Annotated in this window: 53 protein-coding genes (2 of these 53 only partly in view); 33 read left to right on the top strand and 20 right to left on the bottom strand. The window is 72.5% G+C overall.

Annotation, left to right across the window (positions count from 1 at the left end; genetic code table 11):
* From RKE38_RS19145 to RKE38_RS19155, 3 genes are all read left to right on the top strand, one after another.
* Positions 1–311, top strand: partial view of a HAMP domain-containing sensor histidine kinase gene (locus RKE38_RS19145; RefSeq protein ID WP_316009068.1) — the 3' portion only. The gene continues 256 nt to the left of window position 1, outside the view; only the last 311 of its 567 coding nucleotides appear in the window; the start codon falls outside the window, past its left edge; it ends in the stop codon at positions 309–311.
* The gene (locus RKE38_RS19150; protein WP_316009069.1) at positions 308–958 is read left to right on the top strand and encodes a response regulator transcription factor; all 651 of its coding nucleotides are present in this window, start codon (positions 308–310) and stop codon (positions 956–958) included. Before RKE38_RS19145 ends, RKE38_RS19150 begins: the two co-directional genes overlap by 4 nt.
* A 123-nt stretch (positions 959–1,081) precedes the next feature.
* On the top strand, positions 1,082–1,753 hold the full coding sequence (locus tag RKE38_RS19155) for a response regulator transcription factor (protein ID WP_316009070.1): 672 nt from the start codon (positions 1,082–1,084) through the stop codon (positions 1,751–1,753).
* A gap of 5 nt (positions 1,754–1,758) precedes the next feature.
* Here RKE38_RS19155 and RKE38_RS19160 read toward each other — a convergent pair whose 3' ends face one another.
* Together RKE38_RS19160 and RKE38_RS19165 are read right to left on the bottom strand one after the other, a co-directional pair.
* Positions 1,759–2,457: a maleylpyruvate isomerase family mycothiol-dependent enzyme gene (locus tag RKE38_RS19160; RefSeq protein WP_316009071.1), complete on the bottom strand. Its 699-nt coding sequence runs from the start codon at positions 2,455–2,457 to the stop codon at positions 1,759–1,761.
* A gap of 9 nt (positions 2,458–2,466) precedes the next feature.
* Positions 2,467–4,446, bottom strand: coding sequence for a glycoside hydrolase family 15 protein (locus RKE38_RS19165; protein WP_316009072.1), 1,980 nt, complete (start codon positions 4,444–4,446; stop codon positions 2,467–2,469).
* 151 nt (positions 4,447–4,597) lie between these two features.
* On the opposite strand from RKE38_RS19165, the gene uvrA reads away from it, so the two are divergent.
* Positions 4,598–7,669, top strand: a complete 3,072-nt coding sequence (gene uvrA, locus RKE38_RS19170) for an excinuclease ABC subunit UvrA (RefSeq protein ID WP_316009073.1) — start codon at positions 4,598–4,600, stop codon at positions 7,667–7,669.
* A gap of 146 nt (positions 7,670–7,815) precedes the next feature.
* Here uvrA and RKE38_RS19175 read toward each other — a convergent pair whose 3' ends face one another.
* The 5 genes from RKE38_RS19175 to RKE38_RS19195 form a co-directional block, all read right to left on the bottom strand.
* Positions 7,816–8,535, bottom strand: a complete 720-nt coding sequence (locus RKE38_RS19175; RefSeq protein WP_316009142.1) for an ABC transporter ATP-binding protein — start codon at positions 8,533–8,535, stop codon at positions 7,816–7,818.
* Positions 8,525–9,466 (bottom strand): ABC transporter ATP-binding protein, encoded by a 942-nt coding sequence (locus RKE38_RS19180; protein ID WP_410055487.1) that lies wholly within the window; start codon positions 9,464–9,466, stop codon positions 8,525–8,527. Before RKE38_RS19180 ends, RKE38_RS19175 begins: the two co-directional genes overlap by 11 nt.
* Positions 9,459–10,595 (bottom strand): branched-chain amino acid ABC transporter permease, encoded by a 1,137-nt coding sequence (locus tag RKE38_RS19185; RefSeq protein WP_316009074.1) that lies wholly within the window; start codon positions 10,593–10,595, stop codon positions 9,459–9,461. Before RKE38_RS19185 ends, RKE38_RS19180 begins: the two co-directional genes overlap by 8 nt.
* Positions 10,592–11,578 carry a branched-chain amino acid ABC transporter permease gene (locus tag RKE38_RS19190; protein ID WP_316009075.1) on the bottom strand — a complete coding sequence of 329 codons (987 nt, stop codon included), beginning with the start codon at positions 11,576–11,578 and terminating at the stop codon, positions 10,592–10,594. The genes RKE38_RS19185 and RKE38_RS19190 overlap by 4 nt, the downstream gene beginning before the upstream one ends.
* A gap of 138 nt (positions 11,579–11,716) precedes the next feature.
* Positions 11,717–12,862 (bottom strand): branched-chain amino acid ABC transporter substrate-binding protein, encoded by a 1,146-nt coding sequence (locus RKE38_RS19195; protein WP_316009076.1) that lies wholly within the window; start codon positions 12,860–12,862, stop codon positions 11,717–11,719.
* A 290-nt stretch (positions 12,863–13,152) separates the two neighbouring features.
* Here RKE38_RS19195 and RKE38_RS19200 point away from each other — a divergent pair, with 290 nt between their 5' ends.
* The 14 genes from RKE38_RS19200 (at position 13,153) to RKE38_RS19265 (ending at position 27,214) form a co-directional block, all read left to right on the top strand.
* Positions 13,153–13,608, top strand: a complete 456-nt coding sequence (locus RKE38_RS19200) for a Rieske (2Fe-2S) protein (RefSeq protein ID WP_316009077.1) — start codon at positions 13,153–13,155, stop codon at positions 13,606–13,608.
* Between the two features lie 47 nt (positions 13,609–13,655).
* Positions 13,656–15,635: an excinuclease ABC subunit UvrC gene (uvrC, locus tag RKE38_RS19205; protein ID WP_316009078.1), complete on the top strand. Its 1,980-nt coding sequence runs from the start codon at positions 13,656–13,658 to the stop codon at positions 15,633–15,635.
* Positions 15,636–15,694: 59 nt separating this feature from the next.
* The gene (gene rapZ / locus RKE38_RS19210) at positions 15,695–16,600 is read left to right on the top strand and encodes an RNase adapter RapZ (RefSeq protein WP_316009144.1); all 906 of its coding nucleotides are present in this window, start codon (positions 15,695–15,697) and stop codon (positions 16,598–16,600) included.
* 31 nt (positions 16,601–16,631) lie between these two features.
* Positions 16,632–17,639 carry a uridine diphosphate-N-acetylglucosamine-binding protein YvcK gene (gene yvcK, locus RKE38_RS19215; RefSeq protein WP_316009079.1) on the top strand — a complete coding sequence of 336 codons (1,008 nt, stop codon included), beginning with the start codon at positions 16,632–16,634 and terminating at the stop codon, positions 17,637–17,639.
* 22 nt (positions 17,640–17,661) lie between these two features.
* Entirely contained in the window at positions 17,662–18,642 is a 981-nt protein-coding gene (gene whiA, locus RKE38_RS19220; RefSeq protein WP_316009080.1) for a DNA-binding protein WhiA, read from the top strand.
* Between the two features lie 2 nt (positions 18,643–18,644).
* Complete coding sequence (locus RKE38_RS19225) at positions 18,645–19,811, top strand: nucleotide sugar dehydrogenase (protein WP_316009081.1); 1,167 nt, start codon at positions 18,645–18,647, stop codon at positions 19,809–19,811.
* A 129-nt stretch (positions 19,812–19,940) separates the two neighbouring features.
* A complete protein-coding gene (gene gap, locus RKE38_RS19230) occupies positions 19,941–20,945 on the top strand; it encodes a type I glyceraldehyde-3-phosphate dehydrogenase (RefSeq protein ID WP_316009082.1) in 1,005 nt (334 codons plus the stop codon).
* 38 nt (positions 20,946–20,983) lie between these two features.
* A complete protein-coding gene (locus RKE38_RS19235) occupies positions 20,984–22,201 on the top strand; it encodes a phosphoglycerate kinase (RefSeq protein WP_316009083.1) in 1,218 nt (405 codons plus the stop codon).
* On the top strand, positions 22,201–23,010 hold the full coding sequence (gene tpiA, locus RKE38_RS19240) for a triose-phosphate isomerase (RefSeq protein WP_316009084.1): 810 nt from the start codon (positions 22,201–22,203) through the stop codon (positions 23,008–23,010). The genes RKE38_RS19235 and tpiA overlap by 1 nt, the downstream gene beginning before the upstream one ends.
* 75 nt (positions 23,011–23,085) lie before the next feature.
* On the top strand, positions 23,086–23,331 hold the full coding sequence (gene secG / locus RKE38_RS19245; protein ID WP_310157196.1) for a preprotein translocase subunit SecG: 246 nt from the start codon (positions 23,086–23,088) through the stop codon (positions 23,329–23,331).
* Positions 23,332–23,350: 19 nt separating this feature from the next.
* A complete protein-coding gene (locus RKE38_RS19250; protein ID WP_316009085.1) occupies positions 23,351–23,701 on the top strand; it encodes an RNA polymerase-binding protein RbpA in 351 nt (116 codons plus the stop codon).
* 215 nt (positions 23,702–23,916) lie between these two features.
* On the top strand, positions 23,917–24,996 hold the full coding sequence (locus RKE38_RS19255) for an acyl-CoA dehydrogenase (RefSeq protein ID WP_316009086.1): 1,080 nt from the start codon (positions 23,917–23,919) through the stop codon (positions 24,994–24,996).
* Complete coding sequence (locus RKE38_RS19260) at positions 24,993–26,396, top strand: bifunctional PIG-L family deacetylase/class I SAM-dependent methyltransferase (RefSeq protein ID WP_316009087.1); 1,404 nt, start codon at positions 24,993–24,995, stop codon at positions 26,394–26,396. The genes RKE38_RS19255 and RKE38_RS19260 overlap by 4 nt, the downstream gene beginning before the upstream one ends.
* A 65-nt stretch (positions 26,397–26,461) precedes the next feature.
* Positions 26,462–27,214, top strand: a complete 753-nt coding sequence (locus RKE38_RS19265; RefSeq protein ID WP_316009088.1) for a glycosyltransferase — start codon at positions 26,462–26,464, stop codon at positions 27,212–27,214.
* Between the two features lie 21 nt (positions 27,215–27,235).
* Here the strand turns inward: RKE38_RS19265 and pgl are convergent, their stop codons facing one another.
* The 6 genes from pgl to tkt are packed head-to-tail and all read right to left on the bottom strand — an operon-like array spanning position 27,236 to position 35,795.
* On the bottom strand, positions 27,236–27,979 hold the full coding sequence (pgl, locus tag RKE38_RS19270) for a 6-phosphogluconolactonase (RefSeq protein ID WP_316009089.1): 744 nt from the start codon (positions 27,977–27,979) through the stop codon (positions 27,236–27,238).
* Positions 27,976–29,229 (bottom strand): glucose-6-phosphate dehydrogenase assembly protein OpcA, encoded by a 1,254-nt coding sequence (gene opcA, locus RKE38_RS19275; RefSeq protein WP_316009090.1) that lies wholly within the window; start codon positions 29,227–29,229, stop codon positions 27,976–27,978. Before opcA ends, pgl begins: the two co-directional genes overlap by 4 nt.
* Positions 29,226–30,770, bottom strand: a complete 1,545-nt coding sequence (gene zwf, locus RKE38_RS19280) for a glucose-6-phosphate dehydrogenase (protein ID WP_310157181.1) — start codon at positions 30,768–30,770, stop codon at positions 29,226–29,228. The genes opcA and zwf overlap by 4 nt, the downstream gene beginning before the upstream one ends.
* A complete protein-coding gene (locus RKE38_RS19285; protein WP_316009091.1) occupies positions 30,767–32,425 on the bottom strand; it encodes a glucose-6-phosphate isomerase in 1,659 nt (552 codons plus the stop codon). The genes zwf and RKE38_RS19285 overlap by 4 nt, the downstream gene beginning before the upstream one ends.
* Complete coding sequence (tal, locus tag RKE38_RS19290; RefSeq protein ID WP_316009092.1) at positions 32,422–33,621, bottom strand: transaldolase; 1,200 nt, start codon at positions 33,619–33,621, stop codon at positions 32,422–32,424. Before tal ends, RKE38_RS19285 begins: the two co-directional genes overlap by 4 nt.
* A gap of 5 nt (positions 33,622–33,626) precedes the next feature.
* Positions 33,627–35,795: a transketolase gene (tkt, locus tag RKE38_RS19295; protein ID WP_410055488.1), complete on the bottom strand. Its 2,169-nt coding sequence runs from the start codon at positions 35,793–35,795 to the stop codon at positions 33,627–33,629.
* 174 nt (positions 35,796–35,969) lie between these two features.
* Here tkt and RKE38_RS19300 point away from each other — a divergent pair, with 174 nt between their 5' ends.
* Entirely contained in the window at positions 35,970–36,920 is a 951-nt protein-coding gene (locus RKE38_RS19300; RefSeq protein ID WP_410055489.1) for a heme o synthase, read from the top strand.
* Here RKE38_RS19300 and RKE38_RS19305 read toward each other — a convergent pair.
* The 6 genes from RKE38_RS19305 to RKE38_RS19330 form a co-directional block, all read right to left on the bottom strand.
* Positions 36,907–38,214 carry an MFS transporter gene (locus RKE38_RS19305; RefSeq protein WP_316009093.1) on the bottom strand — a complete coding sequence of 436 codons (1,308 nt, stop codon included), beginning with the start codon at positions 38,212–38,214 and terminating at the stop codon, positions 36,907–36,909. The two genes, RKE38_RS19300 and RKE38_RS19305, sit on opposite strands and share 14 nt — an antisense overlap.
* A complete protein-coding gene (locus RKE38_RS19310; protein WP_316009094.1) occupies positions 38,211–38,807 on the bottom strand; it encodes a winged helix-turn-helix domain-containing protein in 597 nt (198 codons plus the stop codon). Before RKE38_RS19310 ends, RKE38_RS19305 begins: the two co-directional genes overlap by 4 nt.
* 54 nt (positions 38,808–38,861) lie before the next feature.
* Positions 38,862–39,839: a COX15/CtaA family protein gene (locus RKE38_RS19315; RefSeq protein ID WP_316009095.1), complete on the bottom strand. Its 978-nt coding sequence runs from the start codon at positions 39,837–39,839 to the stop codon at positions 38,862–38,864.
* Positions 39,840–40,001: 162 nt separating this feature from the next.
* A complete protein-coding gene (locus tag RKE38_RS19320; RefSeq protein ID WP_316009096.1) occupies positions 40,002–40,208 on the bottom strand; it encodes a hypothetical protein in 207 nt (68 codons plus the stop codon).
* A 156-nt stretch (positions 40,209–40,364) separates the two neighbouring features.
* Entirely contained in the window at positions 40,365–41,147 is a 783-nt protein-coding gene (locus RKE38_RS19325) for an ABC transporter permease (RefSeq protein ID WP_316009097.1), read from the bottom strand.
* Complete coding sequence (locus RKE38_RS19330; RefSeq protein ID WP_316009098.1) at positions 41,144–41,854, bottom strand: ABC transporter ATP-binding protein; 711 nt, start codon at positions 41,852–41,854, stop codon at positions 41,144–41,146. The genes RKE38_RS19325 and RKE38_RS19330 overlap by 4 nt, the downstream gene beginning before the upstream one ends.
* A gap of 181 nt (positions 41,855–42,035) precedes the next feature.
* Here RKE38_RS19330 and RKE38_RS19335 point away from each other — a divergent pair, with 181 nt between their 5' ends.
* The 12 genes from RKE38_RS19335 to RKE38_RS19390 all read left to right on the top strand — a co-directional run bounded on the left by RKE38_RS19335 (position 42,036) and on the right by RKE38_RS19390 (position 52,903).
* Positions 42,036–42,218, top strand: coding sequence for a hypothetical protein (locus tag RKE38_RS19335; RefSeq protein WP_316009099.1), 183 nt, complete (start codon positions 42,036–42,038; stop codon positions 42,216–42,218).
* Positions 42,219–42,382: 164 nt separating this feature from the next.
* Positions 42,383–42,574, top strand: a complete 192-nt coding sequence (locus tag RKE38_RS19340; protein WP_316009100.1) for a hypothetical protein — start codon at positions 42,383–42,385, stop codon at positions 42,572–42,574.
* A gap of 53 nt (positions 42,575–42,627) precedes the next feature.
* Positions 42,628–45,597 carry a helix-turn-helix transcriptional regulator gene (locus tag RKE38_RS19345; RefSeq protein WP_316009101.1) on the top strand — a complete coding sequence of 990 codons (2,970 nt, stop codon included), beginning with the start codon at positions 42,628–42,630 and terminating at the stop codon, positions 45,595–45,597.
* Between the two features lie 49 nt (positions 45,598–45,646).
* Positions 45,647–46,417 carry a helix-turn-helix transcriptional regulator gene (locus RKE38_RS19350; RefSeq protein ID WP_316009102.1) on the top strand — a complete coding sequence of 257 codons (771 nt, stop codon included), beginning with the start codon at positions 45,647–45,649 and terminating at the stop codon, positions 46,415–46,417.
* Positions 46,414–47,832 (top strand): Fe-S cluster assembly protein SufB, encoded by a 1,419-nt coding sequence (gene sufB, locus RKE38_RS19355; RefSeq protein WP_316009103.1) that lies wholly within the window; start codon positions 46,414–46,416, stop codon positions 47,830–47,832. The genes RKE38_RS19350 and sufB overlap by 4 nt, the downstream gene beginning before the upstream one ends.
* Positions 47,832–49,046: a Fe-S cluster assembly protein SufD gene (sufD, locus tag RKE38_RS19360; RefSeq protein ID WP_316009104.1), complete on the top strand. Its 1,215-nt coding sequence runs from the start codon at positions 47,832–47,834 to the stop codon at positions 49,044–49,046. Before sufB ends, sufD begins: the two co-directional genes overlap by 1 nt.
* Entirely contained in the window at positions 49,043–49,402 is a 360-nt protein-coding gene (locus RKE38_RS19365) for a non-heme iron oxygenase ferredoxin subunit (RefSeq protein ID WP_316009105.1), read from the top strand. Before sufD ends, RKE38_RS19365 begins: the two co-directional genes overlap by 4 nt.
* Positions 49,403–49,436: 34 nt before the next feature.
* Positions 49,437–50,198, top strand: a complete 762-nt coding sequence (sufC, locus tag RKE38_RS19370; RefSeq protein ID WP_316009106.1) for a Fe-S cluster assembly ATPase SufC — start codon at positions 49,437–49,439, stop codon at positions 50,196–50,198.
* A 38-nt stretch (positions 50,199–50,236) separates the two neighbouring features.
* Positions 50,237–51,532, top strand: coding sequence for a SufS family cysteine desulfurase (locus RKE38_RS19375; RefSeq protein WP_316009107.1), 1,296 nt, complete (start codon positions 50,237–50,239; stop codon positions 51,530–51,532).
* A 1-nt stretch (position 51,533) separates the two neighbouring features.
* Complete coding sequence (gene sufU / locus RKE38_RS19380) at positions 51,534–52,025, top strand: Fe-S cluster assembly sulfur transfer protein SufU (protein ID WP_316009108.1); 492 nt, start codon at positions 51,534–51,536, stop codon at positions 52,023–52,025.
* On the top strand, positions 52,022–52,351 hold the full coding sequence (locus tag RKE38_RS19385; RefSeq protein ID WP_310157142.1) for a metal-sulfur cluster assembly factor: 330 nt from the start codon (positions 52,022–52,024) through the stop codon (positions 52,349–52,351). Before sufU ends, RKE38_RS19385 begins: the two co-directional genes overlap by 4 nt.
* A gap of 21 nt (positions 52,352–52,372) precedes the next feature.
* On the top strand, positions 52,373–52,903 hold the full coding sequence (locus RKE38_RS19390; protein ID WP_316009109.1) for an acVLRF1 family peptidyl-tRNA hydrolase: 531 nt from the start codon (positions 52,373–52,375) through the stop codon (positions 52,901–52,903).
* 15 nt (positions 52,904–52,918) lie between these two features.
* Here the strand turns inward: RKE38_RS19390 and RKE38_RS19395 are convergent, their stop codons facing one another.
* On the bottom strand, positions 52,919–53,848 hold the full coding sequence (locus RKE38_RS19395; RefSeq protein ID WP_316009110.1) for a neutral zinc metallopeptidase: 930 nt from the start codon (positions 53,846–53,848) through the stop codon (positions 52,919–52,921).
* Between the two features lie 155 nt (positions 53,849–54,003).
* On the opposite strand from RKE38_RS19395, the gene RKE38_RS19400 reads away from it, so the two are divergent.
* Together RKE38_RS19400 and RKE38_RS19405 are read left to right on the top strand one after the other, a co-directional pair.
* A complete protein-coding gene (locus tag RKE38_RS19400) occupies positions 54,004–55,605 on the top strand; it encodes an ABC-F family ATP-binding cassette domain-containing protein (protein ID WP_316009111.1) in 1,602 nt (533 codons plus the stop codon).
* 60 nt (positions 55,606–55,665) lie between these two features.
* On the top strand, positions 55,666–57,274 hold the 5' portion of the coding sequence (locus RKE38_RS19405; RefSeq protein WP_410055490.1) for a nitrite/sulfite reductase. The gene runs 113 nt beyond the window's last position; 1,609 of the gene's 1,722 nt are visible here — the first part of the coding sequence; its start codon is at positions 55,666–55,668; its stop codon lies beyond the right edge, outside the window.

The raw sequence follows: 57,274 nt of genomic DNA on the forward strand, positions 1-57,274 counted from the left end.
ATGCATCCGCACGCCCGGTCGCGTTGAGCCGGGCACTCGCCTGCGTGCTCGACAACGCGGTCCGTGCTGCCGGCGAGGACGGCCACGTCCAGGTCGCGGTCCACCAGGACCCCGTCGGCGTGCACCTGAGCGTCGTCGACGACGGGCCGGGCCTGGGCAAGATCTCGTCGCGGACGTCGCTCGGCCTGACCACGACGCGGGCGATGGTCGCGTCGTGCGGTGGGTCGTTCGAGATCCACGGTGGTGCCGGCGGCGGCGTCGAGGCGGACATCCGCCTGACCCCGTCGGGCCTGAGGTCGGTGGCCTCATGAGGATCGTGGTCTGTGACGACCACCTGCTCCTGCTCGAGGCCCTGGGCCTCGCGCTGGGTGCACGGGGTCACGAGGTCCTGGCGCTCGCCGAGTCGCCGGACGAGGCGGTCGAGGCGGTCGCGGAGCACCACCCGGACGTCTGCCTGCTCGACGTCAACTTCCCGGGCGGGACGTCGCTGACGGCGATCCACCGGATCCGCGAGCTCTCGCCCTCGACCAAGGTCGTGATGCTGTCGGCTGAGGCCGACCACGCCATCGTCGGCCGCGCCATCGCCGAGGGCGCGTCCGGGTACGTCGGCAAGGAGAAGCCCATCGTCGAGATCGTCGAGATGCTCGACCGGGCCGTGCGCGGCCAGCTCGCGGTGGAGCCGTCGCTGCTGCAGCGCGCGCTGCGCCCGCAGAAGTCGTCGGACGACCCGCTGTGGGCGCTGCAGTTCCTCACCGACCGCGAGTGGCAGGTGATGCGCTGCATCATGGACGGCCAGACGACGGAGGAGATGGCTGCCTCGCTCGGCGTCCAGCGCAGCACGGCGCGCACGCACGTGCAGAACCTGCTGACCAAGCTGGGGGTCCACTCCCGGCTCCAGGCAGCGGCCCTGCTCTCCGCCCACGGGTCCCAGGAGACGTGGCCGGCGCACCTGCGCTGACGTGTGGGGGTTCCCGGGGTGACGGTCCGTCTGCGGTGCAGACGGACCGTCACCCTTTTGACGTAGCGGACCCTCCGGCACGGGTCGGTTACCGCGCGGGGCCGGGGACGGCAGCCTGTGCGCATGTCGTCGCCGATCCGCGTCGTCCTGGTGGACGACCACGAGGTGTTCGTCGACGCCCTGGCCCTCTGTCTGGGTGACCACCCGGACCTGGTGGTCACGGGCGCCGCGACGAGCCTCGACCATGCCATGCGCCTCGTCGACGACGTCGACTTCGACGTCCTGGTCCTCGACCTGGGGCTGGCGGGGGAGGACGGGCTCGAGGTGGCCCGGCACGTCCTGCGCACCCGTCCCCGCGCGGGCATCCTCGTGGCGACCGGCGCCGAGTCCGACTCTCGGGTGGTCGAGGCGGTGCAGCTGGGCGTTCGCGGCTGGCTGCCGAAGACCGTGACGGCCAACGCGCTCGCGGACGCGATCCGGGGCGTGGCGCGCGGGGAGACCTGCATCCCGGCCGACCTGCTCGCCCAGGTCCTCGTGGGCATGTCCCGGGGCGCCCAGCCGCAGCTCGAGAACGTGCAGGGGATCACCGACCTGACCTCACGCGAGCTCGAGGTCCTGTCCTGCCTCGTCGAGGGCCTGACCCGCACCGAGATCGGGGACCTGCTGCACGTGTCGCCCAACACGGTGCGCACCCACGTGCAGAGCATCCTGCACAAGCTCAAGGTGCACTCGGCGCTGGCCGCGGTGGCCATCGCCCGGCGCGCCGGCATCACCGGGACCCGGCTCACCGCCTGAGGCGGCTACGAGCCGCGGGGGAGCTCCGGCAGGTGCTCGGAGCGCACGCCACTGGCGTCGCGCCGGGCGAGCCAGAGCAGCAGTCCCGCCAGCGGCCCGGTCACCTCGGCGACGTCGGCCGCGTCGTCGGGGCCGAGGCGCCAGGTGTCGCCCTCGTCGGAGCGCAGCGACAGGGCGAGCTCGGGTGCGGCCGCCCGCAGCCGGGTGACGGCGTCGCCCACGAACCGCTTCGCCAGGCCGGGCTCGACGTCCGCGAAGGTGAAGCCGGCCGCGAGGTCGACGTGGTGGAAGACGACCTCGCGCAGCCGCAGCAGCGGGAGCACGTCGGGCGACACGGCGAGGCCGCCGCGCATCTCCACGTGCTCGACGGCGCGGGGTGCTGTGGCGAGCCGCTCGAGCACCGGCGCCAACGCCTGCGCCGTGCTGCGGACGTCCTCGACCAGCTCGGACAGGGGCCGTCCTGCGCCCGCCTCGATGTCCGCGTCACGTGCCCGCGTCCCCCCGGGGTACATCTCGCGCCGCTCCCCGTCCATGGCCCACTGCGCCAGCCGGTCGATCGCCTCGGCGTTGCGGGCGACGTGGGTCAGGACGTGCCCGCGGGTCCACCCGTCGCAGAGCGAGTCGGCGGCCGGGTCGTCGAGGGCGCCGGCGGTGGCGAGGAGGCGGTCGGTGTGGGCGGCCAGGGCGGCGAGCTGGGACTCCATGCCCGAAGGCTAGGAGCCCGAGGGCCCCGCCGCACGGTTCGCCCCGCCCGTGGGGCCGTCTGCCTGCGCAGGCTCGGGGGTGACCGGGTCCGACGGCGTCGTCCCCTCTGACGAGGTGGTCCCTCCGGACAGCGGGGCACCCCCCGACGCCGAGCTCCCCCCGGACGGCGCTTCGGAGCCCGGCTTCGCTGCCGCTGCCTTCGTGGCCTGGGCCAGCGCGTGGGCGGCGCCGATGAAGGCGAGGTGGGAGAACGCCTGCGGGAAGTTGCCTACCATGCGTCCGTTCGCGGGGTCGTACTCCTCCGAGACCAGGCCGACGTCGTTGAAGAGGGTGACGAGACGGTCCATGAGGGCGGTGGCCTTGTCGACCTGGCCGCTCACGGCATACGCGCTCACCAGCCACCACGAGCAGGCGAGGAACGGGTGCTCGTCACCGGCGAGGCCGTCGACCCCGCTCTGGGTGCGGTAGCGCAGCAGGAAGCCGTCACGCATGAGGTCCTGCTCCACGGCCGCGATCGTGCCGAGCACCCGTGGGTCGTCCGCCGGGAGGAACCCGACGAGGGGGATGAGCAGGAGCGAGGCGTCGACCTCCCGGGTGTCGTAGTGCTGGGTGAACGTGCCGCGGTCGGGGTCGAACCCCTTGTCGAGGATCTCCTCGCGCACCCGGTCCCGCAGGTCGCGCCAGCGCTCGACCGGCCCCTCGAGGCCCCACTCCTCGACCCCGCGCACGGCACGGTCGAGCGCCGCCCACACCATGACCCGCGAGTGGGTGAAGTGCCGCCGCGGACCCCGGATCTCCCACAGACCGTTGTCGGGGGCGTCCCAGTGGCGGGCCAGCTCGTCGACGAGGACCCGCTGCATCGCCCACGCCTGGGGCAGCACCTCCAGACCCCGCCGCCGGGCCTCGTCCAGGGCGATCATCACCTCGCCGAGCACGTCGGACTGGCGCTGCTCGACCGCGCCGTTGCCCACGCGGACCGGCACCGAGTCGGCATACCCGGGCAGGTGCTCCAGCGTCCGCTCCGGCAGCCGCCGGGCACCGTCGACGGCATACATGATCTGCAGGTCCTCGGGGTCGCCGGCGACGGCGCGCACGAGCCAGTTGCGCCACAGCCGCGCCTCGTCGACGTACCCGGACGCCAACAGCGCCTCGAGCGTCAGCGAGGCGTCGCGCAGCCAGCAGTAGCGGTAGTCCCAGTTCCGCTCGCCCCCGAAGTCCTCGGGGAGGCTGGTCGTGGGCGCGGCCACGATGCCGCCGAACCGGGAGTGGGTGAGCGCCCGCAGGGTGAGCAGCGACCGCACGACCAGGTCGCGGTGCGGCCCCTCGTAGTCGCACCGCGACGCCCAGTGCGTGGAGACGCGGACGGTCTCCTCGATCCGGCTGTCGATGTCCAGCGGCGGCGGCACCGGCTCGTACGACGGGAACCAGGTCGTGGAGAACGTGTGGGTCTCGCCGGCGTGGACCTCGAACTCGTCCACGTGCCTGCCGTCCCGGGCGCGGGGGAGCCGGGTGCCGCGCAGCACGAGCATGTCGGGGCCGGCGACCGCGCGGATGACGTCGCTGTCGAGGCGGTGCCCCGTGCCGTGCGACACCCAGGGCCGCACCTGGCCGTACTCGAACCGGACGACCCACTCGTGCTGCATCGTCACGACACCGTGCAGCCCCTCGACGCTGCGCACGATGTCGGCGCGCCCGTCGCCGAGCGGCATGAGGTCGGTCACCTTCACCGCGCCGGTGGCGGTCTCGTGGACGGTCTCCAGCACGAAGGAGTGGTCGACGTAGCTGCGGATGCTGCGCGCCTCGTCCCGCGGCCCCAGCAGCCAGCGTCCGTGCTCCGGCGTGCCCAGCAGCGCCGCGAAGCAGGCGGGGGAGTCGAAGCGCGGCAGGCACAGCCAGTCGATCGAGCCCTGCCGGCTCACGAGGGCCGCGGTCTCCGTGTCGCCGAGGAGCGCGTACTCCTCGATGGGCGTGTTCTCGTGGCCGGGCATGCGGCGACTGTATGCCGGGTGCCGGCGGCCCCGCACGCGGGCGCGCGGGGGTGCGTGGCGAGGCCCCGCGAGGCCTCCGAGGCGGGCCGGGGAGGGCTCCGGCGCAGGTCGGACAGGGCTCCGACGGGCGATGTCGGTGGCCCCACCTACGATGGACACCGTGACTTCCGCCCTGCCCGCACGCCGTCCGACGCACGACCAGCTCATCGTCCGCGGGGCCCGCGAGCACAACCTCCGCGACGTCTCGATCGAGCTGCCGCGCGACTCGATGATCGTGTTCACGGGCCTCTCGGGCTCCGGCAAGTCCTCCCTGGCGTTCGACACCATCTTCGCCGAGGGCCAGCGTCGCTACGTCGAGTCGCTCTCCGCGTACGCCCGCCAGTTCCTCGGCCAGATGGACAAGCCGGACGTCGACTTCATCGAGGGCCTCTCGCCGGCCGTGTCGATCGACCAGAAGTCGACCAACCGCAACCCGCGCTCGACCGTCGGCACCATCACCGAGGTCTACGACTACCTGCGCCTGCTCTTCGCCCGCGCCGGGCGGCCGCACTGCCCCGTCTGCGGCGAACCGATCACCCGGCAGAGCCCGCAGCAGATCGTCGACCGCCTGCTCGAGCTGCCCGAGCGCACCCGCTTCCAGGTCCTGGCGCCGGTCGTCCGGGCGCGCAAGGGCGAGTACGTCGACCTGTTCGCCGAGCTGCAGACCAAGGGCTTCTCGCGGGCCCGGGTCGACGGCGAGGTGGTGTCGCTGACCGAGCCGCCCAAGCTCGAGAAGCAGGTCAAGCACACGATCGACGTCGTCGTCGACCGGCTCGTGGCCAAGGGCGACGACGCCGGGTCCAAGCGCCGGCTCACCGACTCGGTCGAGACGGCCCTGTCCCTGGCTGGCGGCGTGCTCGTGGTCGAGTTCGTCGACCGCGACGCCGACGACCCGGAGCGCGAGCGGCGCTTCTCCGAGAAGATGGCCTGCCCCAACGACCACCCCCTCGCCATGGACGAGGTCGAGCCGCGCTCGTTCTCGTTCAACAGCCCCTTCGGCGCCTGCCCCAAGTGCACCGGACTCGGCACCGAGCTCGAGGTCGACCCCGAGCTGCTCGTGCCCGACGAGGACCTCTCCCTGGCCGACGGTGCGATCGCGCCGTGGGCCCAGGGCAGCGGGTCGGCGGAGTACTTCCAGCGGGTCATGACGGCGCTGGCCGAGGACCTCAAGTTCTCGATGGACGCCCCGTGGCACTCGCTGCCGGCCCGCGCCAAGGAGGCGCTGCTGCACGGGCAGAACTACAAGGTGCACGTCCGCTACCGCAACCGCTACGGCCGGGAGCGCTCGTACACGACGGGGTTCGAGGGCGTCGTCCCGTTCGTCCGCCGCCGGCACTCCGAGACCGACTCGGAGTGGAGCCGTGAGCGGTACGAGGGGTACATGCGCGAGGTCCCGTGCCCCGAGTGCAAGGGCGCACGCCTCAAGCCGGAGTCGCTGGCGGTCCTGCTGGGCGGCCAGTCGATCTCCGCGGTCTGCGCCATGGCGATCGCCGACTGCGCGACCTTCCTCAAGGAGGTCGACTTCAGCCCCCGCGAGCGGCAGATCGCCGAGCGCGTGATCAAGGAGATCGAGGCCCGCCTCGGCTTCCTGCTCGACGTCGGCCTCGACTACCTCTCGCTCGACCGCCCCGCGGGCACCCTGTCCGGTGGTGAGGCCCAGCGCATCCGGCTCGCGACCCAGATCGGGTCCGGCCTGGTCGGCGTCCTCTACGTCCTCGACGAGCCGAGCATCGGCCTGCACCAGCGCGACAACCACCGGCTCATCGAGACCCTCACCCGGCTGCGCGACCTCGGCAACACGCTCATCGTCGTCGAGCACGACGAGGACACCATCGCCACCGCCGACTGGGTCGTCGACATCGGCCCGGGCGCCGGCGAGCACGGCGGCGTCGTCGTGCACTCCGGCACCGTCAAGGGCCTGCTCGAGCACCCCGACTCGGTGACCGGCAAGTACCTGTCCGGCCGGCTCGAGATCCCCACCCCGTCGGTGCGGCGCCCGCGGGAGAAGGGTCGCGAGGTCAAGGTGGTCGGTGCGCGCGAGCACAACCTCAAGGGGGTCGACGTGTCGTTCCCCCTGGGCACCCTGACGGCGGTGACCGGCGTCTCCGGGTCGGGCAAGTCGACCATGGTCAACGACATCCTCTACAACGTCCTGGCCAACAAGCTCAACGGCGCCCGGCACGTCCCCGGCCGGCACAAGACGGTCACGGGGTTGCAGCACCTCGACAAGGTCGTGCACGTCGACCAGAGCCCGATCGGTCGCACGCCACGGTCCAACCCCGCCACCTACACCGGTGTGTTCGACGCGATCCGCAAGCTCTTCGCCACGACTACCGAGGCGAAGATCCGCGGCTACCAGCCGGGGCGGTTCTCGTTCAACGTCAAGGGCGGGCGCTGCGACGCCTGCTCCGGTGACGGCACCATCAAGATCGAGATGAACTTCCTGCCGGACGTCTACGTCCCGTGCGAGGTGTGCCACGGCGCCCGGTACAACCGGGAGACCCTCGAGGTGCACTTCAAGGGCAAGACGATCGCCGACGTCCTCGACATGCCGATCGAGGAGGCCGCCGAGTTCTTCGCCGCGGTGCCCGCCATCGCCCGGCACATGAAGACGCTCAACGACGTCGGTCTGGGCTACGTCCGGCTCGGCCAGCCGGCGCCGACCCTGTCCGGTGGCGAGGCCCAGCGCGTGAAGCTGGCCTCCGAGCTGCAGAAGCGGTCGACCGGCCGGACGATCTACGTGCTCGACGAGCCGACGACCGGCCTGCACTTCGAGGACATCCGCAAGCTGCTGCTCGTCCTGCAGGGCCTGGTCGACAAGGGCAACACGGTCATCGTCATCGAGCACAACCTCGACGTCATCAAGAACGCCGACTGGATCATCGACATGGGTCCCGAAGGCGGCAACGGCGGTGGCCTGGTCATCGCCGAGGGCACGCCGGAGGAGGTCGCACAGGTCGAGGAGAGCCACACGGGCCGGTTCCTCGCCCCGGTGCTCGCCAAGAGCGCGCGCACCCCCACCCGGGCGACCGGCAGCCGGGCGACGAAGAAGACGGCCGCCGCCTCGGCTGCGACCAAGCGCACGGCCACGCGGACGACCGCCAGCACCGCGAAGAAGGCTGCGGCGAAGAAGACTGCGACGAAGAAGGTTGCGGCGAAGAAGGCTCCTCGCTCAACCCGTTGATTCTCCACTTGTTGCCACGTCGTGGTCACCGCAGTCGCCCCGGGCGTGCTGGGTGACCATCTGCTGGCAACAAGTGGAGGGTTTGGTGCACGGAACGGCCCCGGAGGTTCTCCTCCGGGGCCGTTCGCGTGGTGGTTCGAGCTGGGCTAGACGTCGCCGCCGAGGTACGCCGCCTTGACGGCCGGGTCGTTGGCGAGCTCCTCGCCGGTGCCCTCCCGGACGATCTCCCCGGTCTCGAGGATGTAGGCGCGGTGTGCCCGCTTGAGCGCCTGCGCGGCGTTCTGCTCCACGAGGAGCACGGTGGTGCCCTGCTTGTTGATCTCCGTGATGATCTCGAAGATCTGCTGGATGAGCTTGGGCGCGAGGCCCATGGACGGCTCGTCGAGCAGCAGCAGCTTGGGCGAGGCCATCAGCGCACGGCCGATGGCGAGCATCTGCTGCTCGCCACCGGACATGGTGCCGGCGACCTGCGTCCGGCGCTCCGCCAGGCGGGGGAAGAGCCCGAAGACGCGGTCGAGGTCCTCGCGGACCTTGCCCGACTTCCGGTCCTTGCGGGCGTAGGCACCCATGTCGAGGTTCTCGGTGACCGTCATGCCGACGAAGCAGCCGCGGCCCTCGGGGGACTGCGCGATGCCCAGGACCGGGCGGTCGTGGGCCGGCATGGTGGTGATGTCCTGGCCCTCGAAGCGGATGGAGCCGGCCCGGACCGGGCGCAGGCCCGACACCGTCTTCATCGTCGTCGTCTTGCCCGCGCCGTTGGCGCCGATCAGGGTGACGACCTCACCCTCCTCGACCCGGAACGAGATGTTGCGGATCGCCTCGATCCGGCCGTAGTTGACGCAGAGGTCGTCGACCTCAAGAAGCATTCTCATCCACTCCCAGGTAGGCGGCGATGACCGCGGGGTTGTCCTGGATCTCGGCCGGCTTGCCCTCGGCGATCTTCTTGCCGAACTCCAGCACGACGATCCGGTCGGTGACGCCCATGACGAGCTTCATGTCGTGCTCGATCAGCAGGACGGTGTAGCCCTGGTCGCGGATCGACTGGATCAGCTCCATCAGCCGGGCCTTCTCGGCCGGGTTGAAGCCGGCCGCCGGCTCGTCGAGGCACAGGAGCTTGGGGTTCGTGGCCAGCGCCCGCGCGATCTCGAGCCGGCGCTGGTCGCCGTAGGGCAGGTTCCGCGCGAGCTCGTCGGCACGCTTCTCCAGGCCCATGAACTTGAGCAGCTCGTAGCCCCGGTCCATGCCCTCCTTCTCCTCCGCCTTGTGCTTGGGCAGGCGGAGCAGGGCGGTGCCCATGCCGGTGGAGTGGTGCGCGTCGGCGCCGACGAGCACGTTCTCCAGCGCGGTCATGTTGTGGAAGAGGCGGATGTTCTGGAACGTGCGCGCGATGCCCAGCTTGGTGATCTGGAACTTCTTGCGCCGGCCCAGCGGCTCACCCATGAACCGGACGTTCCCCGAGGTCGGCTGGTAGACGCCCGTCATCACGTTGAAGCAGGTCGTCTTGCCGGCGCCGTTGGGGCCGATCAGCCCGAGGATCTCCCCGGTGTTGATGTGGAACGAGACGCCGTCGAGGGCGGTGACGCCGCCGAAGCGCAGCGTCACGTCGTCGACCTCGAGCATCTTGCCGGCCGGGAGGTCCTGGACCTCGTCGACCGAGATGTCGACCGACGTGTCGGGCGTGGCCTCGGTGTCCGGGCCGAGGACCGTGTCGTCGTCGACCCGGGGGCCCTTGGCGGGCTCGGGGGTGCCGGACGCCTTCGGGTCGGGGGTGGTGGCAGAGGGGGTGGTGTCAGACACGAGCGACTCCTTCCGCGTCGATCTGGTCGGGGGCGACCTCGTCGGCTCGTTTCGCCCGGACCGAGCGCCTCGGGGGCAGGAGGCCCTGCGGGCGGAAGATCGCCAGGGCCATCAGTGCGATGCCGAAGAGCAGGAAGCGGGCGTCGGACAGGAACCGGAACTTCTCCGGCGCCCAGGTCAGCAGCGCGGCCGCGACCACGACACCCCACCGGTTGCCCTGGCCGCCGACGACGACCATGGCCACGAACAGCACCGAGTAGAGGATGGTGAAGTTGTCGGGGTTGATGAACTGCTGCTTGGTGGCGAAGAGCGCCCCGGACAGGCCACCGATCGCGGCACCCGTGGCGAACGCCAGCAGCTTGAACTTGAAGGTGGGCACGCCCATGAGCTCGGCGGCGTCCTCGTCCTCACGGGTGGCCTCCCAGGCCCGGCCGACGCGCGAGTTCTGCATCCGCCAGTCGAGGAACAGCACGATGAGCACGAAGGTCAGCGCCAGCCAGTAGTACGGCACCGAGTCCGTGACGCTGAACTCGAACGCCTTGCTGGTGTTGTCCAGGTTCAGGGTCGCGACGAGGCCGTTCCACTCGAGGTGGGGCAGGGAGAAGAGCACCACACTCGGCGGGGTCGGGATGTTCGAGATGCCGCGGCTGCCGTTGGTCAGGGCGTCGCCGTTGACCAGGATCAGCCGGACGATCTCACCGAAGCCGAGCGTCACGATGGCCAGGTAGTCGCCGCGGACCCGCAGGGTGGGTGCGCCGAGGATGATGCCGGACACCAGGGTCACGAGCATGGCCGCCGGGATGCAGAGCAGCAGCGGCAGCTTGCCGTGCTGCGAGCCGAGGACGCCCACGGTGTAGGCGCCGATCGCGAAGAAGCCGATGTACCCGAGGTCGAGCAGACCGGCATACCCGATCACGATGTTGAGCCCGATCGCCACCAGCGCGTACAGCGCGCACAGGAAGAGGACCGCACCGAAGTCGGAGTCCTGCGTCGTGATGAACGGCGGGTTCAGGATCGGCAGGAGGTAGACGACCACGACCAGGGCGAGGATGAGGACGATCCGGGCCCAGCGGGGCAGCGCCCGGTAGCGGTCGGCGACGCCGGAGAAGAAGCTGCGGACACCGTTCATGCGCGTGCCTTTCCGAGGGACTCACCGAGCAGGCCGGTGGGCCGGAACAGCAGGATGACGACGAGGAGCGTGAACGACACGACGTCCTTCCAGTTCGACCCGAAGATCGCCGAGCCGTAGCTCTCGGCCACGCCGAGGACGAACCCGCCGAGCAGGGCTCCGCGCAGGTTGCCGATGCCACCCAGGACGGCGGCCGTGAACGCCTTGACGCCCAGCAGGAAGCCGGCGTTGTACCGCGTCTGGCCCACCTTGATGAGGTACATCATCGCCGCGGCGCCGGCCATGGCACCGCCGAGGACGAACGTGAGCCGGATGACCCGGTCGCGGTTGACGCCCATGAGCGCGGCGGCCTCGGGGTCCTGGGCGACGGCCCGGATGCCGCGGCCGAGGCGCGAGCGCTTCACGAACTGGTCGAGGATCACCATCATGACGATGGCCGAGCCGAGGACGATGAGGTCCTTGTTGGAGACCTGGTAGTCGCCGATCGTGAACAGCCGGACGGTGTTGATCTGCAGCGGGAAGGGGGACGCCTCGCGCGGTCGTCCGACGTAGTCGGCGAGGTTGTCGTCGAGCCCCAGCGCCTTGAAGGGCTTGTCGCGCAGGCCCATGGCCTCGGACAGGGTGTACGAGGCGCCGATCGCGGAGATGAGCGCGATGAGCGGCGGGGAGTTGCGCTTGCGCAGGGGCCGGTATGCCACGAACTCCAGCCCGAGGGCGACGAGGGCGGAGACGAGCATGGCGGCCAGGAAGCCCACGACGAGGTAGCCGACCAGGCCCGCGCCCGTCGCCTTGCCGCCGCCGATGGCGATGAGGACCCACACCGCGGCGAAGCTGCCCCACATGAAGACCTCGGAGTGCGCGAAGTTGATCAGGCGCAGGACGCCGTAGACCAGCGTGTACCCGAGGGCGATGAGGGCGTAGATGGCCCCGAAGGCCAGTCCCGTGATGGTGAGTTCCCAGAAGTGGTTGAGCAGAAGATCCATCAGACCTCCGTGTGAGGGGGGACCTGCGCGGGTCGGCGCCCAGGGGGTGGCGGCCGGCCCGGTCCCGGCGTCCGGGTGGGAACACGGTAGCGGCCAGGACCCTGACTGAGGAGGGTCCTGGCCGCTACCAGTGCGTCGTTACTTGATTTCCTGGTCCGGCACGATCTTGCCGCCGGAGACCTTGTAGGCCCACACGGAGACCTCGGCCGGCTCGCCCTTGGAGTCGAACTTGACCTTCTTGGTCACGCCCTGCTTGTCGTAGGAGGCGATGAAGGAGTTCATGTCCGAGGAGGACGTCTTGCCGGCCGCGATGGCGTCGAGGAAGACGTTCGCCGCGTCGAAGGCCTCGGCCGAGTAGGTGGCCGGGTCGGAGTTGTAGGCCTTCTTGTAGGCGGCCGCGAAGTCGGGCGCCTTGTCGGGCGGCAGGCACGGGCAGGTGAGGATCGCGCCCTCGGCCGCCTGGCCGGCACCCTTGATGAAGCCGTCGTCCTTGACGCCGTCGGCCGCGACGAACGTGCCGGTGAAGCCACCGTCCTTGAGCTGCTTGACCAGCTTCGAGGCGTTCGAGTAGTAGCCGCCGTAGAAGAACGCGGTCGCGCCCGAGGCCTTGGCCTTGGTCACGGTCGGGGAGAAGTCGTCCTGCTTGCCGTCGGCAGCGGTCTCGTCCGTGCCCACGACCAGCGAGCCGAGGTCCTTCTTGACGATGTCCGCCAGGCCCTTGCCGTACTCGGACGTGTCGTCGGAGACGAAGACCTTCTGCGCCTTGAGGATGTCCTTCATGTACTTGGCGGCCGCCGGGCCCTGGGTGGCGTCGTTGCCGAGGATGCGGTGGAAGGTCTTCCAGCCGTTCTCCGCGAGCGCCGGGTTGGTGGCGGAGGCCGTGATGATGTTGAGGCCGGCCTTGTCGAAGATCGGGTCGGCGGCCTTGGACTCACCGGAGAACGCCGGGCCCACGATGCCGACGAGCTTCTTGTCGGTCACGGCCTTCTGTGCCAGGCCGGGCGCGATGGCCGGGTCACCCTGGGAGTCGAAGGAGACGAGGGTGACCTTGCAGTCCGAGTGCTTCTCGTTGTACTGGTTGACGGCGAGCTCGGCACCGTTCTTGATGTTGATGCCGAGGTTGGCCGCGTCGCCGGTGAGGGCGCCGAAGAAGCCGATCTTGAGGTCACAGGCCTTGCCGCCGCCGCCGGCGGAACCACTGCCGCCGCCGCTCGTGCCACCACAGGCACTCAGGGCGAGCGCGGCGGCAACCACCGGCGCGCCGATCTTGAAGACAGAACGCAAGACTCCTCCTGAAGTCAATCGTGCTCGCGGGTAGGTAGGGGCCAAACCCGCGCCAGCCCCGGGGGTGGGGTTTGAGGAGACTATGCCTCGCCCGGTGCTGCCGGGGGGAGGTGCTTGGGATCAGCGTGACCGTGTCGTTACCAGCCCGCGACCTTGCGCGGTGAACCGCCGACGACCCTCGCCCGTTTCCCCCCTTGTCAGGCTTCCGCGCACCGGGCGGTTCCCGGACGGCACCTGCATACTCGGCCTCCGGGCCCGACCCCGAGCCCCGCTCCCGAAAGGCGAACTCCATGACCCACCCCGAAGAGCACAGCGGCACCGGTCCCACCCGTCGCACCGTCCTGGCCATCGCGGGCATCGCCGGCGTCGGGGTGGTGGCGGGCTGCAGCTCCGCGCAGGACGCCGCGAACGGCGTCGTCGACTCGGCCACGAGCTCGGCGAAGGAGGCCGTCAAGCAGGCCATCGACAAGGCCAGCATCCCCGTCGGGGGCGGCAAGATCTTCCCGGACCAGAAGGTCGTCGTGACCCAGCCGAAGGCGGGGGAGTTCAAGGCCTTCACCGCCGTCTGCACCCACCAGGGCTGCATCGTGAGCTCGGTCGCGAACGGCGTCATCACCTGCGGGTCCCCGTGCGGGCACGGGAGCGAGTACGACGCCGCGACCGGCCAGGTCAAGGTCGGTCCCGCGCCCAGCCCCCTCGCGGAGAAGAAGGTCACCATCGGCACGGACGGCATCACCGTCAGCTGAGGCGACCGGGTCGCCGGGCCGTCGGACCGCGTCCATAGAGTGGGGTCGTGGCTGACCCGTCGACCTACCGCCCCGCACCCGGCGAGATCCCGGTCGACCCGGGTGTCTACCGGTTCCGGGACCGCACCGGACGGGTCATCTACGTCGGCAAGGCCAAGTCCCTGCGCCCGCGTCTGTCCTCGTACTTCCAGGACCTCTCGCAGCTGCACCCGCGCACGCAGACCATGGTCACCACGGCGACCAGCGTCGAGTGGACCGTGGTGTCCACCGAGGTCGAGGCCCTCCAGCTCGAGTACTCCTGGATCAAGGAGTTCGACCCGCGGTTCAACGTCAAGTACCGCGACGACAAGTCCTACCCGTACCTCGCGGTGACCCTGGGGGACGAGTACCCCCGCGCGCAGGTCATGCGCGGTGCCAAGCGCAAGGGCACCCGGTACTTCGGGCCGTACGCCCACGCCTGGGCGATCCGCGAGACCCTCGACCTGCTGCTGCGCGTCTTCCCGGTGCGTACGTGCTCCTCGGGGGTCTTCAAGCGCGCCGGGCAGGTGGGCCGGCCGTGCCTCCTGGGGTACATCGACAAGTGCTCGGCCCCCTGCGTGGGCCGGGTGAGTGCCCAGGAGCACCGGGCCATCGCCGAGGACTTCTGCGACTTCATGGGCGGCGACACCACCCGGTTCGTCAAGCGGCTCGAGCGGGAGATGGCGGCCGCGTCGCGGGAGCTCGAGTTCGAGCAGGCGGCGCGGCTCCGGGACGACCTCGTCGCGCTGGGCAAGGCCCTCGAGAAGTCCGCCGTCGTGCTCGGGGACGGCACGGACGCCGACGTGTTCGCGCTGGCCGAGGACGGGCTCGAGGTGGCGGTCCAGGTGTTCCACGTGCGCGGCGGCCGCATCCGCGGGCAGCGCGGGTGGGTGGCCGAGATGGATGCCGAGTCGGTGCCGGAGGTCGTGGGGCACCTCCTGCAGCAGGTGTACGGCGGCGAGACCGGGGAGGGCGTCCCGCGCGAGGTCCTCGTGCCCGTCCTGCCCGAGGACGACGACGCCGTGGCCGAGTGGTTGGGGGCGCTGCGCGGGTCGGGAGTGCAGCTGCGCGTCCCGCAGCGCGGGGACAAGCGGACCCTGCTCGAGACCGTCCGCCGCAACGCCGAGCAGTCGCTGGCCCGGCACAAGCTGGCGCGGGCCGGCGACCTCACCGCCCGCAGCCAGGCCCTGCACGAGCTGCAGGAGTCGCTCGAGCTCGCCGACGCTCCGTTGCGGATCGAGTGCTTCGACATCAGCCACATCCAGGGCTCGCAGGTCGTGGGCTCGATGGTGGTGTTCGAGGACGGCCTGGCCCGCAAGTCCGAGTACCGCCGCTTCGTCATCCGCGGCGAGCAGGTCGACGACACCGCCGCCATGGACGAGGTGCTCACGCGGCGCTTCCAGCGCTACCTCGAGGAGCGCGACAGCGCCTCGGACGTCGAGCTCGGCCCCGACTCCGACAGCGGGCCCGAGCGGATCGACCCCGACACCGGGCGCCCCAAGAAGTTCGCGTACCCGCCCAACCTCGTGGTGGTCGACGGTGGCCTGCCGCAGGTCAACGCCGCGCGGGCCGCCCTGGACCGGCTCGGGATCGACGACGTCGCAGTCGTGGGCCTGGCCAAGCGGCTCGAGGAGGTCTGGGTGCCGGGACAGGACTACCCCGTGATCCTGCCGCGCACCAGCGAGGGCCTCTACCTGCTCCAGCGGGTGCGCGACGAGGCGCACCGGTTCGCCATCACGTTCCACCGCCAGCGGCGGTCCAAGGCGATGACCGCGAGCGTGCTGGACGGCATACCGGGTCTGGGGGAGTCGCGGCGCAAGGCGCTGCTGCGGCACTTCGGCTCGGTGAAGAAGGTGCGGGCCGCCACGGTCGAGGAGCTGCAGGCCGTTTCGGGCATCGGGCCTGCGCTCGCGGCCACGATTGCGGCAGAGTTGTCCTCGGAGGGGTCGCCCGTGCCCGCGGTGAACCTCATGACCGGTGAGATCGTCGACGACGAGGGGCAGCAGTGAGCAGTGGCGCGCAGGACGCCCAGCCCGAGCAGCACGCCCAGCCCGAGCCGCAGGAGCCGGTGGAACGGGACGTGCCGGGAGACACCCCGGCTGCGCTGCGCCAGGGTGAGCTCGTCATCCTGACCGGCATGTCCGGGGCCGGCCGCTCCACCGCGGCCAACGTGCTCGAGGACTCCGGCTGGTACGTCATCGACAACCTGCCGCCGCACCTGCTCGTCTCGCTCGTGGAGCTCACCCACGGGACGCCCCGGCCCGCCGACCTGCCCCGCCTGGCGGCGGTCGTGGACGTGCGCGCCCGTGGCTTCTTCGCCCACCTCCAGACGGCCATGAACGAGCTGGCCGAGCGTGGCTGGAAGCCGAGCCTGGTCTTCCTCGACGCGACCGACGAGGCGCTGGTGCGCCGCTTCGAGTCGGTGCGCCGGCCCCACCCGCTGCAGGGGGAGGGGCGGCTGCTCGACGGCATCCACCGCGAGCGGGAGATGCTGGCCGACCTGCGCGCCCGCGCCGACGTCGTCATCGACACCTCCGGCCTCAACGTCCACCAGCTCGCCAAGAAGGTGCACCCGGTCTTCTCGTCCGAGCGCGGACCCAAGCTGCGGATCGCGCTGATGTCGTTCGGGTTCAAGTACGGCGTGCCGCTCGACGCCGACTTCGTCTTCGACATGCGGTTCCTGCCGAACCCGTTCTGGATCCCGGAGCTCAGGCCGTTCACCGGGCAGGACCAGCCGGTGGCCGAGTACGTCATGCGCCAGCCCGGGGCCGAGGAGTTCCTCGACCGGGTGGTCGACCTGATGGTGCCGGTCACCGCCGGGTACCTGCGCGAGGGGCGGCGCTACGTCACCCTCGCCGTGGGCTGCACCGGCGGCAAGCACCGGTCCGTCGCCACGGCCGAGGCGCTGCGCCAGCGGCTCTCCAGTGACGAGATCGCGACCTTCGTGGTCCACCGCGACCTGGGGCAGGAGTGAGCGCGGTGGCGGGCCGCACGGGGCGGGCGGCATGAGCGGGCCCGCCGTCGTCGCGCTGGGCGGGGGACACGGTCTGGCGGCGTCGCTCGAGGCGCTCAAGCTCGTCACCGACGACATCACCGCCGTCGTGACCGTCGCCGACAACGGTGGCTCGTCCGGGCGGCTCCGTGAGGAGTTCGGGGTGCTGCCGCCGGGGGACCTGCGGATGGCGGTCACCGCCCTGTGCGACGACACCGAGTGGGGCCACATCTGGCGCGACGTGCTCCAGCACCGGTTCCAGGGCACCGGCCCCCTGGCCGGGCACGCCCTGGGCAACCTGCTGATCACCGCCCTCTGGGACCTGCACGACGACCCGGTGACCGGCCTGGACCTGGTCGGCCGCCTGCTCAACGCCCGCGGCCGGGTCCTCCCCATGGCTGCCGTCCCGCTCGAGATCACGGCCCAGGTGGCCGGGCTCGAGCCTGCGGCCGACAGGGCCGGCGTCGGCACCGACGGCATACCCACCGAACCCGGCGCCGGGACCGCCACCGAGGTCGTCACGACCGTGCGCGGCCAGGTGGCGGTGGCACGCACGCGCGGCACCGTGCGCAGCATCGCCCTCGAGCCGGCCGACCCGCCGGCCGCGCCCGCCACGGTGGAGGCGGTGCTCGACGCCGACTGGGTGATCCTCGGGCCGGGCTCGTGGTTCACGTCGGTGATGCCGCACCTCATGGTGCCGGCCCTGCGCGAGGCCCTCCACGACACGACGGCCCGTCGCTGCCTCACCCTCAACCTCGAGCACTCGGGGGAGACGGCCGGCATCTCGGCCGCCGGGCAGCTCGAGGTGCTGGCCGACCACGCACCCCGGATGCGCTTCGACGTGGTCCTCGCGGACCCCGGCGCCGTCGACGACGAGGAGGGCCTGCGGGCGACGGCCGGCCGGCTCGGTGCCGAGCTCGTGCTCGCCCCGGTCGCCCGCCGCGGCGCTCCCGGCCAGCATGACTCGCTGCGCCTCGCCGCGGCGTATCGTGACGTCTTCGGTTCCCGGGGCATGGCATGAACGAGATGGGCAGGATGAGCGGATGGCGATGACGGCTCGCGTCAAGGACGAACTCAGCAGGCTGGACGTGACCAAGCCCTGCTGCCGCAAGTCCGAGGTGGCTGCCACGCTCCGGTTCGCCGGCGGTCTGCACATCGTGGGTGGTCGCATCGTGGTGGAGGCCGAGCTCGACACCGCGAACGCCGCCCGGCGGCTGCGCAAGAGCATCGCCGACCTCTACGGCCACCCCTCCGAGGTGCTCGTGCTGGCGGCCAGCGGCATCCGCAAGGGCAGCCGCTACGTCGTGCGCGTCGTGCAGGACGGGGAGGCCCTCGCCCGGCAGACCGGCCTCATCGACTCGCGCGGCCGGCCCGTGCGTGGCCTGCCTCCCAAGGTGGTCAGCGCCTCGTCCTGCGACGCCGAGGCCGCCTGGCGGGGGGCGTTCCTCGCCCACGGGTCGCTCACCGAGCCGGGTCGGTCCTCGGCCCTCGAGGTCACCTGCCCCGGACCCGAGGCCGCTCTCGCACTCGTCGGAGCGGCCCGGCGCCTCGGCATCTCGGCCAAGGCCCGCGAGGTCCGCGGCGTGGACCGGGTCGTCATCCGTGACGGGGACGCCATCGGCGCCATGCTGACCCGGCTCGGTGCCCACGAGGCCGTCCTCGCGTGGGAGGAGCGCCGGATGCGGCGCGAGGTCCGCGCCACCGCCAACCGGCTCGCCAACTTCGACGACGCCAACCTGCGGCGCTCGGCCCGCGCGGCCGTCGCCGCCGGCGCCCGCGTCCACCGGGCCATGGAGATCCTCGGCGAGGACATCCCCGACCACCTGCGTGAGGCCGGCCAGCTCCGCCTCGAGCACAAGCAGGCCTCGCTGGAGGAGCTCGGGCAGCTCGCCCAGCCGCCGATGACCAAGGACGCCGTGGCCGGCCGCATCCGCCGGCTGCTCGCCATGGCAGACAAGCGCGCCGAGGACCTCGGCATCCCCGGCACCGACGCCAACCTGACCCCCGACATGCTCGAGGCCTGAGCGTGCGCGTCACCGTCGTCGGGACCGGCTACGTCGGCCTGTCCATCGCCGTGCTGCTCTCCTCGTCGCACGACGTCGTCGCCCTCGACATCGACGAAGGGCGGATCGAGCGGCTGCGCGGCGGCCACAGCCCGATCGCCGACCCCGACATCGAGCGGCGCCTCGAGCGCGGCGGCCTGCGGCTGTCGTTCACGACCGTGCCGGAGGAGGCGTATGCCGGGTCCGAGTTCGTCGTGGTGGCCACCCCCACCGACTACGACCCGGTCACCAACTACTTCGACACCTCGACCGTCGAGCAGGTTGCGGCCGACGCCGCCCGGCTCAACCCCGACGCGACCGTCGTCGTGAAGTCGACCGTGCCGGTGGGCTTCACCCGGGCGCTGTCGGCCCGGCTCGGCACCACCGTGCTGTTCAGCCCCGAGTTCCTGCGCGAGGGCAAGGCGTTGTGGGACAGCCTGCACCCGAGCCGGATCGTGGTGGGCGACCGCGGTGAGCGGGGCAAGGCCTTCGCCGAGCTGCTGCGCGGCGCCGCCGACGAGCCCGAGGTGCCGGTGCTGCTCACCGACAGCACCGAGGCCGAGGCGATCAAGCTGTTCGCCAACACCTACCTCGCGATGCGGGTCGCCTTCTTCAACGAGCTCGACACCTTCGCCCTGACGCACGGGCTCGACACCCGCCAGATCATCGACGGCGTGGGCCTCGACCCGCGCATCGGCCCCGGGTACAACAACCCGTCCTTCGGGTACGGCGGGTACTGCCTGCCCAAGGACACCAAGCAGCTCCTGGCCAACTACCAGGACGTGCCGCAGAGCCTCATCGAGGCGATCGTGTCGGCGAACACCACGCGCAAGGACTTCATCGCCACCGACATCCTGCGCCGCAACCCCTCGGTCGTCGGCATCCACCGGCTCATCATGAAGTCGGGGTCGGACAACTTCCGGTCCAGCAGCGTGCAGGGGATCATGAAGCGGATCAAGGCCAAGGGCGTCTCGGTCGTCGTCTACGAGCCGGCCTTGACGGCCGACACCTTCTTCGGCTCGCGTGTCGTCCGCGACCTCGCCGAGTTCACCGAGCTGTCCGACGTCATCGTCGCCAACCGCATGGTGCCCGAGCTCGAGCACGTGGCCGACAAGGTCTACACGCGCGACCTGTTCGGCGGCGACAGCTGACGACGCCGGGTTACCAGCCCGTACGCCGGACCACCCTGTCCGGTGCAGGGGCCAGCCGATAGGGTCGGGAGCGAAGCAAGCGTGCCGCGACCACGCGGCACTCGACCCCTCTCGAAAGGGCAGGAACCCGTGACCGTTCGCGTTGGTATCAACGGCTTCGGCCGCATCGGCCGCAACTTCTACCGCGCCGTGCAGGCCTCCGGCGCCGACATCGAGGTCGTCGCCGTCAACGACCTCACCGACAACGCCACCCTGGCGCACCTGCTCAAGTACGACTCGATCCTGGGTCGCTTCGACGGCGACGTCACCTCGACCGACACCGACATCACGGCCGGCGACAAGACGTTCAAGGTGTTCGCCGAGCGCGACCCGAACAACCTCAAGTGGGGCGAGCTGGGCGCCGACGTCGTCATCGAGTCGACCGGCATCTTCACCGACGCCACCAAGGCCAAGGTGCACCTCGACAACGGCGCCAAGAAGGTCATCATCTCCGCGCCCGCGAAGAACGAGGACGTCACGATCGTGCTCGGCGTCAACGACTCCGACTACGACGCCGACAACCACCACATCATCTCGAACGCGTCGTGCACCACGAACTGCCTCGGCCCGATGGCCAAGGCGCTCAACGACTCCGTGGGCATCGTCAAGGGCCTGATGACGACCATCCACGCGTACACCCAGGACCAGAACCTCCAGGACGGCCCGCACAAGGACCTGCGCCGCGCCCGCGCCGCAGCCCTGAACATCGTGCCGACCTCCACCGGCGCCGCCAAGGCCATCGGCCTCGTGCTGCCCGAGCTCAAGGGCAAGCTCGACGGCTTCGCGCTGCGCGTGCCGATCGCGACCGGCTCGGCGACCGACCTCACCTTCGAGGCGTCGCGCGAGGTCACGGCCGAGGAGGTCAACGCCGCGGTCAAGGCTGCCGCCGAGGGCCCGCTCAAGGGCATCCTGCGCTACACCGAGGACGAGATCGTGTCCAAGGACATCGAGACCGACCCGGCCTCGTGCATCTTCGACGCGGGCCTCACCAAGGTGATCGGCAACCAGGTCAAGGTCGTCGGCTGGTACGACAACGAGTGGGGCTACTCCAACCGCCTCGCCGACCTGACCGTGCTCGTCGGCTCGAAGCTCTGACCGACCGGTCCCACCCCACCGATACGGAGCTGGTCTCGATGCGTTCCATCGCCGACCTGGGCGACCTGCGCGGCAAGCGCGTGCTCGTCCGGTCCGACCTCAACGTGCCCCTCGACGGGAGCACGATCACCGACGACGGTCGCATCCGGGCCTCGGTCCCGACCATCACGGCCCTGTCCGAGGCGGGCGCACGCGTCGTCGTGTGCGCCCACCTCGGGCGGCCCAAGGGCGCGCCCGAGGACCGCTACTCGCTGCGCCCGGTCGCGACCCGGCTCGGCGAGCTGCTCGGCCGTGACGTCACCTTCGCCACCGACACGGTGGGCGAGAGCGCGCGGGCGGCGGTCGAGGCCGCGCAGGACGGCGACGTCGTGCTGCTCGAGAACCTGCGGTTCAACCCGGGCGAAACCGCGAAGACCGACGAGGAGCGGGCGGAGTTCGCGCGCTCCCTCGCGGGGCTCGCCGACGCGTACGTGTCCGACGGGTTCGGCGTCGTGCACCGCAAGCAGGCGTCCGTCTACGACGTCGCCCGGCTCCTGCCGGCCGCTGTCGGCGGGCTCGTCGAGACCGAGGTCGGCGTCCTGCGCCGGCTCACCGAGGACCCCGAGCGCCCGTATGCCGTGGTGCTCGGCGGCGCGAAGGTGTCGGACAAGCTGGGCGTCATCGACAACCTGCTCCAGACCGCCGACCGCCTGCTCATCGGCGGGGGCATGGTCTTCACGTTCCTCAAGGCGCAGGACTACGAGGTCGGCAGCTCGCTGCTCGAGGCCGACCAGGTCGAGACGGTGAAGGGTTACCTCGACCAGGCGAAGGAGCGCGGCGTCGAGATCGTGCTCCCCGTCGACGTCGTGGCCGCCACCGCGTTCTCGGCTGACGCCGACCACGAGGTCGTGCCGGCCGGGGCCATCCCCGCCGACCGCATGGGCCTGGACATCGGACCCGAGTCCGGGGTGCTGTTCGCGGAGAAGCTCAAGGACTGCCGCACCGTCTTCTGGAACGGCCCCATGGGCGCGTTCGAGATGGAGCCGTATGCCGCGGGCACCGCCGCCGTGGCCAAGGCCCTGGTCGAGCTCACGCAGGACGGCGCGCTGACCGTCGTCGGTGGCGGCGACTCCGCCGCAGCCGTGCGCCAGCTCGGGTTCTCCGACGACCAGTTCGGCCACATCTCCACCGGTGGCGGGGCGAGCCTGGAGTACCTCGAGGGCAAGGAGCTGCCGGGGCTGACGGTCCTGGACGAGACGCAGGAGGACGCCGGCTGATGGCCGCGAAGACCACCGCCGGTCGCACGCCGCTCATGGCGGGCAACTGGAAGATGAACCTCGACCACCTCCAGGCGACGCACCTCGTGCAGAAGCTCGACTGGACCCTGCGCGACGGCAAGCACGACTTCGGTGCGGTGGAGGTTGCGGTCCTGCCGCCCTTCACCGACATCCGCTCGGTCCAGACGCTCATCGACGGGGACCGGCTCGAGCTGCGCCACGGCGCGCAGGACCTGTCCCAGCACGACAGCGGCGCCTTCACGGGCGAGGTCTCCGGTGCGTTCCTCGCCAAGCTGGGCTGCACCTACGTCGTCGTCGGGCACAGCGAGCGTCGCGAGTACCACCAGGAGACCGACGAGGTGGTGGCCGCCAAGGTCAAGGCCGCCTTCCGGCACGGCCTGACGCCGATCTTCTGCGTCGGCGAGCCCCTCGAGGTGCGCCAGGCCGGTGAGCACGTCGCGCACGTCCTGGCCCAGGTCGAGGCCGGCCTCGCGGGCGTCCCCGCGGACAAGGCGCGGACGGTCGTCGTGGCATACGAGCCGGTGTGGGCGATCGGCACGGGTGAGGTGGCCACGCCACAGGACGCGCAGGAGGTGTGCGCGGCCATCCGGACCAAGCTGGCGGAGCTGTACTCCGGCGACCTGGCCGACGGCGTGCGGATCCTGTACGGCGGCTCGGTCAAGGCCGGGAACGTCGCGGCGATCATGGCCCAGGAGGACGTCGACGGTGCGCTCGTCGGGGGTGCCTCGACCGACCCGGCCGAGTTCGCCTCGATCTGCCGCTACCGGGACCACATGGCGACTGCGTGACCCCCCAGCAGGTATCCTGACCGCTGCTGCCGAAACGGCAGCAGGTACTGACGTCGACTCGAAGATGGGTGCTCCGTGGAAGCCGTGCGCATCGGCCTGCAGGTCCTGCTGGTCCTCGGGGGTCTGTTCCTGACCCTCCTGATCCTCCTGCACAAGGGCAAGGGCGGCGGCCTGTCGGACATGTTCGGCGGCGGCATGTCGACCTCGCTGGGCTCCTCGTCGGTGGCCGAGCGCAACCTCGACCGCTTCACGATCGCCGTCGGCATCGTGTGGTTCGCGTGCATCGTGGGCCTCGGTCTCATCGAACGCTTCTCCAGCTGAACCCGGAAGGACTCGACTCATGGCAGGTGGCAACGCAATCCGCGGCAGCCGTGTCGGCGCCGGCCCGATGGGCGAGGCCGAGCGCGGCGAGGCCGCTCCTCGCGTCTTCGTCTCGTACTGGTGCGCCAACGGCCACCAGACCCGGCCGAGCTTCGCCGAGGAGCCGGGCCTCGCGGTCCCGGAGACCTGGGACTGCCCGCGCTGCGGCTTCCCGGCCGGCCAGGACGAGGCCAACCCGCCCGCCCCGCCGAAGGTGGAGCCGTACAAGACGCACCTCGCGTACGTGAAGGAGCGGCGCTCGGACGCCGACGGCAAGGCCATCCTCGAGGAGGCCCTCGCCACGCTGCGTGACCGCAAGCTGATCCAGTAGCGGCCGGCCGCCACGTGCGGCAGACCGCCTCGACGACGCCCCGGGACCACGGTCCCGGGGCGTCGTCGCGTGTGGTGCCCGCGCATCGCCCACACCCGGCCTGACCTGCGTGTTCGTGGCCGGCGTGATGGGGTGGGGTCGTGGCCTCCCCGTCGTCCCCGACCTCCTCGACCTCACCGCGACACGACCCGCCGAGGCGGGACGGGCGGGGCGTCGTGCCCGTACGCCTCACGCCGCCCGGTGCCTCCGACGGCCGCGCCGCGGACGGCCGCGCCGCGGACGGCACGGGCGGGCGCTCGGGGGTGGACGAGCTGCTGGCGCAGGCCGGTGGTGCGGCCGGCGACGTCGAGGCGTCCCTGGACCTGGCCCGCCGCCTCGGGTTTGCTCTGCCCGGCCCCGGCGAGGGGCGCACCACCGAGCTGTGGTCGGTGCTGGCGACCCTCGGTGCCCTGGACCTGACCACCGCCCGGGTGGTCGAGCCCCATTTGGACGCCCTCGCGATCCTGCGCCAGGCGGGCGTGGCCGAAGGCACCGTCCCGGACGGGTCGACGTGGGGTGTCTTCGCAGCCGAAGGACCCGGGGTGCGGCTCTCGGCGTCCCGGGGCGAGGACGGGACATGGCGGCTCGGCGGGGTCAAGCCGTGGTGCTCGCTGGCGGACCGGCTGAGCCACGCCGTCGTGACGGCCCACACCGGTGCAGGATCGCGACGGGCGTTCGCGGTCGAGCTGCGCGGGCCCGGGGTGAGCGGTGAGGGCGGCACGTGGGCCTCCCGCGGGCTGCGCGACGTGAGCAGCCTGGCGACGAGGTACGACGACGTGCCTGCCGTGCCCGTGGGGGAGGACGACTGGTACCTGACCCGTCCCGGCTTCGCCTGGGGCGGGATCGGGGTGGCCGCGTGCTGGTACGGCGGTGCGGTGGGGCTCGCGCGGACGATGCTGACGGCCGCCGGAACCCGGCCGCCGGACCAGGTCGCCCTCATGCACCTCGGCGCCGTCGACGGTGCGCTGCACGCCGCGAGGGCGTCGCTGCACGAGGCGGGCGGGCTGGTCGACGCCGGCGCCGCCTCGGGGGCGCACGGCGCCGTTCTGGCCCTGCGCGTGCGCGGCGTGGTGGCGGAGGCGGTGGAGCGGGTCCTCGCCCACGCGGCGCACGCGCTGGGGCCCGGACCGCTCACGGGGGACGAGGAGCACGCGCGCCGGGTGGCCGACCTGCAGGTGTACGTGCGCCAGCACCACGCCGAGCGGGACCAGGCCGCGCTCGGGAAGGCGCTGGTGGACGGCGAGGGAGCGTCGTGACCGCGTCCGGGCCGTTCCGGGGGGTGGCTCCGGCGTTCGACCACCGGGAGCCGGGGACGGACGAGCAGCAGTGGCTGGCCGCCCCGCAGTGGGCCGACGTGGCTCGCGCCCGGCCCGCGGAGGTGCTCGGGGACGTCGACAACCTCGTCGTGCTGGCCGCCCACCCCGACGACGAGACGCTCGGCTGTGCCGGGCTGGTGTCCGCGGCGTCCGCGGCCGGCGTGCCGGTGACCGTGGTCGTCGCCACGCTGGGGGAGAGCTCGCACCCGGCGTCACGCACGCACACCGCCGGTCAGCTCGCAGCACGGCGCGAGGAGGAGGTCCGGTGCGCGGTCGGGGAGGTCGCTGCCGCTGCGAGGGTCGAGGTGCTGCGGCTCCCGGACGGCCGGCTGGAGGACCACGAGGCGGAGCTGGCCGCTGCCCTGGCACGCGTCGTAAAGGGTTCCGGGACGCTGCTGCTGGCCCCGTGGCGCCACGACGGCCACTGCGACCACGAGGCAGCCGGCCGGGTCGCCGCGGGTGTCGCGGCGAGCGCCGGGGCCAGGCTGCTCGAGTACCCCGTCTGGCTCTGGCACTGGGGCACGCCTGAGGGCGCCCCGTGGGGAGAGGTCCTCGCCGTCGACCTGTCGCCGGAGCACGTGACCGCACGCAGGGCCGCCCTGGGGCTGCACGCCTCCCAGACGGCGCCGCTGTCGGACGAGCCCGGTGACGAGGTCCTGCTCGGGCCGCACGTGCTGGCGCACTTCGACCGGCCGTTCGAGGCCTACCTGCGACACCTCTCCGCGGACGGCCCCGACGACCCCCGTGACGCCGTCTTCGACGGGATGTTCGAGTCCAGCGAGGACCCGTGGGACGTCGACTCGTCGTGGTACGAGCGCCGGAAGCGGGCCGCCACGCTCGCGGCGCCCCTCACCGAACCGCTGGGCCGGGTGCTCGAGGTGGGGTGCTCGACCGGCGTCCTGACCGCCGAGCTCGCGGCCCGAGCCGACTCCGTCCTCGCCCTCGACGTGAGCGCCGAGGCGCTGCGGCGGGCGGGGGAGCGGCTGTCGTCCTGGGGGGACCGGGTCGAGCTGCGGCGCGCCCGGGTGCCCCGCGACTGGCCGGAGGGGACCTTCGACCTCGTCGTGCTGTCGGAGGTCGGCTACTTCTGGACGCCCGAGGACCTCGGCGAGGTGACCCGCCGGCTGCCGGAGGCACTGGCCCCCGGCGGCACGGTCCTGCTGTGCGACTGGAGGCACCCGGTCGACGGGTGGCCGCTCGACGGCGAGGACGTCCACGAGGCGCTGCGTGGGCTGCCCGGCCTCGAGGTGCTGGTGCGGCACGAGGAGCAGGACTTCCTCGTCGAGCTGCTGGGTCCGGCCGGCACGGCCTCGCCCGCGCGACGGGAGGGCAAGGCGTGACCACCCGGCCAGCTAGCCCGGCCCGGCCCGCTCGCGTGGCCCGGCCCGCTCGTCCGTCGCGCGCGGTGGGCCGCGTCGCGGTCGTCGTGCCGGCCCGCGACGAGGAGGAGCTGCTGCCAGCGTGCCTCGACGGCATCGACGCGGCGCGTGACGCGCTGCGCTCCCGGCGCCCCGACGTCGAGGTCGTGGTGGTCGTCGTCCTCGACCGGTGCACCGACGGGACGGCGGCGGTCGTGTCCGCCCATGGGCAGGTGCGAGGCGTGTGGTCCGACACCGGGGCGGTGGGGGCCGCGCGGGCCGCGGGCGTGGCGTTCGCCCTGCAGGACGTCCCCGAGGCCGCACGGTCCGCGACGTGGATCGCCTGCACCGACGCCGACACCACCGTCCCGGCGCACTGGCTCTGGCGCCAGGTCGAGCTCGCCGAGGCAGGGGCGGACCTCGTCACGGGGACCGTCGTGCCCACGGACCTGGGTGGCGGGCTGTTCTCCCGGTGGCGTGCCGGCCACACCCTCGGCGAGGGGCACCCCCATGTGCACGGGGCGAACCTCGGGGTCCGGGCAGACGCGTACCTCGCCGTGGGCGGCTTCCCCGCGGAACCGGTGCACGAGGACGTCCTGCTCGTCGAGGCAGTCCGCGCTGCCGGCCACCCGTGCGTGGCCACGGACACCACCCGCGTGCGGACGTCCGCGCGCCGCACGGGACGCGTCGTGGCCGGCGGGTTCGCGGGCTACCTGAGGAACCTGGCGGCGGAGCTGCCGGCGGTCCGCGCCGGAGACGCGCCGGTCGTCGAACCGGCGCCGGTGCCCGAGCACGGGTGAGCGACGCCGGTCGGGTGGCGGTCAGCCGCGGACGGGCAGCTCCGCGGCCGCGTCGGAGTCGACCAGCCACAGCGTCTCGGCGGAGCCGTGCACCTGGGCCGCGGATGACTCGTCCGGGGCGGCGCCGGCCACGCCGTGGCGCACCGCCTCGGCCTTGTCGGCCCCGGCCACGAGGAACCACACGCGCTCGGAGCGGTTGAGGCACTCGAAGGTGAGGGAGACCCGGTCCGGCGGCGGCTTGGGCGACTCGTGCACGGCGACCGCGATGGCGTCGGTGGTCTGCTGTGCCGGGTGGCCCGGGAACAGGGACGCCACGTGGCCGTCGGGGCCGACCCCCAGGATCATGACGTCGAACTCGCCGGCACCGGTGGCGCGCACCGCCGCGGCATACTCCTGCGCGCTCTGCTCGGCCGAGTCGGTGAGGTCAGGACCGGGCACGCGGTGCACCCGCTGCGGGTCCAGGCCGAGGCTGGTGAGCCCGGCGTCGTCGTTCTGGGTGTCATTGCGCTCGGGGTCCCCGGCCGGCAGGTAGCGCTCGTCGCCCCACCAGATCGAGACGGTCGACCAGTCGACCGCGTCACGCGCCGGCAGGGCCGCGAGGGAGGCGATGATGGCCGAGCCCATCGACCCACCGGTGAGCGACACGTGCGGCTCGCGGCCCCGCGACTGGGCGTCGACGAGGGCCGTGACCAGCCTGGCGGCGGAGGCGTCGGCCAGGGCCTGCTTCGACGGGTGGACGACGACGCGCGCCCGCGCCCCGCTCACGAGGCGGCCTCCGAGGAGCTGGTCGCCTTCGCGCCCGCCTTCGCGGCCTTGGTGGTCGCCGTGCCCTTGGCTGCCTTCGTGGTGCGCTTCCCGGCGGCCTTCTTCGCAGCTGGTGCCGCGTCCTCGGAGCGCTCGTCGCGCTTGTCCGCGAGCTTCCGCTCGGCGGCCTTGCGCACCGAGGTGTCGTCGGCCTTGTCCGGGGGCGGGGGAGCGCTGACCATCGTCGCGCTGCCCGCCTTGTGGTTGGCCCGCGCGATGCGCTTGGACTCGCGCTCGGCGTCCTTGACCGAGGGCGCCTCACCCTCGCGGACCGCCTCGGTGGCGGTGACCGACTTGGTGCCGACCCGGGCCAGGCCCTTGCTGATCGTCTCCTCGTAGATCTCGTCGGGGTCGAGGCGGCGGAGCTCGTCGGCGAGGCACTCGGCCGTGGCCCGGCGAGCCAGGGAGATCCGGCGCACCGGCTGGCCCGGCTGGCTCAGCGTCGCGATGACGCCGTCCGGCCGGACGAGGTCCACCGGCCCGCTGCGCCGCTCGAGGCGCACGCTGACCATGCCGCTGCCGGCGCGGGTGCGGGCCCGCTGCACCGGACAGCGCAGCGTCTCCGCCAGCCATGCCGCCAGCAGGTCCGTCGACGGGGAGTCGGAGCCGCCGGTGACCGTGGCCTCCAGCACCGGCTCGAACGGCGGCTGGTCGAGCGCCGCGGCCAGCAGCCCGCGCCACAGGGTGATGCGCGTCCAGGCCAGGTCGGTGTCGCCCTTGGTGTAGGTCTTCGCCCGGCTCTTGAGCGTGGCGCGCGGGTTCTTGGACTCCGCGGCGTCGGTGATCCGGCGCTGCGCCATCGCGCCGATGGGGTCGGCGGCGACGTCGGTGGGGGCGTCCTTGGGCCACCAGGCGACGACGGGGGAGTCGGGGAGCAGGAGGGGGATGACGACGCTGCGACCGTGCTGGGTCAGCGCGCCGTAGAGCCGCAGCACGACGACCTCGCTGGCGCCGGCGTCACCCCCGACGCGGATCTGGGCGTCGATGCGCGACTGTCCGCGCCGGTTGCCGAGGACGACCGCGATGATGCGGCACGGGTGCTGGCGGCTCGCGTCGTTGGCGGCCTCGATGGCCTCCTCGGCGTCCTTCTCGTCCACGACGATGAGCAGCGTCAGGACGCGGCCCAGGGCCATGGCCCCGGTGTCCTGGCGCAGGGCGACCAGCTTCTTGCTGATCGCCACCGTCGTGGTGCTGGGCAGGTCGACGATCAAGGCATCCTCCAGACGCGGCCGTCACGGCTCATCATCTCGTCGGCGCTGGCGGGGCCCCACCCACCGGCGGCGTACGGCTCGACCGGGCCCTTCTGCTTGGCCCAGTAGCGCTCCACCGGGTCGAGGATCTGCCAGGACAGCTCGACCTCCTCGTGGCGGGGGAACAGGGGCGGGTCACCGAGCAGCACGTCGAGGATGAGCCGCTCGTACGCCTCGGGGCTGGACTCGGTGAACGAGCGGCCGTACCCGAAGTCCATCGTGACGTCGCGGACCTCCATCTGCGCGCCCGGCACCTTGGCGCCGAACCGCATGGTGATGCCCTCGTCGGGCTGGACGCGGATGACGATGGCGTTCTGGCCGAGCTCCTCGGTGGCGGTGTGCTCGAAGGGCAGGTGCGGCGCCTTCTTGAACACGACCGCGATCTCCGTCACGCGCTTGCCGAGCCGCTTGCCCGTCCGCAGGTAGAACGGCACGCCCGCCCAGCGGCGCGAGTCGATCTCGAGCTTCATCGCGGCATACGTCTCGGTGCGCGAGGACGACGCCACGCCGTCCTCGTCGAGGTACCCGATGACCTGCTCGCCGCCCTGCCAGCCCGCGGCGTACTGCCCGCGGGCGGTGGCCTTGCCGAGGTCCTCGGGCAGGCGGACCGCCGAGAGGACCTTCTCCTTCTCGGCGCGCAGGTGGTCGGCCTGGAACGACACCGGCTCCTCCATCGCGGTGAGCGCGAGGAGCTGCAGCAGGTGGTTCTGGATGACGTCGCGGGCGGCGCCGATGCCGTCGTAGTACCCCGCGCGGCCACCGATGCCGATGTCCTCGGCCATGGTGATCTGCACGTGGTCGACGAAGTTGGCGTTCCAGACCGGCTCGAACATCTGGTTGGCGAAGCGCAGCGCCAGCAGGTTCTGCACCGTCTCCTTGCCCAGGTAGTGGTCGATCCGGAAGACCGAGTCGGGCGGGAAGACGCTCTCGACGATCTCGTTGAGCTGCCGGGCGCTCTCGAGGTCGTGGCCGAAGGGCTTCTCGATGACGACGCGGCGCCACGAGTCGCCCTCGGGGCGGCTCAGGCCGGAGCGCTCGAGCTGCTCGCAGACCACGGAGAACGACGACGGCGGGATCGACAGGTAGAACGCGAGGTTGCCACCCGTGCCGCGCTCCTCCTCCAGCGACTTGACCGTCTCGGCGAGCAGGTCGAAGGCGTTGGGGTCGTCGAAGGTGCCCGGCACGAACCGGAACCCCTCGGCGAGGTTCCGCCACACGCTCTCGCGGAACGGCGTCCGCGCGTGCTCCTTCACCGCGTCGTAGACGATCTTGCCGAAGTCCTGGTCTGCCCAGTCGCGGCGCGCGAACCCGACGAGCGCGAAGCCCGGCGGGAGCAGGCCGCGGTTGGCCAGGTCGTAGATCGCCGGCATGAGCTTCTTGCGCGCCAGGTCGCCGGTCACGCCGAACAGCACCAGGCCGCTCGGCCCCGCGATCCGGGGCAGCCGCTTGTCGCGCGGGTCGCGCAGCGGGTTCTGCTCCTGCGTCACCCTCGTCGGGCTCATGCGGTCGCCTCTGCGCCGGGGAGGCCACGCAGGACGGCGCTGAGCTGCGTCAGGCCGGCGTCGTGGTCGGTGAGGTGCAGGCGCAGGACCGGTCGGCCGTGCTCGGCGAGGACCTGGGCGTCGCCGGCGGCCTGGGCCGCGACGAAGTCGCCGAAGGAGAACTCGCGACCGGGGACAGCGAGGTCCTCGTGCGGCTCGGTGGTCACCTGCAGGTAGACGCCGGTGGCCGGGCCGCCCTTGTGGAACTGGCCGGTGGAGTGCAGGAACCGCGGGCCCCAGCCGAACGTGGTGGGGCGGCCGGTGTGGCGGGCCAGGACCGGGCGCACCGACGCGAGGTCGGCGTCGGCCAGGCGGTCGAGGTAGGCCATGACCGCCACGTAGCCGCGCTGGGCGTCGAGCTGCCCGAACAGGGCGGCGAGGGCGTCCGGCACGGTGGTCGCGCCGCCGAGCCAGTCCCCGCCGAGGGCGCGGATCTCGATGGCGCCGTCGGTGGCGGCCGGTGCGTCGGCGGAGCCCATGCCCTGGTCGAGCAGGGTGCGGGCGGCCTTCTTGGCGCTCTCGACGTCAGGCTGGTCGAACGGGTCGATGCCGAGCAGGCGGCCGGCGGCCGCGGTCGCGACCTCCCACAGGAGCAGCTGGGCGCCGAGCGGTCCGCTCACCTCGACGGTGGAGTGGTCGGCGTGCACCGGCTCGCCGGGGGAGTCGGAGTCGTCGTCCCCCTCGCCGACGAGGCGCACCACGGTGACGTCGGCTGCCGGCCGGGCGACCTCCGGGTCGTCCTCCCCGCCGACGACGACGGGCAGGATGCCGGTGCCCTGCTTGCCGGTGGACTCGGCGATGAGCTGCTCGGCCCAGTCCGCGAAGCCGACGATGCCCGAGCCTGCGTCGACGAGCACGAGCTTGTCGCGCAGTGGGTCGGTGCCCGCCATCGCCGCGCCGAGGCGCAGGCCGGGGTTGGCGTCGTCGTCGGCGCTGAGCACGTCGGCGACGGCCTCGGCGTCGTCGAGCAGGGACTCGATGTCCACCCCCGCGAGGCCGGACGGGACCAGCCCGAAGGCGGTCAGCGCGGAGTAGCGCCCGCCGACGTTGGGGTCGGCGTTGACGACGCGGTACCCGTCGGCGCGCGACTGCTCGTCGAGCGGGCTGCCCGGGTCGGTCACGACGACGATCCGGGTGGTCGGGTCGATGCCCTTCTCCGAGAAGGCGGCCTGGAAGGCGCGGCGCTGGGAGTCGGTCTCGACGGTGGAGCCGGACTTGCTCGAGACCACCACGACGGTGCGCTCGAGGTCGGTGATCGCGTCGCGGACCATGTCGGGCTGGGAGGAGTCGAGGACGACCAGGTCGACCCCGGCCGTCGCGCAGATCACCTCGGGCGCGAGCGAGGAACCGCCCATGCCGCACAGGACCACCCGGTCGACGCCCTCGGCACGGAGCTGGTCGCGCAGGGCGGCCACCTCACCGACCAGCGGGCGCGACGAGCGCGGCAGGTTGACCCACGACAGCCGGATCGCGGCCTCGGACTCGGCGTCCGGGCCCCAGAGGGTGGCGTCCTGGGCGAACAGGTGGCTGGCGAACTGCGCCTCGACGAGCTCGGGGACCTTCGACGCGATCGCGTCGGCGGCCGCGCCTGAGGCGACGACGCCGAGTGCGCTCACTTGTCGCCCTCGGTGCCGCCCTGGGCGGTCGTGCGGACGTCCTGGTCCGTGCTGTCGTCGGCCTTGCCCTCGGCGTCCACGTCGGCGCGCGCGAGGTCCAGGTCGTGCTGGGCCTCGTCGAGCAGCTCCTGCCAGGACACCTCGAACTTCTCGACGCCCTCGCGCTCCAGCACGTCCGTGACGTCGGTGTAGGAGATCCCGAGCGACTCCAGGTGGTCCAGCAGCTCGCCGGCCTGGGCGTAGGCACCGGTGACCGCGTCGCCGGTGACCTTGCCGTGGTCGATGACGGCCTCGAGGGTCTTCTCCGGCATGGTGTTCACCGTGTTGGGGGCGACCAGCTCGGTGACGTAGAGCGTGTCGGAGTAGTCGGGGTTCTTCACGCCGGTGGAGGCCCACAGCGGGCGCTGCGCGTTGGCGCCGTCGTCCGCGAGGTTCTGCCAGCGCGGGGTCGAGAAGACCTCCTCGTACGCCTGGTACGCCAGCCGTGCGTTCGCCACGCCGGCCTGGCCCTTGAGGGCCTTGGCCTCGTCGGTGCCGATCGCGTCGAGGCGCTTGTCGATCTCGGTGTCGACGCGCGAGACGAAGAACGAGGCGACCGAGTGGATCTGCGACAGGTCCTTGCCGGCCTCGCGGGCCTGCTCCAGGCCGGTGAGGAACGCGTTCATGACCCCGCGGTACCGGTCGAGGGAGAAGATCAGCGTGACGTTGACGCTGATGCCCTCGGCGAGCACCTGCGAGATGGCGGGGAGGCCCTCGACGGTGGCGGGGATCTTGATGAGCACGTTGGGGCGGTCGACGGTGGACCACAGCTCCTTGGCCTGCTCGACCGTCTTGGCGGTCTCGTGGGCCAGGCGCGGGTCGACCTCGATCGAGACGCGGCCGTCCTTGCCGCCGGTGGCGTCGAAGACGGGGCGCAGGATGTCGGCGGCGTTGCGCACGTCGTCGGTGGTCAGGCCGAAGACGGCCTGGTCGACGGTGTCGCCGGCGGCGGCGTGCTTGCGCAGGTCGGCGTCGTAGCGGTCACCCTTGGCGAGGGCGGCCTGGAAGATCGAGGGGTTGGTCGTCACGCCGACCACGCCCTTGGTGTCGATGAGCTCCTGCAGGTTGCCGGTCTCGATCCGGTCCCGCGAGAGGTCGTCCAGCCACACGGAGACGCCGTTGTCGGCGAGGGCCTTCAGTGCTGCGTTCTCGGTCATGGAATTCACTTTCCCTTGACGGTCTTGAGGGACTTCTTGGCGGCGGCGACCACGGTCTCGGGGGTGAACCCGAACTCGCGGAAGAGCGTCGCCGCGTCGGCGGAGGCGCCGAAGTGGTCGATGCCGATGATCTCGCCGGCGTCGCCGACGATCTCGTGCCAGCCCTGGGGGACCCCGGCCTCGACGGACACGCGGGCCCGCACCGCGGCGGGCAGGACCTTCTCGCGGTAGGCGGCGGACTGCTCGTCGAACCACTCGCGGCACGGCATGGAGACCACGCGGGTCCCGATGCCGGACTTCTCGAGCTTCTCGCGGGCGGCGACGGCCAGCTGCACCTCGGAGCCGGTGGCCACGAGGATCACGTCGGGGGTGCCGGTGCTCGCCTCGTACAGGACGTAGCCGCCCTTGGCGACGTTGCTCGCCTTCGCGGCACCGTCGGCGCCGCCGCGCGGGACGACGGGCAGCGGCTGGCGCGAGAGGGCCAGGCCCGCGGGGCGACGGTTCTTGAGGATCGCGACCCAGGCGGCCGCGGTCTCGTTGGCGTCGGCGGGACGGACCACGTCGAAGTCCGGGATCGCCCGCAGCGCCGCGAGGTGCTCGATCGGCTGGTGGGTCGGGCCGTCCTCGCCGAGGCCGATCGAGTCGTGCGTCCAGACGAAGGTGACGGGCGCGCGCTGGATGGCGGCGAGGCGGACGGCCGGGCGCATGTAGTCGGAGAAGACGAGGAACGTGCCGCCGTACGGGCGGGTGAGTCCCTCGAGCGCGATCCCGTTGAGGATCAGGCCCATCCCGAACTCGCGGATCCCGAAGTGCAGCGTGCGGCCGTAGGGGTCGCCGCTCCACTCGCGGGTCTGCTTGGCACGCGGGATGAAGGACGGCTGGCCCTCCATCGTCGTGTTGTTGGACTCGGCGAGGTCGGCCGAGCCGCCCCACAGCTCCGGGACGGCGTCGGCGAGGGCGCCGAGGACCTTGCCGGACGCCGCGCGCGTGGCGACACCCTTGGCGTCCGCCTCCCAGACGGGGAGCTTCTTGTCGAAGCCGGCGGGCAGCTCGTGGGCGACGAGGCGGTCGAGCAGCGTGGCGCGCTCGGGGTTGGCCTTGCGCCACGCGGCATACGACTTGTCCCACGCCTTGCGCGCGGCCTGGCCGCGCTTGCCCACCTTGCGGGTGTGGGCCAGCAGCGACCGCGGCACCTCGAAGGTCTTCTTCGGGTCGAAGCCGAGCAGCTCCTTGGTCGCGGCGATCTCGTCGGCGCCGAGGGCGGAGCCGTGCGACTTGCCGGTGTCCTGCTTGTTCGGGGCCGGCCAGGCGATGATCGTCCGCAGGACGATGAGGGTGGGGCGGCGCGAGGTGCGGCTGCGCTCGAGGGCGCCGTAGAGCTGGTCGACGTTCTCGACGTACCCGCCGCTTGAGCCGTCGCCGCGCCAGTCGATGGTGACGGTGTTCCAGCCGTACGCCTCGTAGCGGGCCGCGACGTCCTCGGAGAAGGAGATCTCGGTCTTGTCCTCGATCGAGATCGTGTTCTGGTCGTAGATGACCGTGAGGTTGCCGAGCTCCTGGTGGCCGGCGAGGGCCGACGCCTCGTGGGTGACGCCTTCCATGATGTCGCCGTCGGAGGCGATGACCCAGACGTGGTGGTCGAACGGGCTCGTGCCCGGGCGGGCCTCGGGGTCGAGCAGGCCCCGCTGGCGGCGCTGCGCGAACGCCATGCCGACGGCGGACGCCAGGCCGGAGCCGAGCGGCCCGGTCGTGATCTCGACGCCGTCGGTGTGGTGGACCTCGGGGTGGCCCGGGGTCTTGGAGCCCCAGGTGCGCAGGGCCTTGAGGTCGTCGAGCTCGAGCCCGTAGCCGGAGAGGTACAGCTGGATGTACTGGGTGAGGCTGGAGTGGCCCGCCGACAGGACGAACCGGTCACGCCCGAGCCAGTGCGGGTCGCTCGGGTCGTGCCGCATCACGTTCTGGTACAGCAGGTATGCCGCGGGCGCGAGGCTCATCGCGGTGCCCGGGTGGCCGTTGCCGACCTTCTGCACGGCGTCCGCAGCGAGGACGCGGGCGGTGTCGACAGCCCGGACGTCGAGGTCGCTCCAGCCCACCTTCCGGGCGACCGGTCGCTTGAGCGACTTGCTCCGGGTGGCCGTGGCCGAGGACTTGGGCGGGCGGGCTGCTGTGGGCACTGAGAGGTCTCCTCACGCTGGGTGCACTGTCGGCTGCACCGGTGGCAACGACAACGGCTCCGAGACTAGTCCCGGGCGTGACGCGCGTCGCATCCAGTCCCGTGGGTCGGGCCGCGCGGGCCCGGGGCTAGACTGGCCGGGCCCGACTGACCTGCTCCACCCGCGAAGGACGCCGTGACCGCAATCGATCCGACCGCCCGGGTCCCCGCGTCCCCGGCGCCGGCGAAGCGCAGCAAGGCAGCCGCGTACCTCGCACTCACCAAGCCCCGCATCATCGAGCTGCTGCTCGTGACGACGGTGCCGGTGATGTTCTTGGCGCACAAGGGAGTTCCGTCCCTGTGGCTCATCGTGGCGACGCTCGTCGGCGGCGCGCTCAGCGCCGGCGCGGCCAACACGTTCAACTGCGTCTACGACCGCGACATCGACGCCGAGATGCACCGCACGAGCAACCGGCCGATGGTCACCGGCGAGGTGTCGCCGCGTGAGGGCCTGGTCTTCGGTGTCGTCCTCACCGTCGTCTCGACGGCGTGGTTCCTCGCCTTCGTCAACGTCCTGTCCGCGGCGCTGAGCCTCGGCGCGATCGTCATGTATGCCGTGGGCTACACGATGCTGCTCAAGCGCCGGACCCGTCAGAACATCGTGTGGGGCGGCGCGGCCGGGTGCATGCCGGTCCTCATCGGCTGGTCGGCGGTCGCCAACTCCGTGTCGTGGTCGGCCGTCATGCTCTTCCTCGTCATCTTCTTCTGGACGCCGCCGCACTACTGGCCGCTGTCGATGAAGTTCAAGGACGACTACGCCGCGGCGCACGTGCCGATGCTGCCGGTCGTCGAGCGCTTCGTCGTCGTGGCGCGGCAGATCGTCGCCTACTCGTGGGCGATGGTCGTGGCCTCCCTGGCGCTGGTGTGGGTCAACCCCATGGGGTGGCTCTACCTCGCGACCGCGGTCGTGACGGGCGGGTTCTTCCTGGCCGAGGCGTACCGCCTCCTGCGCGCCGCCAAGGCCGGTGCCGGCCCCACGGTGCTGAAGCCGATGCGGCTGTTCCACTTCTCGATCAGCTACGTCGCGATCCTCTTCCTCGGCGTGGCCCTCGACCCGCTGTTCTACCTCTCCGTCACCGGCCGCTGACCTCCAGCGGGGCGGTCGCAGCCGGCGTCGGCTCGGGCATGTCCCGCAGCCCCCGCAGCGGGCTCCACCACATGGACAGGCATGCCACCACGTGCACGCCGGCCATCAGGGCGATGGTCTCGCGCAGCCCCAGCGCCGACCCGAGCCAGCCGGCGACGAGGCCGGCGACCGGCATGGTGCCGAGGTTGACCACCTGGGCGGTCGTCACCTGCCGGGCGACCATGTCGGCCGGCACGTAGCGGTTGCGCCAGGCGCCGCGCACGATGTTGCCCGCGACGACGCCGATGCCGACGAGCAGCATGCCCAGCACCATCGCGCCGAGGCGCGGTCCGGGCGCCCCGAGCGGGACGAGCAGGGCGGGCGGCCCGGCGAGCAGCTGCAGGACCATCAGCGTCCGGGCCGAGCCCAGCCGGCGGGACACGGCGGTCGCGACGGCCGCGCCGACGACGCCCCCGAGGGCGCCGACCGCCATGACGACCCCGACCGCGCCCTGGCCGAGGTGGACGTCCCGGACGAGGAAGAGGACGAGCAGCGCGCCGTAGCCGGTGAGGCCGAAGTTGCTGGCGCCGCCCATGAGCGTGAAGAACCGCAGGATGCGGTCGTGCCGGATGTAGTCGATGCCCTCGCGGATCCGGGTCCACAACGAGGCGCCGTCGTCGGGCCCGTCCCCGGCCGGTTCGGTGTCGGGCCGGTCGAGCCGCAGCCGCAGCAGGCAGGCGGCGGAGACGAGGAAGCTGAGCGCGTCGGCGGCCAGCCCCCAGACGGCCGAGAGCAGCTGCGCGAGCAGGCCGCCGAGGCCCGGCCCGGCGACCTGCATCGCCGACTCGGTGCCGAACAGCCGGGCGAAGGCCGACTCCTGCTGCTCGCTCGGGGCCACCTGGCGGACCAGGGACGGGTACGCGGCCCGGAAGAAGACGGTGCACACGCCGTTCGCGAAGGCAGCCGCGGCGAGGTGCGGAAGGGTCAGCACGTCCAGGGCCCAGGCCGCCGGGACACTGGCCAGGGTCAGCGCGGCGACGACGTCGCTGGCGACCATGACGCGCCGGGCCGGCAGCCGGTCCACCCAGGCCCCGGCGGGCAGGCCGACGACGAGCCAGGGCGCCCAGGCGGCGGCCGTCAGCAGCCCCATCCAGCCGGGCCCGGCGTCGAAGCCGACGACCGCGAGCAGGGGCAGCAGGACCGAGGTGGTCGCGTTGCCGAGGACGCTGACGCCCTCGCCGAACCAGAGCAGGCCGAAGTCCCGGTTGCGCGTCAGCGGGGGAGCGGGCGCAACCGGTGCGGGGCGGGCCGTCATGGCTGCGCCGGGAACCCTCGGGCGAACACGAGCACGGGTTCGCGCTCGGCCCCGTCGTCGGGGACCTCGCGGTTCCCCCACCGCATCAGCACGTCGACGATCTCCTCGGCGACCTGCCCCAGCTCCTCCGGGGTGAGGCGCAGCCAGTTCTGCGTGGCGAAGGAGGCGGCGTCCCACTCGGGCACGTCGGGGGCCTGCGCGTTCCACTGCTGCACGCGCTCGAACTGGCGCTGGAGGTGCATGGCCTCTGCCGCGTGGGCCGCGGTCACGGCCGCCGTGTCGTCCGCGAAGTCGGCCCGGGACCAGCGGGTCCCGCTGTCGACGAGCCGCCACCACCGCTCGCGCCGGTCACGCGCGAGCTCCGGCGCCTCCTCGACGAGGCCGGCCTCGGCCAGGACCTTGAGGTGGTGGCTGGCGCTGCCCACGGCCTGCCCGGTGCGCTGCGCGAGGTGCGAGGCCGTCGAGGGCCCGTCGACCTTGAGGGCGTCCATCATGCGCGCCCGGAACGGGTTGGCCATGGCCGAGAGCGCCTTGGCGTCGGTGACGGCCCGGATGCCGGGTCGAGGGTTCCGGGCAGGAGGTGGTGTGGCCATGTGCACAAGAGTAGTTGTGCAAGGACGATTGCACAAGACGTCTTGTGGATATGCTCAGGCCGTCGTGGGCTCCGTCGCGCGCAGGGCGACCACGGCCCGGGTCAGGGCGACGACCAGCAGGGTGGCGAGCAGCATGTGCGCCAGCACGACCCCCCACGGCAGGCCGGTGAAGTACTGCGTGTAGCCGACCACGCCCTGCAGGGCCGTCACACCGAGCACCACCAGCCAGGCCCGTGCCGACGCCGCCTCGGTGCCGGTGAGCCGGGCCGCCAGCCAGACGGCCAGCACGAGCCCCACGAAGAGCATCACCGTGTCGGCGTGCAGCCAGGAGACCGTGCGGGGGTCGAACCCGAACCGGGCGGGCTCGTTCGCGTCGCCCGAGTGCGGCCCGCTGCCGGTCACGACGGTGCCGAGGACGAGCACCACGGCGCCGACGGCGCAGGTGACCCAGCCGAGCCGTTCGACGAGCGGGTGGACCACCAGGGGGCGGCGGCCGGCCGGGGCCGGGCGGCGCGCGACGAGGTAGGCCGCGCTGGCCACGAGCACCATCGAGACGAGGAAGTGCAGCGAGACGGTGATCGGGCTCAGGCCGGTGAGCACCGTGATGCCGCCCAGCACGGCCTGCACGACGACCCCACCCAGGACGAGCAGGGCCGGGACCATGAGCTCGCGTCGCGAGCCACCCCGCTCCCACACGGCATACCAGCGGGTGCGGGTGGGGCCGCTCCAGCGCCACACGGCGTACACGGCCAGCAGCGCGACGATGCCGACCACGCTGGTGAGCGTCCGGTTCCCGAACTCGATGAACCGGTGGTAGCCCTCGGCCTGGTGCGGGACCGGCGTGTAGGAGCCGGGGACGCACTGCGGCCACGTCGGGCACCCCAGCCCGCTGCCCGTGAGCCGGACGAGGCCGCCGGTGACGACGATGAGCACCTCGACCACGAGGTTGAGCAGGAGGATGCGCGGCAGCCACGCCCAACCGGGGGTCGCCAGGGGTGTCGGACGGGGCGGTGCGGGTGCTGCTGTGGCCACCCCACGAGGGTACGGCTCAGGGCCGTCCCCGAGGCCGCTGGGGGTCCGCTCGGGGGTCCACCTGATGGTGCGGGCGCGTCGCGGCTGGCTGACTGGTCCCATGCTGAGGAACGCGTGGCGGGGGAGTGCCGGGTGGATGCTGCTGTTCGCGGCGGTCCACACCTACTGGGGGTTCGGCGGGACGGCGCTGCTGCCGGACGGTGTCTCCGTGCTCGACAGCACGGCGCTGTTCGTCATCGACCTGCTGGCGATCCCGCTGTGCCTGGCCGGTGCGGTCGTGTCCTGGCTGCTGCGGCCCGACCAGCGAGCCGCCAAGCTCGCCTCGCGCTCCTGGCTGCTGTGGCCGGCGACGCTGGGGTACCTCGTCATGCTGGGCCACGTGGCCTCGACCGCCGTCTTCGCGGGCGGGACGAGCGGCGTCCCCGACGGCGTGCGGTGGTCGCTGGGCGTCTACGAGCCGTTCTGGCTCGTGGGCGGTCTCGCCCTGCTCGCGACCGTGACGGCCTTCCGGCGCGCGCTGGGCGCTCAGTCGCTCCAGCGGAAGAGCCGGCGCGTGAGCGCGGTCGCGGCGACCGCCCACACGAGCAGCACCAGCCAGGCGCCGGCGTCGACGCTGCCGTGGACCAGCGCGGCCCGCAGGCCGTCGCCGAGCGCGGCCGACGGGAGCAGGCGCACGACCCCGGCATACCTCCCGGGCAGCTCGGAGCCGGCGACCACGACGCCACCGAGGCCGAGGAAGGCGATCCAGAGCAGGTTGGCGAGGGCGAGCACCCCCTCGGCGCGGACGGTGCCCCCGAGCAGCAGGGCGAGCGCGGCGAACGCCCAGGTGCCCAGCAGCGTGGTGAGCACCGCAGCGGGTATGCCGGCCGGCGCCGGGTGCCAGCCCATGGCCAGGCCCACCCCGCCCACGACGACGACCTGGAGCGCGACGACCGAGAGCACAGCGACGGCCTTGGCGGCGAGCAGGCCGGTGCGCCCGAGCGGGGTGACGCCGAGCAGGCGGAGCACGCCGTAGCGACGGTCGAACCCCGTGGCGATGGCCTGGCCGGTGAACGCGGAGGAGATGACGCACAGCGCCAGCACGCCGGGGACGGCCAGGTCCACGCGCGCGCCACTGCCGAGCGAGACCGCCTTCATGTGCACCACGGCGACCAGGACCGCGACGGGGAGGACCAGCGCGACGAGCAGCTGCTCGCCGTTGCGCAGGAGGCTGCCCGCCTCGAACCGGGCCTGGGCCAGCACCCGCTGCAGCGGCGGGGCGGCCTCGCTGCCCCCGGTGAGGGCCGGGCTGGGTGCGGTGGCGCTCACGCTGCGGCCCTCCGGGTCAGGTCGAAGTAGCGGCGTTCGAGGGTCTCGCCCGCGGCGACCTCGGCGACCGTGCCCTCGGCGACGGTGCGGCCGGCGGCCACGATGACGACGCGGTCGGCGAGCCGCTCGGCCTCCTCGAACGAGTGGGTCGTCAGCACGACGGCGGCGCCGTCGTCGGCGACGGAGCGCACCAGCTCCCAGACGTCGAGGCGTGCGTGGGGGTCCAGCCCGGCGCTGGGCTCGTCGAGGAAGGCGACCTCCGGCCGGCCGACGAGTGCGGCGGCGAGGGCGACGCGCTGGCGCTGGCCGCCCGACAGCCGGCGCACCGAGGTGCCGGCGAAGCCGCCGATGCCCAGCCGCTCGGTGAGCTCGGCGACCGACGCCGGCGCGGCATACATGCGGGCCAGGTGGTCGAGCAGCCGCACCGGTCGCGCCGCGCCGGGCAGCCCGCCGTCCTGGAGCATCACGCCGACCCGGGCACGGTGCGCGGCAGGGGCGTGCCAGGGGTCGGTCCCGAGCACCCGGACCTCGCCGGAGTCGGGACGTCGCAGGCCCTCGCAGCACTCCACGAGGGTGGTCTTGCCGGCGCCGTTGGGGCCCAGGACCGCCGTGACCTGCCCGGACGCGGCGGTCCACGTGGCGCCGTCGAGGGCGCGGACCGAGCCGTATCGCTTGGCGACGGCGGAGACGGAGACGGCGGGGTGCACGACCTCGAGTCTAGGTCGGCCGCGCAGCGGTCCCCGCCCCGGGCGGCGGCGCCGTGACCAGCGCCACGTGAGGCCCCCGCGGACGCAGGACTGGGCATCCGCCCCATGTGGCAGGGGGCCTCAGGGACGGACCGTGGACGACGTCGCCCACCGAGGGCGGCGCCAGCCACAGGAGAGTGCCATGAACCTCAACGCCCACCCCCTCACCGTCGCCGCCGAGCTCGCCTGGAAGCAGGAGTCCTTGGGGCACGCCAACGCCGCCCGCCGGCGCGCCCCGCGTCGCCGCCCCTCCCTCGAGTGGCACCTGCCCTGGCGGCGGCGCCCGGGTCGCGGCCCGGCGCGCCACACGCCTCGTCCGGCCTGAGCCGCGCACCGGGGCGGCGGCGCGTGCCGGGGTCCGGGCCGCCTAAGGCCCCCCTCGGGGGCACCGCCGCAGGGATAAGGCATCCGCCCCATGTGGGGATCCACCTCAGGCGACGAGCGTGGAGCCATCAGCACAGGAGAAGCACCAGAGAAGGAGCAGGAAGCATGAGCACCATCGCAGACCCGATCTTCGTCCAGGCCGAGGTGGCCTACCGCCGCGAGCGCCTGCTGGCCGGCACCGGGACCGGCACCGGTCGCGCCGCCGCGGGCCGTCACCACGCGGGACGCGTCCGTGCGGCCCTGCGGACCGTGCGCACCGGGCACCGGCACGCCCGCACCAGCCCGCGTCCGGCCTGAGCGTGGCCCCGACCGCCCCCGCGGTGTCCGACCGCTCCGACATAATCGGGGTCGTGGGTCTGGACGGTGCCGCCGGGGGAGTGTTCGTGGGGCGCGAGGCGGACGCCGCGCGGCTCGCCGACCTCGTCGGACTCGGGCCGCGTGCCGACGCCTCCGGTCTCGTCCTGCTGTCCGGGGACGCCGGCATCGGCAAGACCCGGCTGCTGGCCGAGGTCGCCGGCCGGGCCCGTGACGCAGGCTGGTCGGTCCTCGTCGGCCACTGCCTCGGCGAGGCCGGCCAGGCCCTGCCCTACCTGCCCTTCAGCGAGATGCTGGGCCGCCTCGAGGTGCACGAGCCCGAGGCCGTCGAGGGCCTCCTGATGTCGCACCCGCACCTGGCCGGGCTCTTCCCGAGCCGCCGGCGCCGCGCCGACGAGCTGACCCCCGGACCGGGACGTGAGGCGATCGACCGCGGCGAGCTCGTCGAGGCCGTGCACGCGGCGCTGGAGGACCTCGCCCGCGTGCGCCCGGTCCTCGTCGTGGTCGAGGACGTCCACTGGGCCGACCAGTCCTCCCGCGACCTGCTGACCCTGCTGTTCACCCGGGGCTTCAGTGGCCCCGTCGCCGTCGTCGCCTCCTACCGCAGTGACGACCTGCACCGGCGCCACCCGCTGCGCGCCACGCTGGCGCACTGGTCGCGGATCGGGGACCTGCACCGGCTCGAGCTCGAGCCGCTGCCCGACTCCGCGGTCCGCGAGCTGGTCCACGGCATCGCCCCGCGGCCCCTCACGGAGGGGCAGGTCCGCGCGGTGGTCGAGCGCGCCGAGGGGAACGCCTTCTTCGTCGAGGAGCTGGTGGCGGCGAGCTCGCTGGGGCACCAGGGCGTCGCCGAGGACCTCTCTCGGCTGCTCCTGGTCCGGTTCGACCAGCTCGGCCCGCACGGCCAGCACGTCGTGCGGATGGCCTCGGCCGCCGGGCGCCAGGTCCACCACCTGCTGCTCGCCGCGGTGGCCGGGCTCGACGAGGCCGAGCTCGACCAGGGCCTGCGCGACGCCGTCGAGCAGCACGTGCTCGTGCCCACCGAGTCCGGCGGTTACGCCTTCCGGCACGCCCTGCTCGCCGAGACGGTGTACGACGACCTGCTGCCCGGGGAGCGCGTCCGCGCCCACGAGCGCTACGCGGCCGCGCTGGGGTCCGACCCCTCGCTCGGCACCTGGGCCGACGTGGCACGCCACGCGGCAGCCGCCGGGGACCGCGAGGTCGCCCTCACCGCCAGCATCAACGCCGGGGACGCGGCGATGTCGGTCGGCGGCCCCGACGAGGCGTGGCGGCACTACCAGCGCGCGCTCGCCCTCATGCCGGACCAGCACCCCGACGCCGACCGCGTCGTGCTGCGCGCCTCCGCGGCCTCGACCGCCCGGGGCCGCGCGCTCAAGGGCCTTGCCCTCCTGCAGGAGCGGCTCGCGAGGAGGACCCCCGAGGCGGGCGCCCTGGGCCGCGCCGAGCTGCTCGCCGCGCTCGCCACCACGGCCCGCCTCACCGAGAGCACCCTCGACACGCTGGCGGCGACCAAGGAGGGGCTGGGCCTGCTTGACGCCCCCGGTCTCGCCGACGACGCCCGGGCGTCCCAGGTCCGGGCCCGGCTCCTCGGCGCCCGGGTGCAGGCGCTCGTCGACCGGGGCCGCGACGAGGAGGCAGTGGGCGCCGCGCGCGAGGCGGTCGAGGCCGCGACCGCCGCGGGCGTGCCCGAGGTGGCCGACGAGGTGCGGGTCGTCGAGGCGCGCGTGCTCGAGCGGGTGGGCGACCCCGACGCCAGCCAGGCGACGCTCGAGCGGATCATCGCGACGGGCGGCGCGGCCGGCGACCCTGCCCTCGTGCGCGCCCTGCACCACCTGGGCTCCCTCCACCACCGGGCCGGTCGCCTGGACCGCGCCGTCGAGGTCTACCGCCAGGGCGCGGAGGCGGGGCGCCGGGCCGGCCTCGGCTGGGCTCCCTACGCCTTCGACGCCCGGCTGCTCGCCGGGGTCGCGGCCTACGAGGCGGGCCTGTGGGCCGAGGCCGACGCCGTCCTCGACACGCGGGAGGAGGACCCGCCCCAGCCCGCCGGCGCACTGCTCGCCGCCGCGCGGCTGTTCCTCGCCGCCGCGCGCGGCGAGCCGGCCGACGCCGGTGCCGTCCGGGCGACCCGCCCGTGGTGGGAGGAGGAGGGCCTCGTCGCGGTCCTCGCCGGCGGTGCGGCCGTGGACCTGTACGGCCACTCCGGTGACCTCGCTGCTGCCGTCGCCGTGCACGACGAGGCGGTCGGGGTCCTCACCGACGTCTGGCACCGGCACTTCCAGGCCCAGACCCGGCTCAGCGCCCTCCTGCTGGGCCAGCTCGCCAGCCACGTCGCCACCGTGCCCACCGCCGAGCGTGGCGAGCTGCTCGCGCGGGGGCGCACCGCCGCCGACGACGCGGAGCAGGTGTGGTCCCGGGTGTCCGAGACGCCCGGCCAGCACGGCCCCGAGGCACAGGCGTGGATCGCCCGGGCCCGCGCCGAGGAGCTCAGGCTGCGCTGGCTGGGTGGCGAGGCGGTGGACAGCGACGCGCTCGTCGCCGCCTGGCGCCACGCGGTCGAGGCGTTCACGGCCTACGGCCACCGCTACGAGACGGCCCGGTCGCAGGCCAGGCTGGGCGCCGCGCTGCAGGCGGTCGGTGACCCGGAGGCGTCCACGGTCCTGCAGGCGGCGCTGGAGACGGCTCGCGACCTCGGCGCGGAGCCGCTGCGGGCCGAGGTCCGCGCAGGTGGGGGAGCGCGCGCCGCGGCCGCCGGCCGGCCCGCAGACCGGCACGGGGAGGCCCTGACGCCGCGCGAGCGCGAGATCCTGGCCCTCGTGGCCCTCGGGCGCAGCAACCGCCAGATCGGCACCCAGCTGTTCATCAGCGCCAAGACCGCGAGCGTCCACGTCTCCAACATCCTGGCCAAGCTCGGCGTGGCCGGCCGTGGCGAGGCCGTGGCCGTCGCGCGCGACCGCGGGCTGCTCGACGAGGCCCCCCACGGGTAAGGGTGGCCTTCCTTTCCCTCTCCCGAGGTAATTACGTAACATCGGTGTTGTGAATATCGCGGTCGCCCCCCAGGTGCTCGAGTCGCGCACGCGCGACCGGGTGCTGCAGGCGATCAGCGAGCGCGGCCCGATCACCGCCGCGACGCTGGCCGAGGACCTCGGCCTGACCGTCCCGGCCGTCCGCCGTCACCTCGAGAACCTCGGCGAGGCCGGCCTCATCGCCGAGCGTGAGTCGGCCCACGGCTCCCGTGGCCGCGGCCGTCCGGCCCGCGCGTACGTGCTCAGCGACGCCGGCCACCAGGCCCTCGAGTCCGACTACGACCACCTCGCCACCCAGGCGCTGCGCTTCCTCGCCGCCGAGGCGGGCGACGGCGCGGTGCGCCGGTTCGCCGAGGCACGGGTGGGCGAGCTCGAGCAGCGGTATGCCGGCGAGCTCGCCGAGGCGGGCGCGGACACCGGCGCGCGGGTCGACGCCCTGGTCGCCGCCCTCACCCGCGACGGCTTCGCCGCCACGGCCCGGCCCGTGGGGGAGCCCGGCAGCGCGAGCCCGTTCACCGGCATACAGCTCTGCCAGGGGCACTGCCCGGTGCAGCACGCGGCCCGGGAATTTCCTGAGTTCTGCGACGCTGAGACAGATGCGTTCTCGCGGCTGCTGGGCGTCCACGTCCAGCGCCTGGCGACGCTCGCCCACGGCGACCACGTCTGCACGACCTTCGTCCCCACGAGCACGGGGCTTCCCACCCCGGCAGCACCCGTTGCCACCCCATCGGCGACCGACACATCCACGCCTGTGACATCAACAGAAGGGTCTTCACGATGAGCACCATCGAGGAGCTGAACCCGGGTCTGAAGGACCTCGGGCGCTACGAGTACGGCTGGGCCGACAGCGACACGGCCGGTGCCTCCGCGCGCCGCGGCCTGAACGAGGACGTCGTGCGCGACATCTCGGCGCGCAAGAACGAGCCCCAGTGGATGCTCGACCTGCGCCTGAAGTCGCTGCGCCTGTTCGACAAGAAGCCCATGCCGAGCTGGGGCAGCGACCTCACCGGCATCGACTTCCAGAACATCAAGTACTTCGTGAAGTCCACCGAGAAGCAGGCGACCACCTGGGACGAGCTGCCCGAGGACATCAAGAACACCTACGACAAGCTCGGCATCCCGGAGGCGGAGAAGCAGCGCCTCATCGCCGGTGTCGCGGCGCAGTACGAGTCGGAGGTCGTCTACCACCAGATCCGCGAGGACCTGGAGGAGAAGGGTGTCATCTTCGTCGACACCGACACCGGCCTGCGCGAGCACGAGGACCTGTTCCGCGAGTACTTCGCCTCGGTGATCCCCGCCGGTGACAACAAGTTCGCGGCACTCAACACCGCCGTGTGGTCGGGTGGCTCGTTCATCTACGTCCCGCCGGGCGTCCACGTCGACATCCCGCTGCAGGCCTACTTCCGGATCAACACCGAGAACATGGGCCAGTTCGAGCGGACGCTGATCATCGCCGACGAGGGCTCCTACGTGCACTACGTCGAGGGCTGCACCGCGCCGATCTACAAGTCCGACTCGCTGCACTCCGCGGTCGTCGAGATCGTCGTCAAGAAGAACGCCCGCGTCCGCTACACCACCATCCAGAACTGGTCGAACAACGTCTACAACCTCGTCACCAAGCGGGCGACCGCGGCCGAGGGCGCGACGATGGAGTGGATCGACGGCAACATCGGCTCCAAGGTGACGATGAAGTACCCGGCCGTCTTCCTCCTCGGCGAGCACGCCAAGGGCGAGACGCTGTCGATCGCGTTCGCGGGCGAGGGCCAGCACCAGGACGCCGGCTCGAAGATGGTCCACGCGGCCCCCAACACCAGCTCGACCATCGTGAGCAAGTCGGTGGCGCGCGGCGGTGGCCGCACGTCCTACCGCGGCCTGGTCCAGATCCTCGAGGGCGCGCACGGATCGAAGAGCTCGGTCGTCTGCGACGCGCTGCTCGTCGACACGATCAGCCGCTCGGACACCTACCCGTACGTCGACATCCGCGAGGACGACGTGACCATGGGCCACGAGGCGACGGTCTCCAAGGTGTCCGAGGACCAGATGTTCTACCTGATGTCCCGCGGCCTCACCGAGGAGGAGGCCATGGCCATGATCGTGCGCGGGTTCGTCGAGCCCATCGCGCGCGAGCTGCCCATGGAGTACGCCCTCGAGCTGAACCGCCTGATCGAGCTTCAGATGGAAGGAGCCGTCGGCTGATGAGCCTTCTGGCCCAGAAGAACCCCGCCGAGGGTCCCACCGCCGGCGCCCACACCGACTCCGCCGAGGCGTTCGTCCCCGACCAGTCGCGGGCCGAGCGGAAGACGTCCTACGAGGTCGACGACTTCGCCGTCCCCGGCGGCCGCGAGGAGGAGTGGCGGTTCACCCCGGTCGACCGGCTGTCCTCGCTGTTCCAGCCCGGCGCGACCGAGGTCGACAAGCTCAGCCTGGACGTCTCGGCGCCCGAGGGCGTCACGACCGACCGGGTCGAGCCGAAGGCGACCGGAGTGCTGGTCCCCGCCGACCGCGCCGCCGCGATCGCCTGGGCCGGTGAGCCCAAGGCCACCCGCGTCAGCATCCCGGCCGAGGCCGAGCTGACCGAGCCGGTACGCATCACCGTCGAGGCGCGCGACCTGGCCCGGGTCAACGGCCACCTGGTCGTCGAGGCCGGCCACCACTCGAAGGCGACCGTGGTGCTCACCCACCGCGGGTCCGCCGAGTGCGGCGCGGCTGTCGAGATCAAGGTGGGCGACGGTGCGGACCTCACGTTCGTCACCGTCCAGGAGTGGGACGACGACACCCTGCACGTCACCCAGAACGACGCCCTCATCGGGCGCGACGCGCGGCTGCGGCACATCGTCGTCACGCTCGGCGGCAAGATCGTCCGCGTCTCCACCAACGCCCGGTACGCCGGGCCGGGCGGGTCCTTCGAAGGCCTCGGCGTCTACTTCGCGGACGCCGGCCAGCACCAGGAGCACCGGCTCTTCGTCGACCACGAGGCGCCGCACTGCCACTCCAACGTCGAGTACAAGGGCGCGCTGCAGGGCGAGACCGCCCACACCGTCTGGGTCGGCGACGTCCTCATCCGCGCCAGCGCCGAGGGCACCGACACCTACGAGCTCAACCGCAACCTCGTCCTCACCGACGGGGCCCGGGCCGACTCGGTCCCGAACCTCGAGATCGAGACCGGCGAGATCGTCGGGGCCGGCCACGCGTCGGCGACCGGTCGCTTCGACGACGAGCAGCTGTTCTACCTGCAGGCGCGTGGCATCCCCGAGGACGTCGCCCGGCGGCTCGTGGTGCGCGGCTTCTTCGCCAGCATCGTGGCCCGCATCGGCGTGCCGGAGGTGTCCGACCACCTGATGCAGGTCATCGACGCCGAGCTCGCCGGCACCGCGCGCCCGGTCACCGCTGCCACTGGGGCCGACGCGTGAGCAGCGCCGCCGAGGTCACCGAGGCCGACGACGTCGACTACGTGCGCGTCTGCCGGGTGGACGAGCTTCCCGCCGTCGGCGCGGCCGCGGCCGACGTCTACGGCCAGCTCATGGCGATCGTGCGCACCCGCTCCGGCGAGGTCTACGCCCTCGACGACACCTGCAGCCACGCCAACGTCTCCCTCTCCGAGGGCGAGCTCGACGACCACACGCTCGAGTGCTGGCTGCACGGCTCGCGCTTCGACGTCCGCACCGGCAAGCCCTCGGGTCCGCCCGCGACGGTCCCGGTGAACGTCTACCCCGTCAAGGTCGAGGGCGACGAGGTCTTCGTCGGCACGACCCCCCTGAACGCCTGAGCCTTCCCGAGAAGAAGAACGAGGAACACACCGCATGTCCACTCTTGAGATCCGCAACCTGCAGGTCACGGTCGAGACCGAGAACGGCACCAAGGAGATCCTCCGCGGCGTCGACCTGACGGTGCAGTCGGGGCAGACCCACGCGATCATGGGCCCCAACGGCTCGGGCAAGTCGACCCTGGCCTACTCCATCGCCGGTCACCCCAAGTACACCGTCACCGGTGGCACCGTGACCCTCGACGGCGAGGACGTCCTCGCGATGAGCGTCGACGAGCGCGCCCGCGCCGGCCTGTTCCTCGCGATGCAGTACCCCGTCGAGGTCCCCGGCGTCACGGTGTCGAACTTCCTGCGCACCGCCAAGACCGCGGTCGACGGCGAGGCCCCCAAGCTGCGCACCTGGGTCAAGGACGTCAAGGGCGCGATGGCCAACCTGCGCATGGACGAGGCCTTCGCCGAGCGCAACGTGAACGAGGGCTTCTCCGGTGGCGAGAAGAAGCGCCACGAGATCCTGCAGATGGAGCTGCTCAAGCCGAAGATCGCGATCCTCGACGAGACCGACTCCGGCCTGGACGTCGACGCGCTGCGCATCGTCTCCGAGGGCGTCAACCGGGCCAAGGACAACACCGACGTGGGCGTCCTGCTCATCACGCACTACACGCGCATCCTGCGCTACATCAAGCCCGACTTCGTGCACGTGTTCGTCGACGGCAAGGTCGTCGAGGAGGGTGGCCCGGAGCTGGCCGACCGCCTCGAGGCCGAGGGCTACGACCGCTACGTCGCCGCCGCCAAGGCCTGAGCCACCCACCGACGACGCACCTGACGAGAGCGACCCCCATGAGCACCCCGTTCGGCGACGAGGAGCTGGCCCGCATCCGGGCCGGCTTCCCGATCCTGTCGCGCAGCGTGCGCGACGGGAAGCCGCTGGTCTACCTCGACTCGGGTGCGACCTCGCAGCGGTATGCCGGTGCGCTCGACGCCGAGCGCGCGTTCAACGAGCACGTCAACGCCGCCGTCCACCGCGGGGCGCACCAGCTCAGCGAGGAGGCCACCGACGCCTACGAGGGCGCCCGGGCGACCGTGGCGCGCTTCGTCGGCGGCGGCGAGGACGAGGTGGTGTTCACCAAGAACGCCACCGAGGCGCTCAACCTGGTCGCGTACGCGTTCTCGGGCACCGTGGCCGGGCAGGCCAAGGACCCACGGCTCACCCTCGGCGAGGGCGACGAGGTCCTCGTGACCGAGATGGAGCACCACGCCAACCTGGTGCCGTGGCAGGAGCTCTGCCGTCGCACCGGCGCCACCCTGCGCTGGGTCGGCGTCACCGACGAGGGCCGCCTCGACCTCGACGGCAGCCACGGCCCGGCGCTGGGCGAGCTGCTCACCGAGCGCACCAAGGTGTTCGCCTTCGCCCACGTCAGCAACGTCCTGGGCACGGTCAACCCCGTGCACCGGCTCGTGGACGCGGCCCGCGCGGTCGGCGCGCTCACGGTGCTCGACGCCTGCCAGTCGGCGCCGCACGTGGCGCTCGACGTCGAGGACCTCGGCGTCGACTACGCCGCCTTCTCGGGCCACAAGATGTTCGGCCCCACCGGCGTGGGGGTGCTCTGGGGGCGCGGCGAGCTGCTGCAGGCGATGCCGCCGTTCATCACCGGCGGCTCGATGATCGAGACCGTCCGGATGGAGGGCTCGACCTACGCGGCGCCGCCGCAGCGGTTCGAGGCCGGGTCGCCCAACGCGGCGCAGGCCGTCGGCCTCGCAGCCGCCATCGACTACCTCGGCGAGCTCGGCATGGACCGCATCGCAGCCCACGAGCACGCGCTCACCGAGCGGCTCCTCGCGGGCCTGGCCGAGCGCCCGTGGGTCCGCGTGGTCGGTCCCGCCGACGCCGTAGACCGCGTCGGTGCCGTCGCTTTCGACGTCCAGGGCGTCCACGCCCATGACGTCGGGCAGGTGCTCGACGACCAGGGCGTCGCGGTCCGCGTCGGCCACCACTGCGCCTGGCCGCTGCACCGCCGGATGGGCGTCACCGCGAGCACGCGTGCCTCGCTCGCGGCATACACGACCCCGGGGGAGGTCGACGCCATGCTCGAGGCGCTCGACCGGGTGCCCGACGTCTTCGGGGTGGCGGTCTGACGTGGACCTCTACCAGGAGCTCATCCTCGAGCACTCCAAGCGCCCGCACCACGCCGGCCTGCGCGAGCCGTTCGGCGCCGAGGTGCACCACGTCAACCCGACCTGCGGCGACGAGGTGACCCTGCGGGTCCAGGTCGACGGCGAGGGCGCCGACGCGGTGATCCGCGACGTGTCCTACGACGCGCTCGGCTGCTCGATCTCGACCGCGTCGACGAGCGTGCTCACCGACGAGGTCATCGGGCACACCGTCGCCGAGGCCATGGCGACCCACGAGGCGATGCGCACCATGCTGACCTCCAAGGGCCAGGACCCGGGGGACGAGGACGTCATCGGTGACGGCGTCGCGTTCGCCGGCGTCTCGAAGTACCCGGCCCGCGTCAAGTGTGCTCTGCTGGGATGGATGGCCCTCACCGACGCGTTGCATCAGGCAGGGATCGACACCACCGCGGCGACGGGCCGCAGCCAGAAGGACGAGGACAAGGTAGGACGATGAGCGAGACCACGACCACCCAGCCGAACGTCGCGGACGTCGAGGAGGCCATGCGCGACGTCGTCGACCCCGAGCTCGGGATCAACGTCGTCGACCTCGGCCTCGTCTACGGCATCACCGTCGACGCCCAGAACCACGCCGTCCTCGACATGACCCTCACGTCGGCGGCCTGCCCGCTCACCGACGTCATCGAGGACCAGACCGCGCAGGCGCTCGAGGGGCTCGTCGCCACTCACCGGATCAACTGGGTCTGGATGCCGCCGTGGGGCCCGGACAAGATCACCGACGACGGCCGCGAGCAGCTGCGCGCCCTCGGCTTCAACCTCTGACCTGCTGACCCCGGCCGCTCGGTGAGCACTCGCGTCGTCGAGGTCGACCCCGAGCGCCTCGAGGGCTGGCTGGAGCGCTTCGCCGCCAACAACCCCGGTCCCGACGCACCCCAGCGGGTGGTCGGGACCGAGCGGTTCGACCACCTGCCCCTGGCGGTGGTCCTCGTGCGTCGTGGTGGGTATGCCGTGGGGCTGGCCGACGGGGCCGCATACGCCGCGTCGAAGGTGGGCACCCGGCACGTCCAGTCGCGCACCTCCGCCGGCGGGTGGTCCCAGCAGCGGTTCGCCCGGCGCCGGGGCAACCAGGCGGACGAGCTCGTGCGCGCTGTGACCGACCACGCCGCCCGCCTCCTGCTCTCCCCGCGCCCGGCCGGGCTGGTCGTCGGGGGCGACAAGGCCCTCGTGCGCGACGTGCTGGCCGACCCGCGCCTGGCCGCGCTCGCCGACCTGCCGCGACGCGAGCTCTACGACCTGCCCGACCCGCGGCGGTCGGTGCTCGAGGACGCCCTGCGCCGGGGTCGCGTCGTCCGCGTCACCGTCGAGGACCGCTGACGGTCGAGCGGGACGTCACTCGACCTTGTCGACGCTGAAGGTGTCGCACTGGTTGAGGTCGCCGGACGTGTAGCCGGTGGTGAACCACTTCTGACGGGCGGCGGCCGACCCGTGGGTCCACGTCTCCGGGCTCACCTGTCCCTGCGTCTTCTGCTGGATCCGGTCGTCGCCCACCGAGGACGCCGCGGACAGCGCGTCCTTGATGTCCTTCTCGGTGAGCGGCTTGAGGAACGCCACCTGGCCACCGCTCGTGCTCTCGCCCTTGGTCTCGGTGGCGTGGTTGGCCCACACGCCGCCGAGGCAGTCGGCCATCAGCTCCACGCGCACTCCGCCGCTCTGGGCGCCCTTGGGGTCCTGCTGGGCGCGGTCGAGCAGCCCGAGGATGTCCTGGATGTGGTGGCCGTACTCGTGGGCCACGACGTACTCCTGCGCCAGCGGGCCGCTGCTCGAGCCGAACTGGTCGGAGAGGATCTGGAAGAAGCTGGCGTCGATGTAGACCTGCTTGTCCAGCGGGCAGTAGAACGGCCCGACCTGGTTGGAGGCGGTGCCGCAGGCGGACTGCGTGGAGCCGCTGTAGAGGATCGTCTTGGCGGGGGTGTAGTTGCGGCCGTAGCGGGGGAGCTCGCTGCTCCAGAACGCGTTGACCGAGTTGACCGTGGCGATGACGCGGCAGGTGTCGTTGCGGTTGGCGTCGGCGCCCGTCTTGCACTGGGAGAACTGCGAGGGGTCGGTCGACCCGCCGGGCTGCACCGAGCCGCCGCTGCCGTCGCTGCCCGAGCCGGGGCTGCTGGGCACCGACCCCGGGTTGATCCCGAAGATCAGCATGACGATGAGCAGGATGATGCCGCCCACGCCGCCGCCGACGACCAGGCCGCCGGGGGCGCCGCCGCCCCCGCCGCCCCCGACCTGCGAGGTGTCGAGTTTGACGTCGTCGTTGAAGCTCATCGGTCCTCCACGGCCTGTGGGCGTGTGCTCAGGGCCGGCGCACGCTCGTCTAGACTAGGAATCTCAGTCCCCAGTCGGCGCCCACGCAACTTCGCGGAGGGCGCCCCCTTGTGCCGCGGAGGTCGCGGCGCCTCCCCGATGTCAGGAGCCTCGTCGTGATCGCCGCCAGTGGAGTCGAGCTGCGCGCCGGCTCCCGCCTCCTCCTCGACGGGGCCACCTTCCGGATCGCCGCGGGGGACCGGGTCGGCCTCGTCGGGCGCAACGGCGCCGGCAAGACCACCCTCACCAAGGTCCTGGCCGGCCAGGGGCAGCCCGCCGCCGGGTCCGTGACGAGCTCGGGGGAGGTCGGCTACCTGCCCCAGGACCCGCGCACGGGCGACCTGCAGGTCCTCGCGCGGGACCGCATCCTGTCGGCCCGCGGCCTTGACCGGATCGTCCGGGAGATGCGGGCGGCCGAGGGCGGCATGGCGAGTGCCGACGACGAGACCCGGGACAAGGCGATGCGCAGGTACGCGCGGCTCGAGGGCGAGTTCACCGCGCGTGGCGGGTATGCCGCGGAGTCCGAGGCCGCCTCCATCGCCAGCGCGCTGGGTCTCGACGAGCGCATCCTGGGCCAGACGCTCGGCACCCTCTCCGGTGGCCAGCGCCGTCGGGTCGAGCTGTCGCGCATCCTGTTCTCGGGTGCGGAGACCCTGCTGCTCGACGAGCCGACCAACCACCTCGACGCCGACTCGATCGCGTGGCTGCGCGACTACCTCAAGGGGTACTCCGGCGGCCTCGTGGTCATCAGTCACGACGTCGAGCTGCTCGACGCGGTCGTCAACCGGGTGTTCCACCTCGACGCCAACCGGGCCGAGCTCGACCTCTACAACGTCGGCTGGAAGGCCTACCTGCAGGCCCGCGAGACCGACGAGCGCCGCCGCAAGCGCGAGTACGCCAACGCGACCAAGAAGGCCGCGGCCCTGATGGAGCAGGCCGAGAAGATGCGCGCCAAGGCCACCAAGGCCGTCGCCGCCCAGAACATGATCAAGCGCGCCGAGCGGATGCTCGCCGGCATCGAGGGGGAGCGGGTCACCGACAAGGTGGCACGCCTGCGGTTCCCCGACCCGGCGCCGTGCGGGCGGACGCCGCTGCGCGCCAGCGGGCTGTCGCGGTCCTACGGGTCGCTGGAGATCTTCACCGACGTCGACCTCGCCATCGACCGCGGCTCGCGCGTCGTCGTGCTCGGCCTCAACGGCGCGGGCAAGACCACGCTGCTGCGCATGCTGGCAGGGGTCGACGACCCGGACACCGGGCAGGTCGAGCCCGGCCACGGGCTCAAGCTTGGCTACTACGCCCAGGAGCACGAGAACCTCGACGTCACGCGCTCGGTGCTCGAGAACATGAAGTCGGCCGCCCCGGACAGCTTCGGCGAGACCGAGGTGCGCAAGGTCCTCGGGTCGTTCCTGTTCAGCGGAGACGACGTCGACAAGCCGGCCGGAGTGCTGTCCGGTGGTGAGAAGACGCGTCTGTCGCTCGCCATGCTGGTCGTCTCCAGCGCCAACGTGCTGCTGCTCGACGAGCCGACCAACAACCTCGACCCCGCCTCGCGCGAGGAGATCCTCGGGGCCCTGCGCACCTACAAGGGCGCGGTCGTGCTCGTCACGCACGACGAGGGCGCGGTCGACGCGCTCGAGCCCGAGCGGATCCTGCTGCTGCCGGACGGCGTCGAGGACCTCTGGGGCCAGGACTACCGGGACCTCATCGCGCTCGCCTGACCCGGAGCGGCTGCCCGACCTCCGAAATCCTGCCGGATCGGTGGGGATTAGGGTCGGATAATGGACCGTTATGCGATCCATAACCAGCGGTGCAGAATAGGTGGGGTGACCCAGACCCCCACCCGACCCCGCAGGCAGGCCGGCAAGGCGAGCGGCGCCTGGGCCGACGGCGACCGCACCCCGCTCAACGCCAACGAGGAGCTGAAGCAGGCCGACGACGGCCTCAACGTGCGGGCGCGGATCGAGCAGGTCTACGCCAAGGAGGGCTTCGCCAGCATCCCCGGTGAGGACCTGCGCGGGCGGATGCGCTGGTGGGGGCTGTACACCCAGCGCAAGCCCGGCATCGACGGCGGCAGGACGGCCACCCTCGACCCGGCCGAGCTCGACGACGAGTACTTCATGCTGCGCGTCCGCAGCGACGGCGGAGCGCTCTCCGGCGAGCAGCTGCGCACCGTCGCCGGGATCAGCAGCGAGTTCGCGCGCGACACCGCAGACATCACCGACCGCCAGAACATCCAGCTGCACTGGATCCGGGTCGAGGACGTGCCGGAGATCTGGGAGCGGCTGGAGTCCGTCGGGCTCACGACGGCCGAGGCGTGCGGGGACACCCCACGCGTCATCCTCGGCTCGCCCGTGGCCGGCATCGCCGCCGACGAGGTGGTCGACGGAACCCCGGCCGTCGAGGAGATCCGTCGCCGGTACATCGGCAGCCCCGAGTTCTCCAACCTGCCCCGCAAGTTCAAGACCGCCATCTCGGGCAGCCCGAGCCTCGACGTCGCCCACGAGGCGAACGACGTCTCCTTCGTCGGGGTCGTCCACCCGGAGCACGGCCCGGGGTTCGACGTCTGGGTCGGCGGTGGCCTGTCGACCAACCCGATGTTCGCCCAGCGCCTCGGCGCCTGGGTGCCGCTCGCCGACGTGCCCGAGGTGTGGAAGGGCGTCGTCTCGATCTTCCGCGACCACGGGTACCGGCGGCTGCGCAACCGCGCCCGGCTCAAGTTCCTCGTCGCCGACTGGGGCGTCGAGCGGTTCCGTGAGGTGCTCGAGCAGGAGTACCTCGGCCGCGCTCTCCTCGACGGCCCTGCGCCCGAGGCCCCCAGCGCCCACCGGCGCGACCACGTGGGCGTGCACGCCCAGCAGGACGGTCGATTCTGGGTCGGTGTCGCCCCGCTGGCCGGCAGGGTCAGCGGGACCACGCTCGAGGCGGTTGCCGACCTCGCCGAGCGCCACGGCTCCGGGCGGGTGCGGCTCACCGCCCACCAGAAGCTGCTCGTCCTCGACGTGGAGCAGGACGAGGTGGCGGCGCTGACCGAGGGCCTGGCCGCCCTGGGGCTGCCGTCCGACCCGTCCGAGTGGCGCCGCGGCGTGATGGCCTGCACCGGCATCGAGTTCTGCAAGCTGGCCCTCGTCGAGACCAAGGGCCGCGCGAACACCGTCATCGCCGAGATGGAGCGCCGCCTGCCCGACTTCGACGTCCCGTTCACCATCCACGTCAACGGGTGCCCGAACTCCTGTGCCCGCTTCCAGGTCGCCGACCTCGGTCTCAAGGGCATGGTGCAGACCGACGAGGACGGCACCCTCGTGGAGGTCTTCCAGGTCCACCTCGGTGGCGGCCTCGGCACCGAGCCGCAGCTGGCCCGCAAGACCCGCGCGCTCAAGGTCCGTGCGC

Source organism: Phycicoccus sp. M110.8, from assembly GCF_032464895.1.
In the GTDB taxonomy this organism is placed as follows: domain Bacteria; phylum Actinomycetota; class Actinomycetes; order Actinomycetales; family Dermatophilaceae; genus Pedococcus.

Excerpts from the sequence above, each read along its gene's own strand:
- zwf (WP_310157181.1), bottom strand. The coding sequence starts at position 30,770 with ATGAGCCCGACGAGGGTGACGCAGGAGCAGAACCCGCTGCGCGACCCG.
- RKE38_RS19165 (WP_316009072.1), bottom strand. The coding sequence starts at position 4,446 with ATGCCCGGCCACGAGAACACGCCCATCGAGGAGTACGCGCTCCTCGGC.
- RKE38_RS19190 (WP_316009075.1), bottom strand. The coding sequence starts at position 11,578 with ATGGATCTTCTGCTCAACCACTTCTGGGAACTCACCATCACGGGACTG.
- RKE38_RS19185 (WP_316009074.1), bottom strand. The coding sequence starts at position 10,595 with ATGAACGGTGTCCGCAGCTTCTTCTCCGGCGTCGCCGACCGCTACCGG.
- RKE38_RS19385 (WP_310157142.1), top strand. The coding sequence starts at position 52,022 with ATGAGCGAGACCACGACCACCCAGCCGAACGTCGCGGACGTCGAGGAG.
- tpiA (WP_316009084.1), top strand. The coding sequence starts at position 22,201 with ATGGCCGCGAAGACCACCGCCGGTCGCACGCCGCTCATGGCGGGCAAC.
- uvrA (WP_316009073.1), top strand. The coding sequence starts at position 4,598 with ATGGACACCGTGACTTCCGCCCTGCCCGCACGCCGTCCGACGCACGAC.
- RKE38_RS19395 (WP_316009110.1), bottom strand. The coding sequence starts at position 53,848 with ATGAGCTTCAACGACGACGTCAAACTCGACACCTCGCAGGTCGGGGGC.
- sufB (WP_316009103.1), top strand. The coding sequence starts at position 46,414 with ATGAGCACCATCGAGGAGCTGAACCCGGGTCTGAAGGACCTCGGGCGC.
- whiA (WP_316009080.1), top strand. The coding sequence starts at position 17,662 with ATGGCGATGACGGCTCGCGTCAAGGACGAACTCAGCAGGCTGGACGTG.
- RKE38_RS19310 (WP_316009094.1), bottom strand. The coding sequence starts at position 38,807 with ATGGCCACACCACCTCCTGCCCGGAACCCTCGACCCGGCATCCGGGCC.
- yvcK (WP_316009079.1), top strand. The coding sequence starts at position 16,632 with ATGAGCGGGCCCGCCGTCGTCGCGCTGGGCGGGGGACACGGTCTGGCG.
- RKE38_RS19340 (WP_316009100.1), top strand. The coding sequence starts at position 42,383 with ATGAGCACCATCGCAGACCCGATCTTCGTCCAGGCCGAGGTGGCCTAC.
- RKE38_RS19160 (WP_316009071.1), bottom strand. The coding sequence starts at position 2,457 with ATGGAGTCCCAGCTCGCCGCCCTGGCCGCCCACACCGACCGCCTCCTC.
- RKE38_RS19335 (WP_316009099.1), top strand. The coding sequence starts at position 42,036 with ATGAACCTCAACGCCCACCCCCTCACCGTCGCCGCCGAGCTCGCCTGG.
- RKE38_RS19320 (WP_316009096.1), bottom strand. The coding sequence starts at position 40,208 with ATGACGAGGTACCCCAGCGTCGCCGGCCACAGCAGCCAGGAGCGCGAG.
- RKE38_RS19305 (WP_316009093.1), bottom strand. The coding sequence starts at position 38,214 with ATGACGGCCCGCCCCGCACCGGTTGCGCCCGCTCCCCCGCTGACGCGC.
- tal (WP_316009092.1), bottom strand. The coding sequence starts at position 33,621 with ATGACCGAGAACGCAGCACTGAAGGCCCTCGCCGACAACGGCGTCTCC.
- RKE38_RS19200 (WP_316009077.1), top strand. The coding sequence starts at position 13,153 with ATGACCCACCCCGAAGAGCACAGCGGCACCGGTCCCACCCGTCGCACC.
- sufC (WP_316009106.1), top strand. The coding sequence starts at position 49,437 with ATGTCCACTCTTGAGATCCGCAACCTGCAGGTCACGGTCGAGACCGAG.
- RKE38_RS19175 (WP_316009142.1), bottom strand. The coding sequence starts at position 8,535 with ATGCTTCTTGAGGTCGACGACCTCTGCGTCAACTACGGCCGGATCGAG.
- RKE38_RS19250 (WP_316009085.1), top strand. The coding sequence starts at position 23,351 with ATGGCAGGTGGCAACGCAATCCGCGGCAGCCGTGTCGGCGCCGGCCCG.
- RKE38_RS19235 (WP_316009083.1), top strand. The coding sequence starts at position 20,984 with ATGCGTTCCATCGCCGACCTGGGCGACCTGCGCGGCAAGCGCGTGCTC.
- RKE38_RS19375 (WP_316009107.1), top strand. The coding sequence starts at position 50,237 with ATGAGCACCCCGTTCGGCGACGAGGAGCTGGCCCGCATCCGGGCCGGC.
- RKE38_RS19150 (WP_316009069.1), top strand. The coding sequence starts at position 308 with ATGAGGATCGTGGTCTGTGACGACCACCTGCTCCTGCTCGAGGCCCTG.
- sufD (WP_316009104.1), top strand. The coding sequence starts at position 47,832 with ATGAGCCTTCTGGCCCAGAAGAACCCCGCCGAGGGTCCCACCGCCGGC.
- RKE38_RS19155 (WP_316009070.1), top strand. The coding sequence starts at position 1,082 with ATGTCGTCGCCGATCCGCGTCGTCCTGGTGGACGACCACGAGGTGTTC.